The sequence below is a fragment of the Phreatobacter oligotrophus genome (genome assembly GCF_003046185.1).
GTDB lineage: Bacteria > Pseudomonadota > Alphaproteobacteria > Rhizobiales > Phreatobacteraceae > Phreatobacter > Phreatobacter oligotrophus.
Genome location: NZ_PZZL01000006.1, coordinates 166,349 through 221,186 on the forward strand (window position 1 = coordinate 166,349; position 54,838 = coordinate 221,186).

Sequence of the window (54,838 nt, forward strand, 5' to 3'; positions counted from 1 at the left end):
CGTGATGCGCCCGACCGCCAGCCGCGCCATCATCGACCGCATGGCGGACGCCCTGCTGGCCCTGCCCGACCTCTCCTCCGCCAACCTGCCGCCGCGCGCCCCCGTCTCGCGCCTCTCGGAGGTGGTGATCCTGTCGGACTGCCTCGTCCCGGCCGCAACCTTCGGCGAGGAGATCCGAGCCCTGGCCGCAACCGGCTCACGCGGCCATGTCCTGCAGATCAACGATCCCATCGAAGAGACCTTCCCCTACAAGGGCCGGGTCGAGTTCGAGGAGCTCGAGGACAAGCTGACCATCACCGCCGGCCGCGCCGAGACCTGGCGCGACGACTACATCGCCCGCCTTGCCGCCCATCGCGCGGAGCTGAGACGCGGCTGCGACGCCCGCGGCTGGAGCTTCGCCGTCCACCGCACCGACCAGCCGCCGGCCACCGCCATCCTCGCCCTGCACCAGCGCATGGGCCCGGGCTCGCGCGACCTCGGACCCGGCCCGGGAGGCGCCTGATGCTCGGCCTGCCCCTCGCCTTCGCCTCGCCGCTCGTCCTCTTTGCGCTGGCCGCCCTGCCGGCTCTGTGGTGGCTGCTGCGCCTCGTGCCGCCGCGGCCGCGCCGGGTCCGCTTTCCGCCGACGCGCATCCTCATGGACATCGCGCCGAAGGAGGAGACGCCCTCGCACAGCCCGTGGTGGCTGACCGCGCTGCGCCTGCTCCTCGCCGCCCTCATCATCCTCGCCATGGCCGGGCCGATGTGGAACCCGCCCGCCGCCACCGGCGGTGCGCGCGGACCGGTCCTGCTGCTGCTCGACGACGGCTGGCCCTCCGCCGCCACCTTCGACCAGCGCCAGCGCGTCGCATCCGAGATCATCGCCTCCGCCGAGAGCGCCGGACGCGCCGTCGCCTTCGTGCCGACATCGCGCCCGGTGGTGGACATTGCGCTGGAAACGCCGGCGACGGTGCGCGAGCGGCTGCGCTCCATCGATCCGCTGCCGCATACGCCCGATCGCGCCGCGCTGCTGCCGGCGCTGACCAAGTTCCTCGCCGCCCAGCCCGAGGCGGAGGTCGTCTGGCTGGCGGATGGCACCGATACCGGCCGCACCAAGACCTTCATCGACCAGCTCGCGCCGCTGGTTTCGGGGCGCCGCGTCACCGTCTTCGACACCGGCCTCGCCCAGCCGCTGGCGCTCGCCGCCGCCACCAACACGGCCGGCGGCTTCACCGCCAAGGTGCTGCGGCCGCAGGGCGGCCCGGCACAGGTCGGCCGGGTGCGCGCGCTCGACGGCCGCGGCCTGCCGCTGGGCGAGGCCGCCTTCGCCTTCGAGGCCGGCAAGACCGAAGCCGACGTTCGCTTCGACCTGCCGGTGGAGATCCGCAACGAGATCACCCGCCTCGATATTGCCGGCGAACGCTCGGCCGGCGCGGTCCAGCTCATCGATTCCCGCTGGGCCCGCCGCACGGTCGGCGTCGTCTCCGGCGCGACCTCCGACACCGCCCAGCCGCTCCTGTCGCCGACCTATTATCTCGGCCGCGCGCTGGAGCCCTTCGCCGATATCCGCACCGTCGAGGGCGCCTCGCCCTCCGACGCCATCCTGCGCTTCATCGAGAGCCGCGTGCCGATGATCGTGCTGACCGATGTCGGCACCGTCACCCCCTCGGCCCGGCAGGCGCTGAACCGCTTCATCGACGACGGCGGCATCCTCCTGCGCTTTGCCGGAACGCGCCTTGCCGGCGCGCAGGGCGACGACCTCGTGCCGGTGCGCCTGCGTCGCGGCGGCCGCCAGCTCGGCGGCGCGCTGTCCTGGGAAACGCCGCAGGCGCTCGCGCCCTTCGGCCGCGAGAGCCCCTTCGCCGACATTGCGGTGCCCGCCGATGTGCGCGTGCGCCGCCAGGTCCTTGCCGAGCCCGACGGGCTGCTCGCCGACAAGACCTGGGCGCAGCTCGCCGACGGCACGCCGCTGGTCACCGCGGAGAAGCGTGGCCAGGGCCTGCTCGTGCTCTTCCACATCACCGCCGACACCGCCTGGTCGGACCTGCCGCTCTCGGGCGCCTTCGTCGACATGCTGAAGCGCATTGCCGGACTGTCCGCCGCCGGCAAGCCGGGAGCAGAGGGCATCACCGCCGCGCCGGGGACGGCCCGCGCTGCCGAACGGGTTGCCCCGACCCGCGTGCTCGACGGCTATGGCGCCTTCATCGCCCCGCCGGCCACCGCCAAGGCGATCCCCTCGGACTGGCGCGACGCTGCCACCTTCGACGCTCCGCCGGGCTTCTATGGCCCGGCCGACGGCACGCTCGCGGTCAACGTTCTCACCCCCGACGAGCGGCTGAAGCCCCTCGATGCCGGCCCCCTCTCCGCCACGATCGAACGCTATCGTCTGGGCGAACCGGTTGACCTCAGGACTCCGCTGCTCGTGGCCGCCCTTCTCCTCCTCCTCGCCGACGGCCTGATCGTCTTCCTCATCGCTGGCGGCCTTGCCCGCCTCGTCGGGCCGCGCCGCCGGGTGGCGGCCTCCCTGGTGCTGGCCGCCGCGGGTCTCGCCCTCATGGGCGGACATGATGCCGAGGCCCAGACGCGCCGCAACCAGGACCGCCCGGTCATCTCCACAGGCAATGCCGCCGACGATGCGGCCATCAAGGCCACGCAGTCGACGCGCCTCGCCTATGTCGTCACCGGCTCGCGCGAGGTGGACGATGTCTCCCGCGCCGGCCTCGAGGGCCTGACGCGCTTCCTCTCCGCCCGCACGGCGCTGGAGCCGGCGCAGCCGCAGGGCGTCGACATCGCCCGCGACGAACTCGCCTTCTTCCCCGTGCTCTACTGGCCGGTGGTCGCGGGCGCCGAGGAGCCCTCGCCCCAGGCGCTGCTGCGGCTCGACGCCTACATGAAGCAGGGCGGCATGGTGATCTTCGACACCCGCGACGCGCTGACCGCCCGCCCCGGCCAGGCGAGCCCGGCGCAGGTGACCCTGCGGCGCATCCTCGCCGGCCTCGACATCCCGGAGCTGGAGGCGGTGCCGCGCGACCATGTGCTGGCCCGCGCCTTCTTCATCCTGCGGGAATTCCCCGGCCGCTACACCGACGGCGTCACCTGGGTCGAGGCCATCCCGCCGGCGACCGACGAGGAGAGCGCCCGGCCGGCGCGCGCCTCCGATTCTGTCTCGCCGATCATCATCACCGCCAACGACCTCGCCTCGGCCTGGGCGGTCGACCGTCAGGGCAATCCGCTGCTCCCCGTCCAGGGTGAGGCGCGCCAGCGCGAGCTCGCCTTCCGCTTCGGGGTCAACATCGTGATGTATGCGCTGACCGGCAACTACAAGACCGACCAGGTCCACGTGCCGGCCCTGCTCGAGCGGCTGGGGAACTGACGATGAGCCTTGGCGTCGTCTGGTCCCCCGTCATCCCGCTCTGGGCGCTCGGCCTCGCCGCGCTGGCGGTGCTGGCCCTTTCGGCGCTGCTCCTGCTCTCCCGCAGCCGCGGCGCCTGGTGGCGCATCGGTGCCATGGCCCTCGCCCTCCTCGCCCTCGGCAATCCCGTCTTCACGCAGGAGGATCGCGATCCGCTGCAGTCGGTCGTCGCCGTGGTCCTTGACCGTTCGGCAAGCCAGTCGCTGGCCGACCGCCGCCGCATCACCGACGAGGCGCGCGCCGCCATCGAGCGCAGCCTTGCCCGCTCGCCGGGCTTCGAGATCCGCTGGATCGAGGCAGGGGCCTCCGACGGCCAGACCGACGGCACGCACCTCTTCGAGGCGCTGCGCTCCGGCCTTGCCGACGTTCCCGCCGAGCGGGTCGGCGGCGCCATCCTCGTCACCGACGGACAGGTCCACGATGTGCCGGCCCAGGCCGCGGCCATCGGCTTCACCGCGCCGGTCCACGCCCTCATCACCGGCCGCTCCACCGACAAGGACCGCCGCGTCGTCCTCACCCAGACGCCGCGCTTCGGCATCGTCCAGCAGAGCCAGACCATCGGCTTCCGCATCGAGGACAACGGCACGGGCGGCGCCGCCGCGCCCGCCACCGTCACCATCAGCCGCGATGGCGAGGTCATCGAGCGCCGCACGGTGACCACCGGCCAGGCGGTCAACACCTCGGTCCAGATCACCCATGCCGGGGCCAACATCATCGAGATCGAGGTCGACGGCCTGCCGGGCGAGCTCACGCCCATCAACAACCGCGCGGTCGTCGTCATCGACGGCATCCGCGAGAAGCTGCGCGTCCTCCTCGTGTCCGGCGAGCCCCATGCCGGCGAGCGCACCTGGCGCAACCTGCTGAAGTCCGATGCCGGCGTCGACCTCGTCCACTTCACCATCCTGCGTCCGCCGGAGAAGCAGGACGGCACGCCGATCAACGAGCTGTCGCTGATCGCCTTCCCGACCCGCGAGCTCTTCCAGGTGAAGATCCGCGAGTTCGACCTCATCATCTTCGACCGCTACGCCCAGCAGGGCGTGCTGCCGCTGATCTATTTCGAGAACATCGCCCGCTATGTCCGCGCCGGCGGTGCGCTGCTCATCGCCGCAGGTCCCGAGCACGCCACCTCCGCCTCGATCAACGACACGCCGCTGGAGACGATCCTCCCCGCAGCCCCCACCGGCGACGTGATGGAGCGGCCGTTCCACGCCCGGGTGTCCGATACCGGCCGCCGCCACCCCGTCACCCGCGCCCTGCCGGGCATGGCGGCCGAGGGCAATCCGCAATGGAGCCGCTGGTTCCGCCTCATCGAGAGCCGCCAGCCGGCGCAAGGCGCGATGACCGTCATGGACGGCCCCGACCAGCGTCCCGTCCTGCTCCTCACCCGCCAGGGCGAGGGCCGCGTCGCCCTGCTGCTCTCCGACCATATCTGGCTCTGGGCCCGCGGCTTCGAGGGCGGCGGACCGCATCTCGAGCTGCTGCGCCGCCTCTCCCACTGGCTGATGAAGGAACCGGAGCTCGAGGAGGAGAGCCTGCGCCTTGCCGTGCGTGGCCGTCAGCTCGCCGTCGAGCTGCAGACCATGGCCGAGCGCCCCGAGACCGTGACCCTTACCCGCCCCTCCGGCGACAGCGTCACCGTGGCCATGCAGGACGCCGAGCCGGGCCTCTGGCGCGGCCTCGTCGACATCAACGAGCTCGGCCTCTGGCGCGCCCAGGCCGGCCGCCTCACCCGCCTCATCAATGTCGGCCCGCCCAACCCGCGCGAATTCACCGACGTGACCTCGACCACCCGCCTTCTCGAGCCGCTGGTGCGGGCGACCGGCGGCGGCATCTGGCGCATCTCCGAGAACGCCTCGCTCAATGTCCCGCGCATCGTGCCGACACGCTCGGCCAATTCGCTGCGCGGCGAGGACTGGATGGGCATCCGCCAGCGCGATGCCTCGGTGGTGCGCGGCATCGGCATCCTGCCGACCTTCGCAGGGCTCCTCGGCCTCATCCTGCTGCTCGGCGCCATGACCGCCGTCTGGGCCCGTGAGGGCCGCTGACGGCGGTCGAAAAAGCTGAGGAACTGACCTGCCGTCTGGGCCCGCGAGGGCCGCTGACGGCGGTCGTCTGCGGAAGCCTCAGCGCCGACGACGACGCGGCCGGCCGAAGATCTGCCGGCGCACCCGCCGCTCGCCCCGCCTCACCCCGCGATTGATGCTGCGACCCGCGCGGCGCAGGCCGCGTCCGGTGGCGTTGACGCCCTGCGACACCCAGGAGGCTTCCGCGGCGGGGGCGGCGAGCGTTGCGACGGGCAGGCCGACGAGGGCCATCAGGAAGGCGCGGCGGAACAGCATGAGATCTCTCCAGTCGGATCGGACCGCCCGAGGGCGGGAGCGGGAGCCTGCGCGCCCACGCCGCCGCGGGCAATCCCCCAAAGCCTCCGTCATCATCCGGAGGTTCGGCCAGGAACCGCGGCCTCCCCCGGACGTTGATCAATCAGCTGGGGCAGCATGAGGAAACGACAATGACCAACCAGAACAATCCGAACCAGGGCGGCCAGAAGAATCCGGGTGACCAGAAGGGTCACGGCTCCGAGCATGGCGGCCAGCAGCAGCAGCAGGGCGGCCAGAAGGGTCAGCAGGGCGGGCAGCAGAAGAACGAGCAGGGCCAGCGCACCGACAAGGGTCGCGGCATGTAACGCCGCCGCGTGCGGAGGCCAGCCAAGGCCCGCACGCCGCGCGGCAGCGCACGACCTGATCGCAGACATGCGCCGTCGCCACCTGCGGGTGGCGGCGGACAATCCGCGTTCGGGACAAGTTGAACCCGGCGGAATCAAAAACCCGCCCCAAGGAGACGCGTCATGAACCGTCGAACACTCTTCGCCGCACTCGCCGCTGGCTGCGCGGTACTCGCCACGGCGGCAGCGCCTGCGGCCGCGCAAGGCCGCGGCTGGGGTCCCGATGGCATGGGACCGCCCGGTCAGCGCCGGCGCGGCGGGTGGATGCCGCCGGGTCGCCGCCGGGGCTGGGAGCGTCGCGGTTGGGAGGACGGCCGTCGCCGTCGTCGCGGCCCGCCTCCGGGACGCGGCTGGCGTCGCTGGTCGTGATCTGACGCATCAGGTTTGGGACGGCGCGGGCATCCCCCGCGCCGTTCGCCTGTCAGGCGGCCACGAGGCCGCCGCGCACCGGGCCGCTGACGCCCTCGAAGGCGCCGGGCACGAGTTCCGCCACCAGCAGGCGGCCGGGATCGACCGGGCCGGGCAGCGCGAGGCGGCCTGGCGCCACCACCTTGAAGCCGAAGCGCTCGTAATAGGGCGCATCCCCCACCAGCATGATGAGGCGGTGCCCCTCGGCCTTCGCCTGCTCCATGGCCCGGCGCATCAGCGCGCCACCGATCCCCTTGCTCTGGAAGGCCGGGTCGATGGTGATGGGCCCCAGCAGCACGCAGGGCGTGCCCGGGCCGATTTCCACCGGCGACAGGCGGATGGAGCCGACAAGCAGGGTGCCGACCCGCGCCGTGAAGCACAGCGAATGATAGGGCTCGATCCCCTCGCGCAGGCGGAAGGCCGTTCGCGCGAAACGGCCGGGGCCGAAGGCGCGCTCATGCAGGCGCTCGATGGCGGCATGGTCGGCAGGGGTTTCGGGATGCAGGTCGAGCGACAAGTCGGGCATGGCTCACAGGTCCAGCGGCAGGGGCAAACGTCGGCGGTCTTCGGCACTCATGCCGGCCGTCGTCGTCGCTCGATCCGCGGACTGAACCTCATCATCGTCGCCGCATAGCACGCGTTTTCCGGCCCGTCATCCCGGCCGAAACGCAGGCGGCCCCCGCCCGTTCTCCACCCTTCGGCTCGCGGCAAACCATTTCGTCCCCGCCCGGACCATGGTCTGATCCGCAACGGAGACGATGGGCATGAGCAGGATGGCGGCGGGCGGCTTCTTCGGCTGGACGGTGGTCTGGGCCGCCTTCACCCTGGCCATCTGCGGCTGGGGCCTCGGCTTCTACGGCCCGCCGATCTTCCTCCACGTGATCCACGAGACGCGCGGCTGGCCGCTCGGACTCATCGCCGCGGGGATTACGGCGCATTACCTCGCAGGCGCCGCGGCGGTCGCCAACCTGCCGCGCCTCCACGCCCGCTTCGGCCTCAAGCGGGTGACGCGGGCCGGCGCCCTCGCCCTTGGCCTCGGCATCGTCGGCTGGAGCCTTGCCGCCGCGCCCTGGCAGCTCTTCATCGCCGCCATCGTCAGCGGTCTCGGCTGGGCGACGCTCGGCGCCGCCGCCGTCAACGCCCTTGTCGCCCCCTGGTTCGTCCGCGGCCGCCCCTCCGCCCTGGCGATGGCCTACAATGGCGCCAGCGTTGGCGGCATTATCATGTCACCGCTCTGGGTCCTGTCGATCCAGGCGCTCGGCTTCCCCCTGGCGACCACGGTCATCGCCGCCGTGGTCATCACCACCCTTTGGGTCCTGGCAGGACACGTCTTCGCCCATTCGCCGGCCTCGCTCGACCAGCGGCCCGATGGCGACGCCGCCGATGCCCTGCCCGCGCCCCCGTCGGCGCGGGCCGCTGCGCCCCTGCCTGCCGAAGCCCTGTGGCGCGACCGCCGCTTCCGCACCCTCGCGGGGGCCACAGCCCTCGGCCTCTTCGCCCAGACGGGGCTCCTCGCCCATCTCTTCTCCCTGATCGTCCCGGCGCTCGGCGAGGTGAAGGCCGGGATCGCCATGACCTGCGCCACCCTCGCCGCCGTCACCGGGCGCAGCCTGCTCGCCGCGGTCATGCCGCGCGAGGCCGATCGCCGGCTGATCGCCGCAGCGAGCTATGCCGTGCAGGTGGTGGGCTGCGGCGCCTTCCTTCTGTCGCATGGCAGCGAGCCCTGGCTGATCTGGACCGGCGTCGCGCTGTTCGGGCTCGGCATCGGCAATGTCGTCTATCTGCCGCCGCTCATCGCCCAGACGGAGTTCGCCAACCCGGACGTGCCGCGGGTGGTCGCCCTGACCGTGGCGCTGGGACAGGCGCTCTACGCCTTCGCACCGGCAGCCTTCGGATTGCTGCGGGAAGCGCTTCCCGCCGGCACCGGACCGGGCGATGCGCCGGCCGTCCATGCGCTGTCGGCGGCGGTCTTCATCGCCGCCATCGTCACCCTGCTGGTGGGCCGCAGGCCTCACCAATAGGCGCTGCGCGGCGCCCCCTCGAACAGTTCGGCGAGGCGCTCGCGGGTCCCGCGCGTCACGCCCTCGGGCAACGCGTCGCGGGGGAAGAACCGCGCCTCGAGGATCTCCCGCGTGGGCGTGAAGGGTGCGGGCTGCGTCCAGGCCTCCACCCGGTAGAGCACCACATGGTCCCGGCGCGAGGTGCGCTGGTTGAGGAACAGGCCGGCAAAGACGGGATCCCCGGTGACGAAGACATTGGCCTCCTCGCGCAGCTCCATGGCGAGGGCCTCAATGGCGGTCTGCCCGACCTCCACCCCGCCGCCGGGAAAGTGCCAGCCGGGCGTGTAGCTGTGGCGGATGAGCAGGACCTGGCCTTCGGCGTCGGTGACGCAGCCGCGCACCCCCAGCGTCATGCCGCGGGAGAAGCGCCAGTAGAGATGGAGCAGTGGGGTCAGCCAGGAGCGCCGGTCGGGACTGAGCAGGATCAAGGGCGTGACTCCATCAGCTTCCCTGATGACTGATTGAGGATCCATGAACGCGGGCGATCAAAAATGCATGGCTGGCCCGGCAAGGCAAGTTCTTCAAACAGTCACGGAAAAGGCCTATTTCGACAGCATGTTGCGATGCACAAACAGGCATCGCGCCCATTTTCGGAGCTTTTACCATGTTCATCTCCTTCATCGTGTCGCTTCTGAAGCGCCGCCCGGCCTATCAGTGGCAGCCCTCCCTCGACATCCGCGACGGCGCCACCGCCGCTGCCCTCGGCATCTATCAGCCGCGCGCCTGATCCGGCGTTCCGCCGCAGGCCGCCGCTCTGGACAGTCCGGACGGCATCGCGCATAGGCGCGGCATGTTCCGCCTCGCCCACCTGTCCGATCCGCATATCGGTCCCCTGCCCGCGCCGACCTGGCGCGAGTTGATGAACAAGCGCCTGACGGGCTACCTCAACTGGCGCCGCGGGCGCGCGCACCATCACCGCATGGATGTGCTGGACCGGCTGATCGCCGATATCGTCCAGGCCGACGTGGACCACGTCGCGGTGACCGGCGACCTCGTCAATCTCGGCCTTCCCGACGAATACAAGGCGGCGCGCACGCTGCTGTGGCGCATTGGCCCGCCCGAGCGGGTCAGCTTCGTGCCCGGCAATCACGACGCCTATATGCGGCAGACCGTGCCGCAGATCGTGCTGCAATGGCGCCCCTGGTTCCTCTCCGACGGCGTTGCGGAGGACGAGGGCGGCTACGCCTTTCCCTTCACCCGCGTGCGCGGCCAGGTGGCCCTCGTCGGCGTCAACAGCAGCGTGCCGACGGCGCCCTTCCTCGCCACCGGATTCCTCGGCAGCCGGCAGATCGCGGCCCTCGCCGATGAATTGCAGATGCTCGGCGAGCAGGGCCTCGCCCGCCTCGTCCTCATCCACCACCCGCCCTTCGACATCGGCCCGCAGAAGCGGCTCGGCGATCATCGCGAGCTCGCCGCCATGCTGGCCAAGGTCGGCTGCGAGGCGATCCTCCATGGCCATACCCACAAGGGCACGCTGAAGCAGCTCAAGGGCCCGTCCGGGCTGATCCCGGTCATCGGCGTGCCCTCGGCCTCCGCTGCCCATGGCGGCCGCCACGAGGGGGCGGCCTGGAACCTCGTCACGGTGACCGGCGAGCCGGGCGCCTGGCAGGTCGCGGTCGAGCGCCGGCCGGTCACCTGAGCCCCAAACGACAAAGGCGCGGCCTGAGCCGCGCCTTCGTGCAAGTTCAGAGGGGAGCGGCTCAGGCGCCGAGATAGGCACCGCGGCGCGACAAGCCGATCCGGTCCATCTCCGCCTGCTCGCGGGCCGCATCGGCGGCGCGATCGCGGGCGCTCTCGCGCTCGTCGAGGATCTCGACCTTCTTCAGCTCCTCGAAGGCCTCCGCCAGCGCCGCCTTGGCGTCGTCCAGCTGGCCCTTCAGCTCGCCGGCCGAGCCCATCAGGTTGTCGCGCCGCTGGCGCGCCGCCTTGGCATAGGTCGGATAGGCGTAATGGGCGGGATCGTGCACGTTCGCCCGGTTCTGCTCGGCCAGGATCTCGCGATCGAGCTCGGTCGCCATGCGCTCGAACTCGGCGATCATCATCTCGATCTGCGTGACCTGACGTCGTTTCTCGTCGACCTGAAAGCGCTTCAGGCGGATCAACGTCTCTCGCGACTTCATCGACTCGTACTCCCAGAAGTCCCCTGGTTCCGGTCCACACACACACGCGGACCGGTCGTCCGAAGCGCCCGACGAGCGGACGCCTTACCCCTAATGAAGGATGAAGCTAGCCCCACGAGGTTGAGAATCCGTTTCCGAAAACGATGATTCGTGGTAAACGGACGTTCATAAGTTCCCGCATTCATTGGCGAAATCAGCCCGGAACGCCGGCCTCCTCAAGGATGCGGGCGAGTGCTGCATAGCCATCGCGGATCTTGACGTTCTCGTCCTTGCGCTGACCGAGGAAGGCCTCCAGCGCCGGCTGCAGGCGGATCGCCTCGTCCACCTCGGCAGAGGATCCCTGGCGATAGGCGCCGAGCCGGATCAGCTCCTCCATATCGGCATAGGTCGCCAGAATCCGCTTCGCCCGCTGGATCACCGGCCAGTATTCCGGATCGGCCGAGCGCGGCATGGTGCGCGACACGCTCTTCAGCACGTTGATGGCGGGGTAGCGGCCGCGCTCAGCAATGGAGCGCTCCATGACGATATGGCCGTCGAGAATGCCGCGCACCGCGTCGGCGACCGGCTCGTTGTGGTCGTCGCCATCGACCAGCACGGTGAAGATGGCGGTGATGGCGCCCTCGCGCGGGCCGGGACCGGCGCGCTCTAGCAGCCGCGGCAGTTCGGAGAAGACGGTCGGCGTGTAGCCCTTGGCGGTCGGCGGCTCGCCGGCGGAGAGGCCGATCTCGCGCTGGGCCATGGCGAAGCGGGTCACCGAGTCCATCATCAGCATGACCTGCTGGTCGAGGTCGCGGAAATACTCGGCGATGGAGAGGGTGAGATAGGCCGCCTGCTTGCGCATCAGCGCCGGCTCGTCGGAGGTCGCCACCACGACCACCGAGCGGGCGAGGCCCTCCTCGCCGAGATCCTCCTGCAGGAACTCCTGCACCTCGCGGCCGCGCTCGCCGATCAGCCCGATCACCGAAACATCCGCCTCGACGTTCCGGGCAATCATCGACAGCAGCACCGACTTGCCGACGCCGGAGCCGGCGAAGATGCCCATGCGCTGGCCGCGGCAGCAGGTGAGGAAGGTGTTCAGCGTGCGCACGCCGAGATCGAGCGGCGCGCCGACGCGGCGGCGCGTGTGGGCGGCGGGCGGATCGGCGCGGAAGGGCATGGGATCGCCGCCCTGCGGCAGTGGGCCCTTGCCGTCGATCGGCTCGCCGAGCGCATTCACCACCCGCCCGAGCCAGCCGGCGCTGGGGCGCACCGCCGCCGGCGCCAGCGAGACCAGCGCCTTGCAGCCGCGCCGGACACCCTCAAGCCCGGCGAAGGGCATGAGCAGCGCCTGGTCGCCGGCAAAGCCCACGACCTCGCAAGGGATCGGCCGCGCGCCGGTCTCCACCGTGACCCGCGCGCCGACGCTCATGGCGTGGATGGGACCCGCAGCCTCGATCATCAGGCCGCGCACGCCCGAGACCCGGCCGTAGATCGACATGGAATCGATGTCGGAAATCTGGTCGGCGAGTGCGCGCATGGGCAAAGGATCCGTCAATGACGGCCCACATTCTCGCCCGCATGGTCAATGAAGGGTTAACGGAGGGGCGCTTCTTAACGCCGGCCGGCAGATTTTGCCGGGACGATCGCCGCCGATGACCGGAACCCGCGCAATTCGCAACGATCACCTGGCAACGTTTACCGCCCGTTAACCATGAGCCCGGTAGAACCTGCCCATCGGATGCGCCCACCCCTTCCCCGGCGAGCGACCGATAACGGCTCCGTTGCCGCCGCGACGGGCCATTTCAGAGCGAAGTTTAACGCTCCGCACCGCGCTTCGGCCCAAGTAAAGGCAGATGCCGCCCGAATTGCGCCCCGCAGGGTAACCCTTCCTTAACCCGGCGCGTTAATGATCCCTGACAGCCGATTAATGGCGCCGCGACCGCCGGGGGTTCGTCTTTAACGACCCACTGCGGGCCCCTGGTCGCGGTATGGCAGGAACCGGACTCTGCGAGACGGCCAAAATGGTCGATTCCGCAGGAGGTTGGAGTGAGTCGCGAAATTATTTCGCGCTGACTCTTGCCCCCGCGAATCACAGTTTGTTAACCATTAGGGCGTAGCGTCGAATCAGTGAACGGGGACGGGTCCCAGGCAGCTTTCGCGCGGCGGCGGAGGCACGGGACCGCTTTGCCGAGCGTCTGTTTCGTCCTGTCGGGCGGGATAGCCGGTTCTGGGTCAGCGGAAGGGGATGGGCATGCGCGTTCTGTTGATCGAAGACGATAGCGCTACCGCGAAGAGCATCGAGCTGATGCTCAAGTCCGAGAGCTTCAACGTCTACACGACGGATCTGGGCGAGGAAGGCATCGACCTCGGCAAGCTCTACGATTACGACATCATTCTTCTTGACCTCAACCTGCCCGACATGTCGGGCTACGAAGTGCTGAAGTCGCTTCGGGTTGCCAAGGTCAAGACGCCGATCCTGATCCTCTCCGGCCTTGCCGGCATCGAGGACAAGGTGCGCGGCCTCGGCTTCGGCGCCGACGACTACCTGACCAAGCCCTTCCACAAGGACGAGCTGGTCGCCCGCATCCACGCCATCGTGCGCCGCTCGAAGGGTCACGCCCAGTCGGTCATCACCACCGGCGACCTCGTCGTGAACCTGGACCAGAAGACGGTCGAGGTCGGCGGCCAGCGGGTGCACCTGACCGGCAAGGAGTACCAGATGCTGGAGCTCCTCTCGCTGCGCAAGGGCACGACGCTCACCAAGGAAATGTTCCTCAACCACCTCTATGGCGGCATGGACGAGCCGGAGCTGAAGATCATCGACGTCTTCATCTGCAAGCTCCGCAAGAAGCTCGCCAACGCCTCCGAGGGCCGCAACTATATCGAGACCGTCTGGGGCCGCGGCTACGTGCTGCGCGAGCCCAACGAAGCCGAAGAGCGCATCCCCGCCTGACGCGGCCGGCGGCAACAATTCCGCCGCAACCGCGTCACAAGGCCGTCATCCCGGCCTGAGAGAAGAGTTCGCATCAGTCTGGCGCGCACGGATGGAATGCCGCCAGGCGACGAGGGCCCCGCCGGGAAACCGCGCGGGGCTTTTTGTTGTCCGGAGAAGCAGCACGCCCCTGCAGGACGGCGTGGACGCGAAGCCCCTCACCCTTCCCTCTCCCCGCATGCGGGGAGAGGGGGACCAGGATGGCGAGGCCTCCTTCGACATCGCTGTGCCAAGCACAACGGTCCAGACGAAGGCGAGACGCTGTTGCCCCCTCTCCCCGCATGCGGGGAGAGGGAAGGGTGAGGGGCCGAGCCAATCAACGCCCGATAACCTCCAACGTCATTGACCCACGGACGCCCGGGCGCCAGGCTCCCTCCCCTTGAGGAGGCTGCCCATGTCCGACGCCCTCGACCGCCTCGCCGCCCATCCCCTGCCCTTCGCAACCCTCATGGGCGTGACCTTCACCGCGGCGTCGGCAGACGAGGTGGTCGCGACCCTCGTCGTACGCGAGGACCTCTGCACCGCAGGCTCCATCGTCCATGGCGGTGCGCTCATGGCCTTGACCGACACGGTGGGAGCGGCCGCGACCTTCCTGAACCTGCCGCCCGGCGCCAAGGGCACGACGACCATCGAGAGCAAGACCAACTTCCTCGCCGCCGGTCCGGTCGGCGACACGCTCACCGCCACCGCGACGCCGGTCCATCGCGGCGCCCGCACCCAGGTCTGGCAGACACGGATCAACCGGGGCGACGGCAAGCCGGTCGCCCTCGTCACCCAGACGCAGATGATCCTCTGAGGCGGCTCAGTAGGGCGTGCCGTCCTTGTGGGTGAAGGCCCAGGTCCCGCCGGGTTGCAGGACCGCCACGAGATCGTCCTGCGGATAGCTGGCGCTGTCGCCGGGGGTGCGATCGCCGATCTCCAGATAGGTGGCCGGTGCATCCGACCGGTTCACCAGCTGATGGGCGATGCCCGCCTTGGCAAAGCCGGCGCAGTCTCCCGGCTTCAGCGGCGTCTCGCCCTCATCCGTCACCAGCACCAGCTCGCCCTCCAGCACATAGACGAACTCGTCCTGCGTCGTGTGCCGGTGCAGCAGCGCCGACATGGCCCCGGGGGCGAGCGTCGTCAGGTTCACGCCGAAATTGGTGAGCCCGAACAGGTCGCCGAGCGGGCGCTTGGTGCGCCCCGCCATGCGCGAGAAGAACGGCTCGGGATAGTTGGACGGCTTGGTGCGCGGCGGAACATCGGCGGCGCGGACGGCGTTGGCCCGGATCGGCTGCTGGCTCATGGCATTCCTCTCCCCGTAGCGATGCCGACCAAGCTTCGCGCCATGCATCGCAGCGGTCGATCCCCGCCGCCGCAAGCCAGCCCCGCCAGGGGGAGAGGCTGCCTCGCCCTGCCGGTTTGAAAACAAGCCCGTTCCCCACCGGACCCGATCTCAAGAACGATCGTTCTTATTTTTGGCCCATCGTCACCATTCGTAGAATTTCCTTCCACGCATCGTTAGATTGGGCCCATACAGGGAGGCATCCATGACCGCTCACGTCTCGCCCGAGAAGACCCGCAAGCCCGGCCGCGGCCGCATCTACAATTCCATCACCGAGACCATCGGCGACACGCCCCTGGTGCGGCTCGACCGCCTGGCCGAGACCCATGGCGTCAAGGCGACGATCCTCGCCAAGCTTGAGTTCTTCAACCCCATCGCCAGCGTCAAGGACCGCATCGGCGTCGCCATGATCGACGCGCTGGAAGCGGCGGGGAAGATCACAAAGGACACGGTTCTGATCGAGCCGACCTCCGGCAATACCGGTATCGCGCTGGCCTTCGTTGCCGCCGCCCGCGGCATCCGCCTCGTCCTCGTCATGCCCGAGACCATGTCGGTGGAGCGCCGCAAGATGCTCGCCCTGCTCGGCGCCGAGCTGGTGCTCACCGAAGGCCCGAAGGGCATGAAGGGCGCCGTCGCCAAGGCCGAGGAACTGGCCGCGGCGAACCCCAATGCCATCATCCCGCAGCAGTTCAAGAACCCGGCGAACCCGGAGATCCACCGCCACACCACCGCGGAGGAGATCTGGAACGACACCCAGGGCGGCGTCGACATCTTCGTCTCGGGCGTCGGCACCGGCGGCACCATCACCGGCGTCGGCCAGGTGCTCAAGGCGCGCAAACCGACGGTGAAGGTCGTGGCGGTCGAGCCGACGGATTCCCCCGTCCTCTCGGGCGGCAATCCCGGCCCGCACAAGATCCAGGGCATCGGCGCCGGCTTCGTGCCGGACATCCTCGACCGCGGCGTCATCGACGAGGTGGTCCAGGTCTCCAACGACGAGGCCTTCGCCCAGGCCCGCGAGCTCGCCCGCCTCGAGGGCGTGCCCACAGGCATCTCCGCCGGTGCGGCGGTGAAGGCGGCGATCACGCTGGGACAGCGTCCGGAAAATGCCGGCAAGACCATCGTGGTCATCATCCCGAGCTTCGCCGAGCGCTACCTCTCCACGGCGCTGTTCGACGGGCTCTGAGCCAAGGACCCCGGCGCCCGGCGCCGGGGCGTCCGCCCGGTATAGGCCTCCTCCGGTACGACGGCGAGGCGGGAGCCGTGGATCGGCTCGCCGGTCGAGAAGAACTGGCGCAGCGTCATGATGAGCGGGCGCCAGCGAGCCGCGTCGATCCGGTTCTCGAACTCCGCCGACAGGATCGCCTCCGCCGCATGGGCGCGGACGATCCGCACTTCCACCGCAACCGAGGGGACGAGCAGTCGCGGGTCATTGCTCCCGATGGTGCGATGCTCCTCCACGACCGCCTCAAGCTGGATCGCACATTCAGCGATCCGCGGCGGGGCGACGCTTTCCGATGGAACGGCGGTCAACCCCGCCGCAGCGAACTTGTCCGCCTCGGACCGGTAGCCGAGCATCTGTTTATGGCGCGGGAGGGGATCGGAGGCCGACAGGCAGGCGAGCCTGTCGACAGCGCCGACACATTCGGGTCCCGGCAAGTTCAGCACACATTGGCCGGTGCGAATGAGGTTCTGCGGCGTCTGCGAGGTTGCATCGAAACCGAGCAGGCAGGTCCAGCCGAGCCACCAGGCAGAGGACATCGGAGCGACATTGGCGCTACCATCCGGGTTGAGGCTGGTGACCAGCACGACCGGGGTGCCAAGATAGAGAATGGCTGGTTCGATCGGCCGATGTGTGGTCAGGGTCATGACGGGTCTCCGTGCTGGTCAGCAGCAGGAAACCCCGCGCGGGCACGATGCGACACCCGTTTCATCCACCCGATTTCTCAGGCGGCGAGCGGCTCAATCCGTAGGCAGGCCGAAGGGTAGCGACTCCACGTGGCCGCCGGGTGGCAGCACCTGCTGCACCCGCCAGCGGCCCTGCGGGCTGCGCACCATCCGGAAGACGACCGGCGCGCGATAGGCCTGCAGCGGCATGGCGATCTCCACCTGCCCGTCGGCGAGTTGCACGCGCGTGCCGAGCCGCGGCACGACGGCCGGGCTCATGTCCTCCGGCATGCCCGCGAGGTTGAGCGGCATGATGTCGAGCCGGCGGGCCACCTGCATCGCATAGGCGAAGCTGAAGCTCGGATCGGTCTGCTCCAGCCGGTTGACCGGCGGGATCATCTCCGGCGCATGGGTCATGGCGCCGGTCACCGAGACGCGCGCGATCTTCGACAGGTCGAAGCGCATCAGATGGGCCTGGAAGGCTTGCTGGCTCGCCGGGGCGAGGATCCAGAAGGCGGTGACATAGTCGCCGCGCCGATAGGCGCCGAGGAACTGGCGCAGCGCCGCCTCGGGGGTCGTCAGGTCGAGCCGGTCATAGGCGGCGCTGCCGGACGAGGGAATGGCGGACTGGCCGCTCTGGGCGGAGGCCCCAGGTCCTGCCGCGACGACTGATACCAGCAGGACAAGGGCCTGCCACGCCGTCGTTTTCGCCCGTTCCATGCACTTGCCTCCCTGCGGCTGGCGCAGCCTGCCGCAGTGCACGCGGTTTGTCACGTGCCGGGCCAAGGGCTCAGCGGCGGTCCTTCAGCACCTCCTCGATCTCCGCGAGGATGGCGGGATCGTCGATCGTGGCCGGCATGGACCACTCTGCGCCGTCGGCGATCTTCTTCATCGTGCCGCGCAGGATCTTCCCCGACCGCGTCTTGGGAAGGCGCGAGACCGTGATGGCGAGCTTGAAGGCGGCAACCGGCCCGATCTTGTCGCGCACCAGCGCCACCAGCTCCTTCTCCACCTCTTCCGGCCGCTTGTTGACGCCGGCCTTGAGCACGACGAAGCCGCATGGAACCTCGCCCTTCAGGCTGTCGGCCATGCCGATGACGGCGCATTCAGCGACGTCCGGGTGGGAGGAGAGGACCTCCTCCATGCCGCCCGTCGAGAGCCGGTGACCCGCGACGTTGATGATGTCGTCGGTGCGACCCATGATGTAGAGGTAGCCGTCCTCGTCGACGAAACCGGCATCCGAGGTCGAGTAATAGCCCGGGAACTGCGAGAGATAGCTCTCGTGGAAGCGCTCGTCCTGCTGCCACAGCGTCGGCAGCGAGCCCGGCGGCAGCGGCATCTTCACGACGATCGAGCCCATGGCCTTGGCCGGCACCTCGTGGCCGGCCTCGTCGACGATGCGCACGTCGTAGCCGGGCATCGGCACGGTCGGCGAGCCGGGCTTCACCGGCAGCTGGCCGAGCCCGACCGGATTGCCGACGATGCACCAGCCGGTCTCGGTCTGCCACCAGTGGTCGATCACCGGCACGCCGAGGATCTTCTCCGCCCAGAGCACGGTGTCGGGATCGGCCCGCTCGCCGGCGAGGAACAGGGTGCGGAAGCTCGGCAGCTGGTATCGGGCAAGGTGCTTCGCCTCCGGATCCTCCTTCTTGATGGCGCGGAAGGCGGTGGGCGCGGTGAACAGCGCCGCAACGCCGTGCTGGGCGATCACGCGCCAATAGGCGCCGGGATCGGGCGTGCCGACCGGCTTGCCCTCGTAGAGGATGGAGGTGATGCCGGCGAGAAGCGGCGCATAGACGATGTAGGAATGGCCGACCACCCAGCCGACATCGGAGGCCGCCCAGAACACCTCGCCGGGCTTCACGCCGTAGAGGTTGGTCATCGACCAGGCCAGCGCGACCATGTGGCCGCCATTGTCGCGCACCACGCCCTTGGGCTTGCCGGTCGTGCCGGAGGTGTAGAGCACGTAGAGCGGATCGGTCGCGGCAAGCGGCACGCAGTCCGGCTGCCGGCCCGCGGCGCGGGCGCGGGCGACGAGGCCGGCCCAGTCATGGTCGCGGCCCGGCACCAGCGAGGCCTCGACCTGGGTGCGCTGGAGGATCACGCAGGCCTCGGGCTTCGCCATGGCGAGGTCGATGGCCCCGTCGAGCAGCGGCTTGTACGGGATGACCTTCGCCCCCTCGATGCCGCAGGAGGCCGAGACGATGACCTTGGGGTGGCAGTCGTCGATGCGGGTGGCGAGCTCCTTCGCGGCGAAGCCGCCGAAGACCACCGAATGGATCGCGCCGATGCGGGCGCAGGCCAGCATGGCGATGGCCGCCTCCGGCACCATCGGCATGTAGACGATGACGCGGTCGCCCTTGGTGACGCCGAGGTCCTGCAGGACGGCGGCGAAGGTCGCGACCTCGTCCTTCAGTTCGGCGAAGGTGATGCGCTGGACCGTGCCGGTGACCGGCGAGTCGTAGATGATGGCGGCCTGGTCCGGCCGCGTGGCCGCGTGGCGGTCCACGGCGTTGTGACAGGTGTTGCAGACCCCGTCGGTGAACCACCGCCCATAGACGCCCGCCTCAGGATCAAAGGTGATGGTCGGCGGCGTCACCCAGTCGATGGCCTTGGCCTGTTCGGCCCAGAACCCGGCCGGATCCGCCTTCCACGCGGCATAGACGTCGCTGTAGCGCGAGGACTGACCACCCATGACGACCCCCCGGGGCGCGTGAACGCCCTCATCCCGTGCGCTTCGTCGCGCACCGGTTTCGATGGGCGGCATTGTCCCCGGGACGCGCGCCAGCGCAACAGGCACCGCCTCGCCCGATCGGCCTGCCCACGGGGAAACTTTAGTTGCACCGCGAAGCGCCGCCTCAACAGCTCCAAAGCGGTATTCGAGTGCCGTAAGGTCAAGGCATTTCCCCAAGGCTGCCCTGCATCCGCCACGTGCTGCACTGCGACAAATTCAACTCATTTTAACCCGAAACTGCGACAAATTGGCCCAGACATCCGCAGTGGAGCAACGCATGTCAGTGCTTGGGCGCATCAGCATTTCGACAAAGATCATCGGTCTGGTGATGATCATGAACGTCATCGCCCTGGCGATCGGCGTCACTGGCTACCTCGCCCTCCAGCGTCTCACCGCCGAGGTGCAGGTTGCGGCGACCATCAGCACCCGCGCCTTCGACGCGGTCGTCGCCAATCGCGGCCTTGCCGCCCTCTCCCGCGCCGAGTTCCTGATGGCGACGGATTCCACCAAGGCGACCATCGACAGCGCGCTGCAGCAGATGCGCGAGGACATGCAGGCGGTCGAGAGCCGGCTGCAGTCGCTGCGCCAGGCGCAGAACCCGCTCGTCGTTGCCGCCGTCCAGAAGGCCGAGGCCGCCTACCGCGCCTACCTGCCGCTCGCCCAGGAGACGATGCGCATCGCCGCCCAGGTCCAGGACACCGCGACCATCGAGCAGCAGGACCAGCTGGCGAAGAGCAGCCTCGCCTCCCGCAGCTTCTACATGGCGGCGCGCATGGCCTTCCGCGACCTGACCCAATTACAGCAGCAGCGCTCCACGGACGGCTTCAACACCGCCTATGCGGAGGCTGCCTCGCAGCAGACGCTGATGATGGCCTTCGTCGTCGTCGCGCTCATTGTCAGCATCGGCCTCGGCGTGCTCATTGGCCGCTTCGGGATCGCCACGCCGATCCGCCATCTCACCGGCTGCCTCATGGATCTCGCCGCCGGCCGCTTCGACGTGGCGGTGCCGGGCGCCGACCGCCGCGACGAGGTGGGTGAGATCGCCCGCGCCGCCGAGACCTTCAAGGCGAACGGCATCGAGGCCCAGCAGTTGCGCGCCGAGCAGGAGGCCGCCAAGGCCCGCTCCGAGCAGGAGCAGAAGGCCCTGATGCGGCGCATGGCCGATGATTTCGACCGCGCCGTCGGCGGCATCGTCACCCACGTCTCCTCGGCCGCCTCGCAGCTGAAGGGCGCCGCGCAGACGCTCTCCAGCGCCGCCGAGGAAGCCTCGGGCCAGGCCGGCGCGGTGGCCGCCGCCTCCGAGGAGGCCTCGACCAATGTCCAGACGGTCGCCTCGGCCACCGAGGAGCTCTCCGCCTCGGTCCGCGAGATCGGCAGCCGCGTCGAGCAGTCGGCCGTGATGGCGAACCAGGCCGTGGCCAAGGCCGACGCCTCCGCCGCGACGATCCAGGAGCTCGCCGGTAAGGCGCAGAAGATCGGCGAGATCGTCGAGCTCATCAACTCGATCGCCTCGCAGACCAACCTGCTCGCCCTCAACGCCACGATCGAAGCGGCCCGAGCCGGCGAGGCCGGCAAGGGCTTCGCGGTCGTTGCGGCCGAGGTGAAGAGCCTCGCGGACCAGACCGCCAAGGCGACCACCGAGATCGCCGCCCAGATCGGCGGCATCCAGCAGGCGACCGGCCAGTCCGCCGAGAGCATGAACGGCATTGCCGCCGCCATCCGCGACATCAGCGCGGTGGCCGCGAGCATCGCCAGCGCCGTGGAGGAGCAGAACGCCGCCACCCAGGAGATCGCCCGCAACGTCCAGCAGGCTTCGCTTGGCACCGGCGAGGTTTCCACCAACATCGTCGGCGTCTCGCATGCGGTGACGGAGACGGGCGCGGCGGCGACGCAGGTTCTCGCCTCGGCCGACACGCTCGCCGCCCAGGCCGGCGCCCTCAGCAGCGAGATGACGAAGTTCCTGGCGACGATCCGCGCCGCCTGACGCCTCTCCCCATCACCGATCGGCAAAGGCCCTCCCCCCGGGAGGGCCTTTCGCGTTTCAGGGGTTGGTGAAAGCGAGCCTCGCGCCGAGGCCGACGAAGAGCGCGCCCAGCACCTTGTCCAGGCGGCTGCGGATCACGGCGAAGGACGACAGGGCGGCGAGCCTTGCCGCAGCCAAAGCGACGGCGAGGTTCACCAGCGTGCCGTTGACGTTGAAGACGAGGCCGAGGACGACGAAGGCCAGCGCCTTGTCGGAGGCGGCGGGGTCGATGAACTGCGGCAGGAAGGCAAGGAAGAACAGCGCCACCTTGGGGTTCAGCGCATTGGTGAGGAACCCTTGCGCGAACACGGCGCCAAGGGACGCAGGCGGCGCGGCCGCGGCGGCTTCCGCCAGCGACGGCCGCGCGAGGAGGAGGCGCAGGCCGGTGACGACCAGGTAAGCGACGCCGAGCCACTTCACGATGGCAAAGGCGAGCGCCGACTGGGCGATGATCAGCGACAGGCCGATCGCCGCCGCGGCGATATGCACGAAAGCCCCTGCGCCGACGCCCAGCGCCGCCACGGCTCCGGCGCGGGCGCCATCGCGCATCGACCGGGCCATGACCAGCGCCATGTCCGGGCCGGGCGTGATGTTGAGCAGCAGGCCAGCGAGGACGAAGAGCCAAAGATCGTGGATGCCGAACATGGGAGTTCCTGACCCCTACCCCACCGCCTTGGCCATGGCCCGGCCCGCCGTGCGGCCGGAGAACAGGCAGCCGCCGAGGAAGGTGCCCTCCAGCGCCCGGTAGCCGTGCAGGCCGCCGCCGCCGAAGCCGGCCACCTCGCCCGCCGCATAGACATTGCCAAGCGGCGTACCGGCCTCGGTCAGCACGCGGCCATCGAGGTCGGTCTGCAGACCGCCCAGCGTCTTGCGGGTGAGGATGTTGAGCTTCACGGCGATGAGCGGGCCGTTCTTCGGGTCGAGGATCTTGTGCGGCGGGGCCGTGCGCATCAGCCGGTCGCCGCGATAGGCGCGCATGCCCCGGATGGCGAGGATCTGCATGTCCTTGGCGAAGGGGTTGTCGATCTCGCGGTCGCGCGCGGTGATCTCCGCCGCCAGCGCTTGCGGGTCGATGAGGTCGGTGCCGACCAGCGCGTTCATGCGATGCCCGAGCGAGCGGATGTCGGTGTCGACGATGAAGTCCGCGCCCTTGTCCATGAAGGCCTGGACCGGCGGGGGCAGGCCCTTGCCGAGGCGCGACAGGACGCCGGCGATCGACTTGTTGGTGAGGTCGGGGTTCTGCTCGGAGCCGGAGAGCGCGAACTCCTTCTTGATGATGGCGCGGGAGAGCACGAACCACGAATAGCCGTGGCCGGATTTCACGATGTGCTCGAGGCTCGACAGCGTATCGAAGCCGGGGAAGTTCGGCGCCGGCAGGCGCTTGCCGGTCGCGTCCAGCCAGACCGAGGAGGGCCCGGGCAGGATGCGGATGCCGTGATGCGGCCAGATCGGATCGTGGTTCCGGATGCCCTCGACATAGTGCCACATGCGGTCGCGGTTCACGATGCGCCCACCCGCATCCTCGGTGATCAGCTGCATCCGCCCGTCGACATGGGCGGGCACGCCCGAGACGAGGAAATCCGGCAATGTGCCGAGCCTAGCCGGCCAGTTCTTGCGGACGAGGTCGAAATTGCCGCCGATGCCGCCGGAGGTGACGAGGATCGCCTGCGCCTTCAGCGCGAAGGCCCCGACGGGATTGCGGGAGCTCTCGGCGCCCCGCGCAACATGGGTCGCCTCCAGCACCTCGCCCTCGACCCCGTCGACCACGCCGCCGGACCGGGTGAAGCCGCTGACGCGGTGGCGGAAGCGCAGGTCGACAAGCCCACGCCCCGCGGCCTCCCGTACGCGCCGCTCGAAGGGCGCGATGACGCCGGGGCCGGTGCCCCAGGTGACGTGGAAGCGCGGCACCGAATTGCCGTGACCCGTGGCGAGGCCCCCGCCCCGCTCGGCCCAGCCGACCAGCGGGAACCAGCGCACGCCCTGCCCATGCAGCCAAGCGCGCTTCTCGCCATGGGCGAAATGCACATAGGCCTCGGCCCAGCGCCGCCCCCAGTCATCCTCGGGGCGGTCGAAGCCGGCGGAACCCAGCCAGTCCTGCATCGCGAGATCGAGGGAGTCGCGGATGCCCATGCGCCGCTGCTCGGGGCTGTCGACGAAGAACAGGCCGCCGAAAGACCAGAAGGCCTGCCCGCCGATGTTCTGCTCGCCCTCCTGATCGAGGAGGATCACCCGCTTGCCGGCATCGGCAAGTTCGGCGGTCGCGACGAGGCCGGCGAGGCCCGCCCCCACGACGATGACATCGGCATCCATGCGACTTCCCCGTTGCGCGGCGCCCTTGTTCCGGGCGCTCCCGTACCCCTGAGCCTGCGCGGCTCCGGCGGATGATGCAAGCCGGCCCGACGCGGGTCAGGCGGACTTCGCCATCTCCCTGAGCACGAACTTCTGCACCTTGCCGGTGCTGGTCTTCGGCAGTTCCGTGAACACCACCGTCTTCGGGACCTTGAAGGCCGCGAGGTTCTGCCGGCACCAGGCGACGATCTCCTCAGCCGTCGCCGTCATGCCGGGCTTCAGCTCGATGAAGGCGCAAGGCGTCTCGCCCCATTTCTCGTCGGGCTTGGCCACCACCGCCGCCGCCTGCACGGCGGGATGCTTGAACAGCACGTCCTCCACCTCGATGGAGGAGATGTTCTCGCCGCCGGAGATGATGATGTCCTTGGAGCGGTCCTTCAGCTGGATATAGCCGTCGGGATAGAGCACGCCGAGATCACCGGAATGGAACCAGCCGCCGGCAAAGGCCTCGTCGGTGGCCTTGCGGTTCTTCAGGTAGCCCTTCATCACGACATTGCCGCGCATCATCACCTCGCCGAGGGTGACGCCGTCGGCCGGCACCGGCTCCATGGTCTCCGGGTTCATCACCGTCATGCCCTCGAGCACCACATAGGGCACGCCCTGGCGTGCCTTCTTAGCGGCATAGTCGGCACTCGACAGCGCATCCCAGTCGCGGTTCCAGTCGTTGATGACGGAGGGCCCGTAGGTCTCGGTGAGCCCGTAGAGATGGGTGACGTCGAAGCCTGCGGCCTTCATCGCCGCCAGCACGGCCTCGGGAGGCGGGGCTGCCGCCGTGAAGAACGACACGGTGCGCCCGATCTCGCGCTTCTCGGCCGCCGGCGCATTGAGCAGAAGGCTCATGACGATGGGCGCGCCGCACAGATGCGTCACGCCATGATCGGCGATGGCGTCGTACATGGCCTTGGCCCGCACCCAGCGCAGGCAGACATGGGTGCCCGCCACGGCCGAGATCGACCAGGGGAAGCACCAGCCGTTGCAGTGGAACATCGGCAGGGTCCAAAGATAGACGGGGTGCTTGGTCATGCCGCAGGTCACGACATTGCCCAGCGCGAGGAGATAGGCGCCGCGGTGGTGATAGACGACGCCCTTGGGGTTGCCCGTCGTGCCGGACGTATAGTTGAGCGCGATGGCGTCCCACTCGTCGCCCGGCCGCTGCCAGGCATAGGCGGGATCGCCGCCGGCGATGAAGTCCTCGTACTCCACCGTGCCGATGCGCTCGCCGGGACCGTCATATTCCGGGTCGTCATAGTCGATGACGAGCGGCTTCACCTTGGCGAGCGCGAGGGCTTCCTTCGCCAGTTTCGAGAACTCGCGGTCGACGATGAAGGCCTTGGCCTCGCCATGGTCCAGCGAGAAGGCAATGATCGGGGCGTCGAGCCGGGTGTTGAGCGTGTTGAGAACCGCGCCGCACATCGGCACGCCGTAATGGGCCTCCAGCATGGCCGGCGTATTGGCGCAGATCACCGCCACCGTGTCGTTCTTGCCGATGCCGGCCTTGGCCAGCGCCGAGGCGAGGCGGCGGGTCCGCGCGTAGAGCTCGCGGTAGCTGCGGCGGATGCGGCCGTGCACCACGGCGGTGTGGTCGGGGAAGACCCGGGCCGACCGTTCGAGGAAGGTGAGCGGGGTCAGCGGCTGGTAGTTGGCCGGGTTCTTGTCGAGGTCGGTATCGTAGGCGCTCATCGGCGGCGTCTCATCTCGGGCGTTTCCGGGACCGACCCTACGCGCCACCTCCCACCGGTTCAACGGCGCTTCCGCGGTAGCCTGGTGCCGACATCCGAGTCGCCGTTTTTCCGCCGCAATTTCAAGGGGATGCATCATGATACCGCATTCCCTTAGGGGACGTGTGACCGCCCCGACACAGCCCTGCCGAACAGTGCTTCCTTGCCGCGTCAGGAGCCGGGGACTCACGGCTTTGCAGGTTGCAATTAACCCTCGCCCCCGTATCCCTAGCCCCATCGTTCGGGTGTGGTCGCGGCGAAAGAGGGGGTCGCCCCGGCCACGTCCGGAACGGTCGAGAGGCATCCGGTGGGTCCCTCCCCCGGCCATTAGACAAGGAAATACCCATGAAGAAATTTCTCCTCGCGAGCGCCGCTGTCGCCGCCCTCGCCACCGGCGCCCAGGCCGCCGATCTCGGCGCCCCGCGCGCTCCGGTCGCCGCTGCAGTGATCGCTCCGGCCTTCTCCTGGACCGGCTTCTACCTCGGCGCCCATGTCGGCTACGGCTGGGCCCAGGCCCGCTACACCGACTTCGCCACCCCCGCCAACAATGCCAGCATCAACGCCAACGGCGTTTTCGGCGGCATCCAGGGCGGCTACAACTGGCAGTTCAACAACATCGTCCTCGGTCTCGAGGCTGATGTTGCTGCTGGCGGCCTGCGTCGCACGTTCAACTTCGGTAACGGCGACACCTATCGCGCCTCCGTGCCGTTCCTGTCGTCGGTCCGCGCCCGCGCCGGTCTCGCCGCTGACCGTGCCCTGTTCTACGTGACGGGCGGTCTCGGTATTGCCACCCTGCAGGATCGCTGGAACCTCGGCGGCGTGGTCACCACGGCCTCGTCCACCCGTGCCGGCTACACCGTCGGCGGCGGCATCGAGTATGCCTTCACCCCGAACTGGACCGCGAAGGCCGAGTATCTCTACTACGGCTTCGGCGATCGCCGGAACGTCGTGGTCGCTGGCGACCGCGTTCGTACCGACATCCACACGGTGAAGCTGGGCATCAACTACCTGTTCTCGACCGGCCCGTCGGCCGTCGTCGCCCGCTACTGATCCGATCGGTCCTCACCGGACCATCGACGGAAAGGGCCGCCCTTGGGCGGCCCTTTTTCGTTGCGCGGTCGCCTCAGAGGAAGGCGCGGACGCCGCCGACGAGCAGCACGCAGCCGACGACGAAGGTCAGCCCATAGATGATGCGGTAGAAGAGATGGGCCGGCACGCGCCGCACCAGCCAGATGCCGCCCATATTGGCGACGATGGCGAGCGGGAAGAGCACGGCCGCTGTCGCGAGGTTGCCCGGGTTGAGCGCGCCGAGCGCGAGGAAGGGCGTCACCTTCACCAGGTTCACCGCCGCGAAGAACACCGCCGCCGTCCCCACGAAGACATCGCGCGAGAGGCCCCGCGGCATGGCGTACATGTTGAAGGGCGGCCCGCCCACATGGATGACGAAGCTGGTGTAGCCCGACAGCGCGCCGAGGATGCTCCCCGACGTCCAGTCCTGCGGCCGCTGCTCGCCCCCCGCCGGCGGCGGACGCAGCCAGCGGTCGAGACAGAAGCCCACCGCGATGACGCCGACGATCAGGCGCACCGCGGGCTCGGAGACGTAGGAGGCGAAGACATAGCCGGCGAGGATGCCGACGAGCGCGCCCGGCGCCAGATGCTTCAGCGTCGGCCAGTCCCAGGTCTTGCGATAGCTCCAGACGGTGACGACGTCCTGGACCATCAGCACCGGCAGCATAATGGCCGCCGCATGGATCGGCGAGATGGCCAGCGACAGGAGCGGCATGGACAGGATCGCCACGCCGCCGAAGCCGCCCTTCGACAGGCCGTAGAGGATCACCGCCGGAACGGCGACGACGTAGAAGAAGGGATCGGTGATCATCGGATGCAAGGACCGCAGGCGTCGGGACGGCGTTCACCGTCCCTAGCACCGCCATCCCCACACAAGAAGGGCGCCCCGCGGGCGCCCTCTCATGCCAATTCGCAGGTGATCCGGGTCAGCTCGGGCGCGATCCGGCATAGGCGAAGAGCTTCGGCGCAGCGGCCGCGCCCGGCGCCGCCACGGCCGGCTTGCCGCCGGGGACATAGAGGCCGCGCCGCTCGGTGACCGGCTTGAAGGCTTCCGTCAGGCCGACCACCGTCTCGGCGGCGCCGAGCAGCAGGTAGCCGTCGGGCGCCAGCAGTTTGGCGGTGCGGTTCAGCACGTCGATCTTGGTCGGCTGGTCGAAATAGATCAGCACGTTGCGGCAATAGACGATGTCGAACTGCCCGAGCGCCGAGAAGTCGTTCAGCAGGTTCAGGGTGTGGTAGTGCACCATGGAGCGGATCTCCTGGGAGATCGTCCACTGGTCGCCGTTCTGCTGGAAGTACTTCAGCAGCATCTGGATCGGCAGGCCGCGCTGCACCTCGAACTGGGTGTAGACGCCGGCCTTGGCCCGCTCCAGAACCTCGCCGGAGAGGTCGGTGCCGATGATCTCGAACCGCCAGCCCGCCACCGCCGCGCCCATCTCCTTGAGGATCATGGCGAGCGAATAGGGCTCCTGGCCGGTCGAGGCCGCCGCGCACCAGATGCGGATATGGCGCTTGGCCGCCCGCGCCTTCATCAGGGCCGGGAGCATGTGCTCCTTGAAGTGGTCGAACGGCGTCTTGTCGCGGAAGAAGAAGCTCTCGTTCGTCGTCATCGCTTCGGTGACGGCGGAGGCGAGCGGCTCCTGGCCGGGCATCTTCAGCTTCTGGACGAGCTCGCTGATCGAGGCCATGCCATTCTTGCGAACGATCGGCATGAGCCGGCTTTCGATCAGGTACTGCTTGTCATTTGACAGCACCAGGCCGGAACGGGTCTTCAGGAAGCCCCTGAGGAAATCATAGTCGAGAGGCGTCACGACCGGTCTCCGGAGAATACGCGCATGATCTTCGGGGCGATCTGGTCGATCGGCAGGACGGCGCAGGCATGGCCCGCCTGGGCCACCGCGCCTGGCATGCCCCAGACGACGCTCGTGGCCTCGTCCTGGGCAATGACCGAGCCGCCGGCGGCGACGATGTCGCCGGCGCCATGGGCACCGTCATGACCCATGCCCGTCAGCACGCAGCCGAAGGTCTGGGCACCCCAGGCCTGGGCGGCCGAGGTGAACAGAGGGTCGACGGCCGGCTTGCAGAAGTTGATCGGCGGGCCGTCCTCCAGATGGATGACGTTGGTGCCGCCGGTCTTGCGCACCACCATGTGCTTGCCGCCGGGGGCGACATAGATGCGGCCCGCCTGGATCGGCTCGCCGTCGCGGCCCTCGGCCGCCGGGCGGCCCGAGGCCTTGGCGGCATGTTCGGCGAGGATCGTGGTGAAGGTCGGCGGCATGTGCTGGGTGATCAGCACCGGCACCCGGTCGATGAAGGAGCCGAGGGCCTTCAGCACCGTCGTCAGCGCCTGCGGGCCACCGGTGGAGGAGCCGATCAGCAGCACCTTCGGAATGGTCGTGCCCATGGCCCGCAGCTTGAAGCCGCTGTCGTTGAAACCGACGGACTGCGGGGCGATGGAGGGCGAGGACACGCGCGGCGCGGCGGCAGCAGCCGGGCTACCGGCGGGGCTGGCAGCGCGGAAGGCGCGACCGGAGATCTTGCGGCGGCGGCCGAGCGCACGGACCTTGTCGAGGATCTCGCGCTTGAAGGCCGGCGAGGTGGTGACGCCGGCATTGGTCTCCGGCTTCGGCACATAGTCGGCTGCGCCGAGCGACAGGCACTTCAGCGAGATCTCGGCGTTGCGGCGCGTCAGCGTCGAGGCCATCAGCACCATGACGTCGCGCTTGGCCTGGATGATCAGCGGCAGCGCGGTGATGCCGTCCATGTCCGGCATCTCGATGTCGAGGATGACGACGTCGGGATTGACCTTGGCGATATCGGCGACGGCCTCGCGACCGGAGCGGTGGGACGCCACCAGCTTCATGTCGGTTTCTTCGGAGATCCAGCGGCCCACCAGACCGCGCACGACAACGGCGTTGTCGACGACCATGACCTTGATCGGGTCGATGGGACTGGGGGGCGGGCTGGACGAAGCCGCCTTGAAGGACGCGAGACTCATGACGCCGATACTCGGAACAAACGCGTGACGGGGCGGCTCCTGCCGCGGCGGATCAGATCAGGCCGACTTCGGCGAACTTCGCTTCGACGATGTCCTTGTCGAAGGGCTTCATGATGTATTCGTTCGCACCGGCATGCATGGCGCGGGCGATGTGCGCCACGTCATTCTCGGTGGTGCAGAAGACCACCTTGGGAGCCTGGCCACCGGGCAGCTTTCGCAGCTCGCGGAGGAACTCGTAGCCGTCCATGACCGGCATGTTCCAGTCCAGCAGGATGGCCGTCGGCATGGTCTCGTAGCAGAACTCGAGCGCCTTCTGCCCGTCCTCCGCCTCTTCGATCTGGAAGCCGAGGCCTTCCAGGATGCGCCGGGCGACCTTGCGGATCACCGAGCTGTCGTCGACCACCAGACAGGTTTTCATCGCCTTCAGTCCTACGCGTTACTTGAACTTATGCGGCCATCTGCTCGCCACCCATGGCGAGCACGGAATCGACGTCGAGGATGACCATGAGCTGGCCGTCCAGGCGATGCACGCCGGCCGAGACACGGGACCAGCGGGGATCGAGATTGATGGGGTTCTGCTCGAAGCTGTCATTGGCGAGCTTCAGAACCTCGCCGACCGAGTCGATCAGCAGGCCGTAGCTCTCGCCGCGCGACTCGATGCCGACCGCCATGGCGGGCTTGGCGTCCTTCTCGCGGCCGAGGCCGAGGCGCACCCGCATGTCGATGGCGGTGACGATGCGGCCGCGCAGGTTCAGCACGCCGGCAATGTCGGGATGGGCGAGCGGCACGCGCGTCAGCCGGTCCGGCATGAACACGTCCTGCACGCGCGAGATGGGCAGGCCGAAGAGCTGGCCGCCGATGAGGACCGTCACGTACTCGGTCACGTCGTCGCTGGTGGTCTGCTGCATGGAGTGATCCTCGCGCATGTACGCTTACGCCGCCTGGGCGAATTCGTTGGCGGTTTCCTTCAAGGCGGCGATGAGGCCCTGACGGTCGAACTTGGCGACATAGTCGTGGAAGCCGGCAACGCGGGCGCGCTCGATGGCGGCCGGGTTGGTCAGCGACGACAGGGCGATCACCGGGGTGGAGGCGAACCGCTTGTCGGCGCGCAGCGCCTCGGCGAACTCGAAGCCGTTCATCTCCGGCATCTCGATGTCCGAGACGACGACGTCGAACTTGTTGTCGCCGGCCTTGAGGATCTCGAGGGCCTCAGAGCCGGCGGAGGCGGTGACCACCTCGTAGCCCGCGGCCTTGAGCACCGGCGTCAGCATGTTCCGGAAGAACGGCGAGTCGTCGATGAAGAGCAGCTTGCGGGTCAGCGCCTCGATGCGCATTTCCTTGCGCTTGAACCAGTCCTCGAAAGCCAGCGGCAGGTAGTGGCCGATGTCGAGGATCTCGGTGGCCTGGCCCTTGATGACGGCCGAGCCGAGCATGCCGGGAACGTCGGCCGAGACCTCGATGTTCAGCGCGTCCTCGACGATGTCGACGATCTCGTCGACCACCAGGCCCATGGAGCGGCCGGCATCGGAGAAGACCAGCAGCGGCTGGCTGCCCTCGCTCTTCAGCTGCATCACGCCCGAGACGGGCACCAGCGGCATGAGGGCGCCGCGGTACTGGACGAGGTGGCGGCCATGGGCCTGCTCGATCTTGTCCACCGCGACCTCCTCGAGGCGGGTGACGAGGGAGAGCGGCACGGCCTTCTGCTCGCGCGAGCCGGCGCGGAAGACCAGCATCGAGATGAGCTGGCGCTCGTTGCCGCGGCTGGCATTGGCCTCGGTCTCCGCGGCCTGGGCGGAGACGTCCGTGCCGATGGCGGAGGCGATGCCGTTCGGGTCGATGATCATGATCACCGAACCGTCGCCGAGGATCGTGGTCCCCGAGAACATGGTGATGTGACGCAGCTTCGAGGACATCGGCTTCACGACGATTTCCTCGGTGTGGAAGACCTGGTCGACGACGATGCCGAAGGTCTGGCTGCCGACCTGGGTGACCACGATGAAGCCGTTGGTCTCATCCAGCGGCTCGCCGCCGGCAATGCCGAGCAGCTGGCGCAGGTGGACGAGCGGCAGCAGCTTGTTGCGCAGGCGCAGGACCGGGGTGTCCTTGATCCGCTCGATGCGGTGCTCGGAATTCTGCTGGGCCCGGACGAGCTCGATGACCGAGAGCTGCGGGATGGCGAAGCGGTCGCCGGCGCTCTCGACGATCAGCGCCGAGACGATGGCGAGCGTCAGCGGGATCTTGATGGTGACGGTGGCGCCCTCGCCCTGCACCGACTTCAGGTCGATCGTGCCGCCGATCTGGTCGATGTTGGTGCGCACCACGTCCATGCCGACGCCGCGGCCGGAGACCGAGGTGACGGCGGCAGCGGTCGAGAAGCCCGGCGCGAAGATGTGCTTGTGGATCTGCGCTTCCGTCATCTTCTCGATCTCGGCCTCGCTGGCGAGGCCCTGCTCGAGAATCTTCTTCTTGATGCGGTCGGTGTTGAGGCCGCGGCCGTCATCGGAGATGGCGATCACGATATGGCCGCCCTCATGATAGGCGGACAGCTTGATCGTGCCCTTCTCCGGCTTGCCGGCGAGGCGGCGCTGCTCCGGCGACTCCAGGCCGTGGTCGGCGGAATTGCGGACCATGTGGGTCAGCGGATCCTTGATGAGATCGAGGACCTGGCGGTCGAGTTCGGTCTCGGCGCCGTGCATCTCGAGCTCGATCTGCTTGCCGAGTTCGTTGCCGAGGTCGCGAACGATGCGCGGCAGCTTCTGCCAGGCATTGCCGATCGGCTGCATGCGGGTCTTCATCACGCCGTCCTGCAGCTCGGCCGTGACGTTGGAGAGGCGCTGCAGCGGCACCTTGAATTCGGAATCCTCGTGGCGGCGGACGATCTCGAGGAGCTGGTTGCGGGTCAGCACCAGCTCGGAGACCATGGTCATCAGCTGCTCGAGCGTGTCGACATTGACGCGCAGGGTCTGCTGGCCCTTCACGCCGGTCTCGCCATCGTCCTCGCCGGCGGCGGCCGTCTTGGCGGGGCGGGCGGCCGGCTTCTTGGCCTCCACCTTCTCGACCTTCTCGGCCTTCTCGGCCTTGGCCGGGGTCACGGAGGGAGCGGCCACCTCGGGCAGCGCCGGGGTGATCTCGGCCTCGGTCTCGCGGAAGGCGCGCTCAAGCTCGTCGAGCGACACTTCGCCGGGGCGCAGGGCGCGCTCGAGGGTCTGCTCGGCAACGGTGCCGGTCGCCTGCTTCGGCTCGGCCTTGGGCGGCTCGGCAGCCTTCGGCGCAGCCGCCTCGGCGGGGGCCGTATCGGCGGCCATCGACATCGCCTCGAGCTGGCTGATCAGGTCGCCATCGTCGCCCTCCGGCTCGGAGCCGGCGGCCTCGAGGTCGCCGAGGATCTCCTTCAGGCGGTCGATGGTGAAGAGGATGAGCGACACGCCGTCGCCAGTGACCGGCGCGCCGTCGCGATACTTGCCCATCAGGGTCTCGGCGGCATGCGCCAGGGCCTCGAGGCGCGGCAGGCCGAGGAAGCCGCACGTGCCCTTGATGGTGTGGACGAGGCGGAAGATGTTGCCGAGGATCGCGGCGTTGTTGGGGTCCTGTTCGAAGCGGACCAGCTCGACGTCAACGACGTCCAAGCTCTCGTTGGTTTCGGTCAGGAATTCGCGCAGCAGATCATCCATGTCGCCCAGCCCGGCCTTTTCAGCACACCGGCATACCGGTTCCACGGCATGCCACATGAGCCGGAGTGTCCGGTAAAAGGGTTAAGGCTTGTTGAAGCGCAAAATCGTTTCACAGCCGAAAAACGGCATCAAATTTTGGTTGATTTACAGCAAGTTAAGCAGGTCGCAGAAAACGTGACGTAAGGTCACGCAGCGCTGATTTCGACGCGGTCCTCGATCTTTTCGATCCGCACCGTCATACCGGCGGCACGGGCCAGAAGACCGGCGTAGTAGGGCTGGATCGCATGGGCGTCGATCGTGCCCTGCTCGTTGCCGGGAATGCCGGCGAGCAGATCGACCGCATGGGGCGGCACGCGGGCATTGAGGCCGGTGACGAGGATGTCGAACCCGGCGGTGTCGCCCTCGCCCGTCATCGTCACCTTGATGGTGCCGCCGCGCGGAATGGCGCCGGCCGCGAGCAGCATCAGGTTCAGCAGCAGCTTCACCCGGTTCTTCGGCAGGAAGGCCGGCGGAATGTGCCAGTCGACCGTGGTGCGGTCGTCGTTCAGGAAGTTCGCCGCCACCTGGTGGGCGTCGCGGGTGTCGATGGCGGAGCCGGCCGAGCCCGCCGCGCCGAAGGCGATGCGGCAGAACTGCAGGCGGGCCGAGGCGGTCTTGGCGCTCTTGCGGATCAGGTCGAGGGCGAGCTCGGTCGTCGCCTCGTCGGCGCCGTCCTCCATCAGCTCCAGCCCGTTGACGATGGCGCCGACCGGCGAGATCACGTCATGGCAGACGCGGCTGGCGACGAGCGCGGCGAGGTCCAGCCCTTCGAGCGAAACGGGGCTGCGGGGAGCGTCGGCCATGGTCGGTCTCCGGGAGGCGAAACGAATCGGGCTCGCCCACCTTTCGGCGGGCAAACCCGGTTACACCGTCGCATCGTCAGGGAAAAGAGCGCGGCGGCGCGCTCACTCCTCGTCGTCGGTCCGCAGCGACTTGAGGTTGGCGAAGACCTTCTCGGCGTCGTAGCGCTCCTCGCGCTTCGGCGCCTGCTCGCGCTCGAAGGGATCGTACTTGGCCGGCGCCGAGGTGGTCTGGTCGGCCGGCAGCAGGGTCTGCTCCGGCGTAGTGTCGATCGGACCACGCTCCTTGGCGGCGCGATTGACCTCCATGTCGAGGTCGATCTGCGAGCACAGGCCGAGGGTCACCGGGTCCATCGGCGTCAGCGTCTGCGAATTCCAGTGGGTGCGGTCGCGGATAGCGGCGATCGTCGGCTTGGTGGTGCCGACGAGGCGCATGATGGCCGCGTCCTTGAGCTCCGGGTGGTTGCGCACCAGCCAGAGGATGGCGTTCGGACGGTCCTGGCGGCGCGAGACCGGCGTGTAGCGCGGCCCCTTGCGCGACTTCACCTCGGGCAGCTTCACCTTGGGCGGGGCGATCTTCAGCCGGTAGGCCGGGTCCTTCTCGGCCTTGGCGATCTCCTCGCGGGTCAGCTGGCCGGTGATGACGGGATCGGCGCCCTTGATGCCCTGGGCCGCCTCGCCATCGGCGATGGCCTTCACCTCGAGCGGGTGCAGCGTGCAGAACGCGGCGATCTGTTCGAAGGACAGAGCAGTGTTGTCGACCAGCCAGACGGCGGTCGCCTTGGGCATGAGGAGCTGGGTCATGGCGGGCCTCTTCACAAGAGGATCGACGACGCGGCGGCCTGTGAGAAGGGTAGACCCCTCCCCCGCCCCGGCCCGGAGGGCTGGGGCCGAGGCGACCGCCTCGTATCGATCAAAGGATCGGGAAATCACCTTCGATATAGCGGCCTACCCGCCGTGACGCAAACCATGGCGTGAAAAATCGTGGCGAAGGCCACATAGCCATGGACAAAGCCTCTTGATTCTGCTACGCGCCACTCTCTCTTTGGGCATCCTCGCCACTCGGCTAACCGCTGTGCGAACCCTGCCCGATCTCGAAACAGATGACGTGAAGGATCATCGGCGTGCAGGTTCTCGTTCGCGACAACAATGTTGACCAGGCGCTCAAGGCGCTGAAGAAGAAGATGCAGCGCGAGGGCATCTTTCGCGAGATGAAGCTGCGCGGCCACTACGAGAAGCCGTCCGAGAAGAAGGCCCGCGAGAAGGCTGAGGCCGTGCGCCGCGCCCGCAAGCTGGCTCGCAAGCGCGCCCAGCGCGAGGGTCTGATCCCCGCGAAGCCGGTGAAGCCGCGGGCCGCTGCCGGCGCTCGCTGAGCTGCAAGACTTCTCCTTCCGCCGCAATTTCGTCAGGCCCGCGATGCACGATCCTCGCGGGCCGATTCGTTTCCGGACCGTCGCCCGCCGGATGGGATGACGGATCCAAGAGGCCGGGCCACGGGGGCTGACGGCGAATGACAGGGCGCAGGCAGATGGGGCTGAGGGACATGGCCGCACGGACAGACGGACTGACCGCGCCGCGCCTCCTGCTCCTGGCGGCGGTCATCGCCCTCGGCGGCTGCAGCGCCACCAGCGGCGTCACTTCCCCCGGTTCGACCACCGGCGGCGACGACACGGAATCCAGCTATATCGGCTCCACCACCAACCTCGCCTCGCTCGGTGAGGTGGTGCAGCGCAATCCGAACGACCCCCAGGCCTTCAACATGCGCGGCACCGTGCTTGCCCGCACCGGCCGGAACGCCGAGGCGCTGGCGGACTTCTCCCGCGCCATCCAGATCGATCCGAACTACGCCCAGGCGCTCGCCAACCGCGCCCTCGTCCATCGCCGCATGGGACGGCTTGACCAGGCGCTCGCCGACTACAACCGCGCCATCACTGCCGACCAGAACTACGCGGCGGCCTATGTCGGCCGCGGCAACATCTACCGCGCCCAGAACCGGCAGGGCGAGGCGCTGGCCGACTATAACCGCGCCATCCAGATCAACGGCTCGGACGCGCAGGCCTATCACAACCGCGCCCTCGTCTGGGCGGCGCAGGGCAACCACCGCCAGGCCGTCGAGGATTTCACCACCGCCCTCGGACTCGCGCCCAACAATGCCGAGCCCTATTACGGCCGCGGCCTCAGCTATCTCGCCCTCGGCGATGCCAAGAGCGCCCTCGACGACTTCAACGAGGCGGTGCAGTTCGAGCAGCGCAATGCCGACCTCTGGGTCGCCCGCGGCCAGGCCCTGGAGCGCACCGGCGACAACGAGCGGGCGCTCGGCTCCTACACCAAGGCGATCAGCATCGAGGAGAACCATCCCGGTGCGCGCGAGGGCTTCAGCCGCCTCGGTGGCCGCGCCGGCCAGACCTACCGCCTGTTCAACTGAGGCGAAGGGCCGCTCTGCCCTTCAATCCCGCGCCTTCTCCAGTCAATTCGAGCCGCTGGCGTTTGCGAGTGGGCGAGGTTGGGGCTGCACGGCGCAAGTGCGTCCTTCGAGGCTCGCTGTCGCTCGCACCTCAGGATGAGGGGGGCAGCGATTGGCAAGACGCTCAACCGGTCCCGCCAGCCTCGCTAACCCGGCGCCCCTGCACCTCCACCCGATCTGCCACGCAAAACTATCCTCATCCTGAGGTGCGAGCGACAGCGAGCCTCGAAGGACGCACTTGCCGGCTGCAGGGCGGCCCTGTGGGATCAGGAGAGCCCCTTCTCCGCACTTAAAGTCCCTGCCTCACTCCAGGTCCTTCGCCAGTTCCATCACGGCGGGACGGAAACCGAAGCGCTCATAGGCCTTGCGCGCCACGTGGTTGCCGACGATGGCGCCGATCATCAGGCGCTTGACGCCATGGGCGCGGGCGAGCCGCTCGGCCTCCTCCAGCAACGCCGTGCCGATCCCCTGCCCCCGGTGCCGCTCGTCCACCACGAGCTCGGACACCCAGGCGACCCGGGCGATCTCCGAGCGCAGATAGGGCTGCGGCTGCTCCAGCACGAAGCACATCATGGCGACGACCTCATCGCCATCCGCCGCCACCATCACCGCTCCGCCGTCGCGCGCCACACGCGACAGGTCCGCCTCGAGACAGGCGGCAGCGGCCTTCACGTCCCGCGCCCGGTCGGCGGAGATGCCATCCTCGAAAAGGTTGAGCTGGTGGACGAGATCGATCACCGCCGCGCGGTCGCCGGCCTCGAAGGGGCGGATGACGAGGCTCATGGCTCGCGGTCCAGATGCGGCGCGACCACGGCGCGGGTCTGGTCGCTGGGCACAACCGGCACGATCTCGAAGGTCACGCCCGAGCCACGCCAGGACAGCACCCATTCCTGCAGCAGGCGGGCATCGTCGCATTCCATCAGCTGGAAGCAGCGATCGAAATTCGGCTCGATCCAGCTGCCGACATACGTCAGCCCCTCAGGGAGCGAGCGGCCTGCGTCGCGGACGCGGCGATAGACCGGGACGGGATCGCAATTGGCGAAGCGCTCGATGACCATGAACAGCATGTCGTCGCCCTGAAAACGAAAAGGCGGAGCCTATCGGCCCCGCCCCTGGTCCTGCAATGTGACGCTGCCGCCTTCAGAAGCCGCTCAGTGCGCCAGCGCCTTGACGATGCTCTCGACCATCTTCTTGGCGTCGGCGAGCAGCATCATGGTGTTGTTGCGGTAGAACACCTCGTTGTCGATGCCGGCATAGCCGACGCCGCCCATGCCGCGCTTCACGAAGAGGATGTTCGCCGCCTTCTCCACGTCGAGCACCGGCATGCCGTAGATCGGCGAGGTCTTGTCGGTCTTCGCCGCCGGGTTGGTGACGTCGTTGGCGCCGATGACGAAGGCGACGTCGGCCTGTGCGAACTCCGAGTTGATGTCCTCGAGCTCGAAGACCTCGTCATAGGGCACGTTGGCTTCCGCCAGCAGCACGTTCATGTGCCCGGGCATGCGGCCCGCGACGGGGTGAATGGCGTATTTCACCTCGACGCCCTCCTTCTTGAGGAGGTCGGCCATCTCGCGCAGGGCGTGCTGGGCCTGGGCCACCGCCATGCCGTAGCCCGGCACGATGATGACCTTCTGGGCGTTCTTCATGATGTAGGCGGCGTCCTCGGCCGAGCCCGCCTTGAAGGGCCGCGCCTCGGCGGACGCGCCCGCCGCCGCATCCTCGCCGCCGAAGCCGCCGAGGATCACGGAGATGAAGGAACGGTTCATCGCCTTGCACATGATATAGGACAGGATCGCGCCCGAGGAGCCGACCAGCGCGCCGGTGATGATCAGCGCCGTGTTGCCGAGCGTGAAGCCGATGCCCGCCGCCGCCCAGCCCGAATAGGAGTTGAGCATCGACACGACCACCGGCATGTCCGCGCCACCGATCGGGATGATCAGCGTCACGCCGATGACGAAGGAGAGGATGACGATCAGCCAGAAGGCGAGCGTGCTCTCCGTGCGCATGAACACGATCAGCAGCAGCACGATGGCCGCGGCCAGCGCGATGTTGATGAGGTGGCGCTGCGGCAGAAGGATCGGCTTGCCGCTCATCCGCCCGTCGAGCTTCAGAAAGGCGATGACCGAGCCGGTGAAGGTGATGGCGCCGATGGCGACGCCAAGGCCCATTTCAAAGAGCGACAGGCCCTTGATCGTGCCGCGGGTGCCGATGTCGAAGGCCGTCGGCGCATAGAGCGCCGCCGCCGCGACGAAGACCGCCGCAAGGCCGACGCCGGAGTGGAAGGCGGCGACCAGCTGCGGCATGGAGGTCATGGGCACCCGGCGGGCGATGACCGCACCGATGCCGCCGCCGATGCCGAGGCCGGCCAGGACGAGGATCCAGGCGCCGATCCCGGCGGGACGGGCATAGGCCAGCGTCGTCAGGACCGCGATGGTCATGCCGATCATGCCCATCAGGTTGCCCTGGCGGGACGTCGAGGGGCTCGACAGGCCGCGAAGGCTGAGGATGAACAGGACGCCGGCGACGAGATAGAGGAGGGCTGCGAGGTTCGCTGACATCGGTTCAGCCCTTGTTCCCGGCCGGCTTGTCCTTGGCCTTGTACATCGCAAGCATGCGCTGCGTGACCAGGAAGCCGCCGAAGATGTTGATCGCCGCCAGGACGAGGGCGATGAAGCCGAAGATGCGCGCCAGCAGCGTGCCGCTGTCCATCACCTGCACGCCCACCGCCAGCAGGGCGCCGACGACGATGACCGAGGAGATGGCGTTGGTGACCGACATCAGCGGCGTGTGGAGGGCCGGGGTCACCGACCAGACCACGTAGTAGCCGACGAAGACGGCGAGCGCGAAGATGGTGAGGCGGAAGACGGTGGGGTCGATGGCCCCGCCGGTGGCGGAATGAACCGCAGCGCCGGCAACGGTCGCCACCTGGTCCGCCATGGCGGTGGCCTGGTCGGCGGCGAGGCGGGCCTGTTCGGCGGCGATGCGCGCGGCTTCAGCGGCGCTGCGGGCCCGTTCGAGGGCCTGGTCTGGCGTGAGCGTCGTCATGCGTTCCCTCGATCAGGCCTTGGTGGACTTCTTGGGCGCGGCCTTGGGCTTGGCCGGCGCCTCGCTCGCCGCAGACGCGTCCGCGGGCAGTGCGGCGGCGGCTTCGGCGAAGCTCGGATGGACGACGGCGCCGTCGCGGGTGAGCAGCGTCGCCTTCACGAGCTCGTCCTCCCACGGCACGACCACCGACTTCGTCGCCTTGTCGATCATGATCTCGAGGAAGGCGAAGAGGTTCTTGGCGTAGAGCGAGGAGGACGTCGCGGCGAGGCGGCCGGGCACGTTGGCATGACCGACGATCTTCACGCCATTGGCGGTCGTGACGATCTCGCCGGGCTGGGCGCCCTCGACATTGCCGCCGCGCTCCACTGCGAGGTCGAGCAGCACGGAGCCGGGCTTCATCGACGCCACCATGGCGGCGGTGACGAGGCGCGGCGCGGCGCGGCCGGGGATCAGCGCCGTGGTGATGACGATGTCCTGCTTGGCGATGTGCTCGGCGACGAGCGCCGCCTGCTTGGCCTGGTACTCGGCCGACATCGGCTTGGCGTAGCCGGCGGCCGTCTCGGCCTGCTTGAACTCGTCGTCCATCACCGCGATGAACTTGGCGCCAAGGCTCTCCACCTGCTCCTTGGCGGCGGGGCGCACGTCCGTGGCGGTGACCACCGCGCCGAGGCGGCGGGCGGTGGCGATGGCCTGCAGGCCGGCGACGCCGGCGCCCATCACGAAGACCTTGGCGGCCGGAACGGTGCCGGCGGCGGTCATCATCATCGGCAGCGCGCGGCCGAACTCCGAGGAGGCGTCGATCACGGCGCGATAGCCGGCAAGGTTCGCCTGGCTCGACAGCACGTCCATGACCTGGGCGCGGGTGATGCGCGGCATCAGCTCCATGGCGAAGGCGGAAACGCCGGCCTTGGCCATCGCCACCAGGGCGGCCTCGTTGCCGTAGGGATCCATGGTGGCGAGCACCACGGCGCCCGTCTTGTAGGCCTTCAGCTCGGCGGTCGAGGGACGGCGCACCTTCAGCACCACGTCGGCGCCGGACACGGCATCCGCGGCGAGCGAGGCGCCAGCCGCCTCGAAATCGGCATCGGTGATGCCGGCCGCCAGGCCCGCACCGGGCTCGACCACGACGTCGGCACCCAGGCCCTTCAGCCGCTTCACCGTGTCGGGAGTACCGGCAACGCGCGGTTCACCCGCCTCCGTCTCCCTGGGGATCGCGATCCGCATCGAATGCTCCTCCGCTCCACCCTGGACGGGCGTGTTCGAAGGGCTGTTGTGGCAGTCCGCAAGACACCCGCCGCCCCTCGAAGGCGGGTGTTCCGGGTCTCCTCGGCGCTATCCCATGCAGGGATAAAGCTGGAGACGTTCCGTCACATACGACGGGTCAGAGCAGGAAGATCGCCATCAGGGTCATCAGGATGACCAGGGAGATCGTGCCCCACTTGGTCAGGCCCGTGAAGAAGGCATAGGTGCGCTCGTGCTCGGCGTAGTCCATCGGAGCGGTGCCGTCGACACGCGGTTCGGAGGCCATGGTTCAACTCCCTGCAAGCCAGCCCGGTATGGATTGACGCGTAGCGCAAGGCGGCGGGTCTTGCAACGCACTCGGCAGTCGCATCACCGCGGCGCCGTGAAGGCCGGCACGCCCCCCTGGACCGTGCCCGAGCCGGAGGGGCCCGCGGGCGCATTGGGCAGCGGCGTCGGCCGGGCCGGCGTCGCGGCCGGCACCGCATCCGGACGGCGCTGCGGCGTCGGCGGCTGGCCCGGCGAGGCCATGGGCGGCTGCGTCTGCGGCCGCTGGCCTTCATCGGTCAGCTGCACCGTCCACTGCCGCTGGTCCTGGGTGTCGACCTCGAAGAAGCCGAGGCGGTCATAGCCGCGGGCGAGGCACTGCTCGATGCCGCGGATGGTGAATTCCTTGTCGCGCGAGCACATGAAGGCCCGCCCCGACCATTCGCCGCCCTGGTCGTAGTCGACGGCGTAGAGATAGTAGAAGCGCGCGACGAGGGGACCGCGCAGGATGATCTCGCAGGAGCGCGGCGGAATGTTCCACCAGCCCTCGGTGGTCCAGCCCTCGCCGTCCTTGTAGCCGATGGCGGCGCCGACACGGCTGCCGGTGGAATTGCACAGGCGAAGGTCGGCGCTGGCCGCTGTCGTGCCGGCGAGCCAGAAGCCGCCCGCGAGAAGGCCGAGAAGAAGCGCAAGTCCACGGAAAGGGGTGCGAGTCATCGGCGCCTTGTGGTCCACCTCTTTGGCTTTTCCTTGATACCGCAGGACCTGTCAACGAAGGCGGGAAAGCTTCAGTTGCGCAGCACGATGCAGGCCCCGCCGGCGGCACGGATGCGGTCGCACAGCGTGTTCGCCGCGGCGCGAGTCGGGGCCGGCACGCGCACCCGGTAGAAGACCGCCCGCCCCCGGTGCCTGAGGCGCGAGCCGAGCACCATTGGCTGGACATCGCCGAGGATGCCGGCGAGGCGGCCGCGCGCCCGCTGGTAGCTGGCCAGCGCCACAGCGCGGGAGAAATTGCCGGCAAGCTGCACGCCCCAGGGCGCGAAGGGCCCCTCGACGCCGGCCAGCATGTCGCCCGGCCGGCGCAGCAGCGCGGTGACCATCAGGCAGGGATGCGGCGGCTGGTCCTGCACCTCGCCGGCGGGCGATGCGCGGCGTCGGCGGTCCTCCGCCCAGTCCTCCGCCGTCCGGGCGGTGATCTGGAACACATAGGACTGGGTCTCCATCGGCAGGCCACCGCGGCCATCGAGGAAGGTCTGCACCCGTGTCGGCCCGGCATTGTAGGCGGCGGCGGCGAGGCCGAGATTGCCGAACTGGCCCCTCAGATCGGCGAGCAGCGCGGCCGAGGCAGCGATCGCCTGTTCGGGATCGAAGGGATCGGCAAGGCCCCGCTCGCGCGCCGTGCCCGGCATGAACTGGGCGACGCCCTGCGCGCCCGCCGGGCTCACCGCGCGGATGCGGAACCGGCTTTCTGCCCAGATCAGCCGCGTGAAGAAATGGATGGGCAGGTGGTGCCGGCGCGCGCCGGTCTCGATCAGCCGGCAGATGGCCTGTTCCAGCGTCTCGACCGTCGCGCCCTCCGCCCTCGCCGCGCCCGGCCGGGTCGTCAGCACGACCGCGACCAGCAGCAGGAGGGCCGCCAGACGCCTCATCGCGGCCGCGCCACCCAGATCCCCAGCATGATCGAGGCTCCGCCGGCGACCTGCGTCAGGGTCAGGGCCTCGCCCAGCACCGCCCAGGCGAAGACGGCGGCGATCACCGCCTCGAGAAAGATGACCAGCGAGGAGAAGATGGTGGGCAGCGTGCCGAGCGCCACCGACAGGAGCCCCTGCCCCGCCGCATGGGTCAGCATGCCCAGCGCCAGCACGGCAAGCCAGCCCTGCGTCGTCTGCGGCAGGATCCGCGGCTCCAGCGCCACGGCGATGACGAAGAGCACCGCCGCCGTCACCGCGCTGGACTGGAAGGTGAGCCGCGCCGCCCCGTGCGTCGCCCGCCCTGCCCGCACGGCATGGAAATAGAGGCCGAAGAAGACGCCGGTCGCCAGGCCATAGGCGTCCCCAAGGAGCCGGCTGCGATCGACCTGCAGGCTGTCGCCGAGCAGCGCCGCGCCGCCCGCAAGGCACAGGGCGAGGCCCGCCACCGTCGACCCGGAGATGCGGTCGCGGAACCACAGCCAGGCCACCAGGATCACCCAGACCGGCGCGGTCGTGGCTAGGAAGGTCGAGTTGGCGATGGTCGTGTTGAGGATGGAGAGGTGCCAGAAGAACAGGTCGCCGGCGAAGAACAGGCCGGCGAGGCCGACAGCGAGCGTCGGGCCGGGGCGGTCCGGCCGGCCGCGGTCCTCGATCCGCATCCACAGGAACAGGACGGGCAGCGCCAGCAGCGCCCGCCAGAAGGCCGAGGCGAAGGGGCCGACATCGGCGAGGCGCACGAAGACAGGCGAGATTCCGAGCGCGATGGCCCCCGCCGCCAGCGCCAGATAGGCCCCGGCGCGGGAGACCGGCACCACGGGAGCTGCGGGAGCGACGGGATCGGAGGGGGACGGCGAAGCGGTCATGGAGCCTTGGCCAAGCGGGTCGCCGATCCATAGGCAGCCCGCGGCCTGTGGACAAGCGCTCCGCGGCTTGACCCGGCGGGCTGAATTCGCGAACCAGTGCGGCTCCCGTTCACCCACCCGATCCGGAGCAGGGCATGGTCGATACCCAGAGCGTCGCCGCCGATCAGCTGAAGTCCATCATCGAGCGCATCGAGCGGCTCGAGGAGGAGAAGAAGGCGCTGTCGGACGACATCAAGGACGTCTACGGCGAGGCCAAGGCCAACGGCTTCGACACCAAGGTGCTGCGCAAGATCATTTCGCTGCGCAAGCAGGACCGCGACGAGCGCATGGAGCAGGAGGCGATCCTCGAGCTCTACCTGCAGGCTCTCGGCATGGCCTGAGGCCTTCCGGCCTCGTCCCCCCTCGGTCAGCCCGGCTTCGGCCGGGCGGCCCACATGGCGATCCCCGCTGCGGTGATGACCGCGGCGAAGCCGACATAGTCGGCAAGGCTCGGCCGTTCGCCGACCAGCACCATCGCGCCGATCACCCCGACCACCGGAATGGCGAAGGTGGTGAGCGAGGCCGCCCCCACCGACACGCGGTTCAGCAGCGTGAACCACAGCCAGTAGGCCATCGCCGTCGCGCCGATCACGTGATAGGCGATCGCGCCCACGACCCGCGGCGACAAATGCGTCGGCATGGTCTCGCCGCTCAAGACATAGCCCACCGCCGCGATGGCCGAGGCCAGCAGCAGCTGATAGCCAGTCATGGTCACCCGATCCGCGTCGATCGGGTGTGACTTCTGGTAGACCGACCCCGCCGCCCAGCTCACCGCCGCGATCATCGGGAAGAGAATGCCGAGCGCGCTGATGCCGCCAGTGAAGACCGGCGCGGCCAGAACCGCGATGCCCGTCAGTCCCACCAGCAGCGCCAGCAGCCGCAGCCGGTCGAGCCTCTCGCCGAGGAAGGCCCAGGCCAGGACGATGGCCCAGAGCGGCGTCGTGAAGGTGAGGATGGCCGCCCGCGACGTCGTGGTGTTGAGCTGGGCGAAGACCACCGCGAGATTGAACAGGGCGATGTTGAAGGCGCCGGAAATGATCAGCGGCACCCAGGAGGCGCGGGCGACCTTCAGCGACCGCCCGAGCAGCGCGGCGAGCGCGATGAGGATCAGCGCCCCCGCGCCCATGCCCACCGTGCGCAAGGCGAAGGGCGGGACCTCCGACAGGCCGATCTTCACCGCCGGCCAGTTGAGCCCCCACAGCACGGCGAGGGCGACGGGAATGAGGCGGGTGAGATCCATGGCATCCATCGGCGCCGGACGGGGCGTGGCCCCTGAGGGGCCACGCGGCGTGAAGAACGGCGGACAGCGACGATGCGACGGGCGCGGGATGGTTCGCCACGGGCTGCGGTGCAGGGCAGGCGCGCTTGCCGCGCCTGACGGGGCTCAGCGCGAGAGCCAGGCGCCGCGCTGACGGGCCGGAGCGGCCGGCTCGGCGAATTCCAGCGTGCGGAGCGAGGCGACGGCCTCGCCGCTGAAGCGCTGGGTCGGCACAGTGGCCGGGGCGGCCGACGAGAAGGTCATGGCGACGACCTGGGCCGGCTGCTGGAGCAGTTGGCGCTCGCGCGGGTCCGGCGCCTGCAGGGCCGCTGCGGGAACGGCGCGATCGGTGGTCTGGCGGGCGAAGACGAGGGTGCCACGCGGCCCGTTGATGTTCGGCGGCACCATGGCGGGCGCGGCGACGCGGGTCGGGCGGGCGGCGGGACGCGGCGCGGTGGCGGGGGCCGCGGCAGCCTGGACAGGAGCATGGGGCGCAGCCCGCACGGCCTGGGCTGGGCGCGGCTGCGGACCCTGGAGCGAGCCCTGGCCGGGCAGCGTGACCGGCTGCGACGGCGAGGCGAAGGCCAGAGCCATGGCCGGGGCGGGCTCGCCCTCGGCCTGGCGGCCGCGCTGCTCACCCGTGGTGATGAGCGGCGGCAAGGTGGGCTGCGCCGAGGCGGCGGCGAGGACCTGCGGACGCGACGGCGGCAGCGGGGCCTGGGCGACCGTGGTCGGCTCGGCAAGGACGGTCGGGCGGGTCGGCGGCTCTGGCGCCTGGGCCACGGCATTGCCGGGCAGAGTCGGGCGCGCGGCGGGCAGCGGCGCGGCGACGAGGCGCGGCTCGGCCTCCTCCTCCGCATTGCCGCGCAGGCGCTCGGCGGCGGGCGGCGCGCGCAGCGGCAGCGGAGCGGCAGCGATCTGCATCCGCGGCGGGGCATTGGTGACGATCTGCACCGGTCGGCCCGGAGCCGGCTGGTTGATCGTGGTCGGCACCGGCTGGGCCGGTGCGGCGGCGGCGGGCGCCGGAGCAGGTTCGGCGGCGGGCGCCGGGGCCGGAGCGGGGGCCGCCGGCTGGGGCGCGGGCGCAGCCTGCTGCTGGCGGTTGCCGAACAGGCCGGCGAAGAGGCCCATGGACGAGCTGCGCTGGCGAACGACGCCGCCGCGGGCGCTGTCGTCATCGTCGTCGTAGCTCACGGCCTCATCGGCGCGGGAATCATAGAAGCGCGAGGCGCTGCCGCCGCGGGCGCGCACCATGGCCAGCGCCGTGTCGAAGCCGGCCATCGGGCGGCCATCGGACGGGATGTGGACGGTGCGACCGTCAGGGAAGAGGCGGGCGAGATAGTCGCGCGACACTTTCGGCCAATGGCGGACCGAGCCGGTGTCCATGTGGACGAACTGGTTGGCCGAGCCCGGGTAGAAGCCGACGCCGCCGCGCTGCAGCAGCATGCCGGCCTCGCGAACACGGGTCATCGACGCGCCGGGGATGTAGAAGTCCATCGCCTGGCCGGTGATGTGCCGGGACTGCTGGGCGACGGCGCGGGAGCGGCGGCGCAGCATCGCGTTGGTGCCGGCGGAGCGATAGGCCGAGACGACGTGGATCTGCGACTGCGCGCCGACCGAGCGGTAAACCTCCCAGACGATGTCGAAGAGGTGCGGATCCATCCGCGTCGGCTCGTCGCGACGCCAGTCGCGCAGGAACCAATTGAGCTTGTTCAGCGCATCCTGGTCGTAGCGGCCGTTGCGCTTGAAGGTGATGAGGATCTCCTCGCCCGTATGCTTGTGCAGCATGGAGAGGGTGCGCGTATCGCCGTTGGCGACGACGGTCTGCGTCGAATTGCTGATGGCGATCAGGAAGCCGACACCGAGAGTGACGGTGGCGCAGGCGCGCAAGGCATTGCGCGAAACCAGGCCAGGCACGGTTCGGTGGAATGAGGGCACTATGACCTGGCTCTGTCGCTGCACGAGGCATGGGACCAGGGCCGTCGGACGGCCATGGTGAACGCATCATCGCCGGGAACGGTTAAAGATCCCTGACATCCGTCAACGGCGCGCAAACCATGCGACCGTTCACGGCAGCGTGAGCGGTAGGCAGCAAAAGTGGCGAAATCATGCTGCGGCACGCACGCCCCCTGCCCGCGTGGTGAACGAAACCTTCAGCCGCGCACCCCCGTCAGGGCGGCACGGACCCGGGCATTGTGGCCATAGACATCCGGGAGCTCAACAAGCTTTCCTGTCGCATCCACTGTCATGGTGAAATAGACGAGGTGGATCGGAATGGCCTGGCGGAAGCGCACCGTGCGCTCGCCCGAGCCATAGATGCTGCGCATCCGGGCCGTGGACCAGCTGTCGCCGGGCAGGGCAATGCCGAGCAGGAGCTCGGCCAGCTCCTCCGGGTTCTGCACGCGGACGCAGCCATTCGACAGCGCGCGATTGCTGTGGGCGAAATAGGAGCGCGACGGCGTGTCGTGCAGGTAGACCGCGTGGCGGTTGGGGAACATGAATTTCATCCGCCCCAGCGCATTGGCAGTGCCCGGCGGCTGGCGGAAGGAGTAGCGGCCGATATTGGCGGAGGCCCAGTTGATGGTCGAGGCATCGACCACCCGGCCGCCCTGCATGACCTGGATGCCGCGGCGGGCGAAATAGCCGCCGTTGCGCGCCGCCGAGCCCAGCATCGAGCGCCGCACGATGGAATGCGGCACGTGCCAGGACGGGTTGAAGACGATGAAGCTCATGGCGTCGGAGAAGACCGGCGTCTGCGTCTCCGGGCGGCCCATGACGGCGCGGGTGCGATGGATGACCTGGCCCTCGCGCACCACATTGACGTGGTAGTCGGGCGAATTCACCCAGATATGGGTCTCGCCGAGGGTCCGCGGCAGCCAGCGCCAGCGCTCCAGATTGGCGATGAGGTCGCGCTCGCGCAGCGCATGGAGGCGCGACGCCTCGGTCGTCGTCATCTCGCGGCGCTCGCCGCGCATCTCGATGAGCTTGGCGCGCAGCGCCCGGAAGCCCTCGTGCGGCGGGTTGAACCCGTCGATGGCGGCGGCAACGTCCGTCGCGCCGGCAAGGGTCGTCAGCGCCGCGCTGGTCTCGATGCGCGGCGGCGCCACGTCGAAATAGCCTGAGAGGCGCTTGGGGTCGGTACGGCCGCCGGAGGCGTGGGAGGCATAGCGCGCCACGGCCTGGGCCAGCGCCAGTTCGAGGCGGGCGACGCTTTCGGCGTTCCGTTGGCCCGTCGGCAGGTCGATGCGATAGGCGGAGGGGTCGAGCCCGTCCTCGCCGGCCCGGGACAGGCGGTTCAGCACCTGCTGGCCGCGCTCGGAGATGATGCCGTCCTTGACGAAGAGCGGCTGGTAGGCGCGTCCGGCATAGAAGGGATTGAAGCCCTGCTGCAGGGCCCGGTCGCCGCCCGGCCGGGCGAGCAGCACGCGCAGCTGCTGGGCAACGCGCTCGGCGGTGATGGCGGGATCAGGCTGGCCGGCCTCCACGAGGCTCGGCGGATCGTCCGGCATGGCGGCGAAATCCGCCTCGGTCGGCTGCGGCACCGGCGGGGCCTGCACCGTCTCCGGAGCCTCGTCGTCGGGATTGTTGGCCTCGGCGACGAGCGGCGAGACGGGGAAGGCGGCAAGACCGAAATCGGCCGGCTTCAGCGGACCGACCTCTCCGAGCTCGGGGCGCGGAATGGCCTGCTCGACCTCCCAGGCCGCGAGACGGAACCGGTCGGCCTCCTCGGCACGGGTCGCGAGCCCCGTCGCACCCACCAGGGCACAAGCGAGCAAAGCCGAGCGCAGCTGCATTCCCGTCCCCTCACGTCCCGGCGAATCCGGCCGGATCGCCCATTCTTTGAAACCGCCCGTTTTTCCGTCATGTGTCGCGGAGCGATCAAGCCACGAAGTCTTGGTCCTCCGCGAATTCCGCGCCGCGCGGCTTCGAGGTCACACCTCCTCGGCGGCCTCCGAGCCTTCTTCGAGGCCGAGATCCTTCAGCTTGCGATAGAGCGTCGAGCGGCCAATGCCGAGCCGGCGGGCGACCTGCGACATCTGCCCGCGATAATGGTCGATGGCGAAACGCAGCGCGTCGGTCTCGATCTGCTCCATCGGCCGGACATGGCCGGCCTCGTCGACCAGCGCGATGGAGGCGCCCGGCACGATCATGGCCGGCTGGGCCATCATGGCCGGCTGGATGCTGGGGGCGGCGATGACCGGCGGCGGGGCGAGCGGCACCACCACCTCGTAGCCATCGACCTGGGCGGCGATCTGCGGGAAATCGGCGACCGACAGCTCATCGCCATCGCAGAGCACGACGGCGCGGAAGACCGCATTCTCCAGCTGGCGGACGTTGCCCGGCCAGGGATAGGCGGAGAGCAGGCCGAAAACGGCGGGCTGGACGCCGCGGATGCGCTTGCCTTCCTCCGCCGCGATCCGCGCCAGGAAATGTCGGACGAGGTCGGGAATGTCCTCGGCCCGCTCGCGCAGCGGCGGTAGGGTCATCGGGAAGACGCAGAGGCGGTAATAGAGGTCCTCGCGGAAATGGCCGTCCTTCACCGCCTTGATGAGGTCGCGGTTGGTGGCCGAGATGATGCGGATATCGACCTTCACCGGGCGCTTGGCGCCGACCGGGTCGACCTCGCCCTCCTGGATGGCACGCAGCAGCTTCACCTGCGTCTCGAGCGGCAGCTCACCCACCTCGTCGAGGAAGAGCGTGCCGCCATGGGCCTCGACGAACTTGCCGGTGTGCTTCTCGGTGGCGCCGGTGAAGGCGCCCTTCTCGTGGCCGAACAGGATGCTCTCGACGAGGTTCTGCGGGATGGCGCCGCAATTGACCGCGACGAAGGGCTTGCCGCGGCGCTCGCCGGAGCCGGCAATGGCGCGGGCGAGCAGCTCCTTGCCGACGCCGCTCTCGCCCTCGATCATCACCGGGATCATCGAGGCGGCGGCCTTCTCGGCCATCTTGAGCAGCGGCTGCATCCGCGGCGAACGGGTGACGATGTCCTTGAACGACAGCGTGCCCTCGGCCTTGCGCTTCAGGCGCTGCACCTCGGCGACGAGGGCCTCGGTCTTCAGGGCGTTCTTGATCGAGACGGAGAGGCGCTCGGCGCCCACCGGCTTCACCACGAAATCGGTCGCGCCCGCCCGCATGGCGTTGACGACGGTGTCGATGCCGCCCTGGCTCGTCTGGACGATGACCGGCTTGACGATGCCTTCCTCGCGCATGGCGGCCAGGACGCCCATGCCGTCACGCTCGGGCATGACGAGGTCGAGCAGCACGAGGTCGATCGAGTCACCCTCGGCGGCGAGGACCTGCATCGCCTGCTCGCCGTTCTCGCACATCCGCGGCTCGTAGCCGAACTTGCGCACCATCGCTTCCACCAGCCGGCGCTGCACCGGATCGTCGTCGCAGATGAGGATGGTGGTCATGGGCATGCACTCCCGATGCGGATGTCTCGATTCGGGAGAAGGTGGTTGTCGCCGCTTAAGGTCGGGTTAACGGCCCTCTAACGCCCTGGCCGGGAACGGATCAGGCCGCCCGCGCGACGCTCGCGAAAGGCGCAAGCGCGCTGGCGAACTGGCGCGCCGCGGCCTCCCAGCTGCGGGTCAGCGCGAAGGCGCGGCAGGCCGCCCGGTCCAGCGTCAGCGCCCGGCGAATCGCCACCGCGAGATCGGCATCGAGCACACCGACCGCCGGATCGGTGATGACGTCGAGCGGGCCCGCCACGGGGAAGGCCGCCACAGGCACGCCGGAGGCGAGCGCCTCCTGCATGACATTGCCATAGGTATCGGTCAGGCTCGGGAAGACGAAGACGTCGGCGCTCGCATAGATCTCGGCAAGCGCCTCGCCGGTGCGCGAGCCGAGGAACACGGCCTCGGGATGGCGCTGCTCCAGCGCCACGCGCTGCGGGCCGTCGCCGACCACCACCTTGGTGCCCGGCAGGTCGAGCGAGAGGAAGGCCTCGAGGTTCTTCTCTACCGCGACGCGGCCGACGCTCAGCATCAGCGGGCGCGGCCAGGCGACGGGCTCAAGGTCCCGTGGCCGGAACAGCCTTGAATCGACGCCGCGCGACCAGACCGACAGGTTCCGGAAGCCCCAGGAGGCGAGCTCGCGCCGCATGGTCTCGGTCGGCACCAGGGTGCGCGAGGCCGGCCCGTGGAAGTGGCGCAGCCAGGCATAGGTCAACGCTTCGGGGACGGGCGCGCGGGCCCGCACATATTCGGGATAGCGGGTGTGATAGCTCGTGGTGAAAGGCAGGCGCCGGGCCATGGCCCAGCGCCGCGCCGCATGACCGATCGGCCCTTCCGTGGCGATGTGCAGCGCGTCGGGGGCGAGGCGGTCGAGCCGCTCGGCGACCGCCGCCCCCGCGCCGATGGCAAGGCGAATGTCCGGATAGGTCGGCAAGGGCCAGCTCGGCAGGCCCTCGGGGGTGATAAACTCAACGCTGTGCCCCAGGGGGCCGAGCGCCGCCGCCGTTTCGGTCAGCGATCGGACCACACCGTTGATCTGCGGGGCCCAGGCATCGGTGGCGAGGGCGACGCGCATGGGCCTCAGGCCTCCACCTTGGGCCGCCCGGGCATGGCGAGCGGCGTCGGCACGAGGGCCGGCTCCTCCTCCGGCAGGCTTGCCGGAGAGGCGACCGGAACGGTCCAGCGGATGATCTCGAAGCGGCCGTCGTGACTCTCGGCGAGCGCGGTGCAGCTCTCCACCCAGTCGCCGCAATTCATGTAGCGGATGCCGAGCTGGTCCTTGATGGCGGCGTGGTGGATATGGCCGCAAATGACGCCGTCGACCTTCTGGCGGCGGGCCTCCAGCGCCAGCGCCTCCTCGAAGGCGCCGATGAAGTTCACCGCCTTCTTCACCTTCAGCTTGGCCCAGGCCGAGAGCGACCAGTAGGTCAGGCCGAGCCTGCGGCGGACGAAATTGACCCAGCGGTTGCAGTAGAGCGCGGCGTCATAGGCCCAGTCGCCGAGATGGGCGAGCCAGCGGGCGTGCATGACGACCACGTCGAAGGCATCGCCGTGGATGACCAGGTAGCGCTTGCCGTCGGCCGCCTCGTGGACGATGCGGTCCATCACCTCGATGCCGCCGAAATGCGTGCCGAAATAGTCCCTCAGGAACTCGTCGTGATTGCCCGGCAGGTAGATGAGGTGGCTGCCCTTGCGGACCATGCGCAGGAGCTTCTGCACCACGTCATTGTGGGCCTGCGGCCAGTACCAGCCGCGCTTCAGCTGCCAGCCGTCGACGATGTCGCCGACGAGATAGACGACATCCGCCTCGTTGTGGCGCAGGAAGTCGATCAGGAGTTGCGCCTGCGAGCCTCGGGCGCCCAGATGGACGTCGGAGATGAACAGGGCCCTGTGCCGCTTCACCGTCATGCGTGGCTCCGCCAGATCGTTTGCGGGGAGCCAGACCAGATTCCCGCTGCGCTTTTGTGACAGGTTGCCGGAGCGGCGCGAGACGCCTGCGACATCCTGTCGTCGAACTGTCGTCCGCCGCTGCTAGCGCTCCGCCCTCAGCCGCCCGGGATTCGGCCGGGCCTCATTGCCGGGAGGGCCGCATGGCCGGAGATCTCGATCGCCACACGATGGAACGCGCCTATGCGCGCTGGGCGCCGATCTACGACGCCGTCTGCGGCCCCATCTTCGAGAGCGGCCGCCGCGCCGCGACCGATGCTGCCAAGCGCGCCGGCCGCCGCATCCTGGAGCTCGGCGTCGGCACCGGCCTGTCCTTCCAGGACTACGGCCCGGACCACGAGGTCTATGGCATCGATCTCTCGGAACCGATGGTCGCCCGCGCCCGCGACCGCATGGCGAGCGGCGCCTTCCCGCATGTGAAGGACGTGCAGGTCATGGACGCCCATGACCTCGCCTTTCCCGATGGCATGTTCGACGCCATCACCGCGCAGTTCGTCATCACCCTCGTCGAGCGTCCCGAGCGCGTCCTCGACGAATGCGCCAGGGTGCTGAAGCCCGGCGGCGAGATCATCCTGGTCAACCATCTCTATTCCGAGAAGGGCCTCGCCGCCGCTGTCGAGCGCTGGTTCTCCAAGCACGCCCACGCTTTCGGCCTGCGCCCGGAATTCCCCTTCCACCGGCTCGAGGCCTGGGCGGCAAACCATGGCGGCATGGAGGTGGTGGAGCGCCGCCGCGTCGCCCTGTTCGGCGTCTACACGCTGGTCCGCTTCCGCAAGCGCACCGTCGCCGACGCCGCTCCGCAGGTCTTCGCCGCCACGGGCTGAGCGCCGACGTTGCCGATCGGCAACGGGTCGCGCCAGAGGACTTCGGCCAGCCCCGCGGACATTGATCCGCTGGGACGGAACGCCCATACAGCCTCCTGTCCGCCGCAGCTTCAGGAGGCCCCCATGCGCCGCTCCGTCAACGACGCCGCCTCGAAAAGCGCCGCCTCGCGCGGCCGCGCCGACGAGGCCGTCGGCGCCCTGCCGGAATGGGACCTGACCGCCCTGTACCGCGACATGGACGATCCGGCGATCGGCGAGGACCTGCAGGCCGCCGAGACCGAGGCCATGGCCTTCGAGGCCGCGTTCAAGGGCCGGCTCGAGGCCGTCACCCGCGGCCCCGGCGCGACCGCCGACCTCATGGATGCGGTGACGCGCTTCGAGCGGCTGGAGGACCGGCTCGGCCGCCTCGCCTCCTATGCCGGGCTCGTCTATGCCGGCGATACGACCGACCCGAAGCGGGTGAAGTTCTACGGCGACATCCAGGAGAAGATCACCGCGATCTCCTCCCACCTGCTGTTCTTCACCCTCGAGCTGAACCGCATCGACGACACGCTGCTCGACCAGGCCATCAGCCGCGAGCCGCTGGCGCGCTATCGGCCCTGGCTGGAGGACATCCGCAAGGACAAGCCGTTCCAGCTCGACGACCGGATCGAGAAGCTCTTCCACGAGAAGGCGATGACCGGCCGCGCTGCCTGGAACCGCCTCTTCGACGAGACCATGGCGAGCCTGCGCTTCGACGTGGACGGAGAGAAGCTGCCGCTGGAGCCGACACTGAACCTGCTGCAGGACAGCGCCGAGGAGACCCGCCGCAAGGCCTCGGAGGCCCTCGCCGTCACCTTCAAGGAGAACCTGCGCACCTTCGCCCTCATCACCAACACCCTGGCGAAGGACAAGGAAATCTCCGATCGCTGGCGCGGCTTCGAGGACGTTGCCGATTCCCGCCACCTCGCCAACCGCGTCGAGCGCGAGGTGGTCGATGCGCTGGTCGCTGCCGTGCGCGAGGCCTATCCGAGCCTGTCGCACCGCTACTACCGGCTGAAGGCCAAGTGGTTCGGCATGGACACCCTGCCGCACTGGGATCGCAATGCGCCGCTGCCGAAGGTCGAGCAGCGCACCATCGCCTGGACCGAGGCGCGTGACACCGTTCTCTCCGCCTATGGCGGTTTCTCGCCCCAGCTTGCCGACATTGCCAGCCGCTTCTTCAACGAGGGCTGGATCGACGCGCCGGTGCGCCCCGGCAAGGCGCCGGGCGCCTTCGCCCATCCGACGGTGCCCTCGGCCCATCCCTTCGTGCTGCTGAACTACCAGGGCAAGCCGCGCGACGTGATGATCCTCGCCCACGAGCTCGGCCACGGCGTCCACCAGGTGCTCGCCGCGCCGAACGGCGCGCTGATGGCGCCGACCCCGCTGACCCTTGCCGAGACGGCCTCCGTCTTCGGCGAGATGCTGACCTTCAAGGCGATCCTGAA

General features: G+C 69.2%; 51 protein-coding genes and 1 pseudogene (2 of these 52 cut by a window edge). 17 read left to right on the forward strand and 35 right to left on the reverse strand.

Annotated features, from left to right (window positions below):
• The 3 genes in view from C8P69_RS15260 to C8P69_RS15270 are tightly spaced (at most 2 nt apart) and all read left to right on the forward strand, a layout consistent with a single transcriptional unit that may run on beyond the window.
• A protein-coding gene (locus tag C8P69_RS15260) for a DUF58 domain-containing protein (RefSeq protein ID WP_108178287.1) crosses the window boundary here: on the forward strand, window positions 1–502 show its 3' portion. 431 nt of this gene lie to the left of the window's left edge; the window shows 502 of its 933 coding nt (coding positions 432–933); its start codon lies beyond the left edge, outside the window; the stop codon is at window positions 500–502.
• A complete protein-coding gene (locus C8P69_RS15265; protein ID WP_108178288.1) occupies window positions 502–3,351 on the forward strand; it encodes a DUF4159 domain-containing protein in 2,850 nt (949 codons plus the stop codon). The genes C8P69_RS15260 and C8P69_RS15265 overlap by 1 nt, the downstream gene beginning before the upstream one ends.
• A 2-nt stretch (window positions 3,352–3,353) precedes the next feature.
• Window positions 3,354–5,435 (forward strand): hypothetical protein, encoded by a 2,082-nt coding sequence (locus C8P69_RS15270; protein WP_108178289.1) that lies wholly within the window; start codon window positions 3,354–3,356, stop codon window positions 5,433–5,435.
• Window positions 5,436–5,513: 78 nt separating this feature from the next.
• On the opposite strand, the gene C8P69_RS15275 is transcribed toward C8P69_RS15270, so the two are convergent.
• Complete coding sequence (locus tag C8P69_RS15275) at window positions 5,514–5,729, reverse strand: hypothetical protein (protein WP_108178290.1); 216 nt, start codon at window positions 5,727–5,729, stop codon at window positions 5,514–5,516.
• A 170-nt stretch (window positions 5,730–5,899) separates the two neighbouring features.
• Between C8P69_RS15275 and C8P69_RS23915 the strand changes: the two genes are divergently transcribed.
• Window positions 5,900–6,073 carry a hypothetical protein gene (locus tag C8P69_RS23915; protein ID WP_170118261.1) on the forward strand — a complete coding sequence of 58 codons (174 nt, stop codon included), beginning with the start codon at window positions 5,900–5,902 and terminating at the stop codon, window positions 6,071–6,073.
• Window positions 6,074–6,533: 460 nt separating this feature from the next.
• Here the strand turns inward: C8P69_RS23915 and C8P69_RS15280 are convergent, their stop codons facing one another.
• Window positions 6,534–7,046 carry a GNAT family N-acetyltransferase gene (locus C8P69_RS15280; RefSeq protein ID WP_108178291.1) on the reverse strand — a complete coding sequence of 171 codons (513 nt, stop codon included), beginning with the start codon at window positions 7,044–7,046 and terminating at the stop codon, window positions 6,534–6,536.
• Window positions 7,047–7,284: 238 nt separating this feature from the next.
• Between C8P69_RS15280 and C8P69_RS15285 the strand changes: the two genes are divergently transcribed.
• Window positions 7,285–8,541, forward strand: a complete 1,257-nt coding sequence (locus tag C8P69_RS15285; RefSeq protein ID WP_108178382.1) for an MFS transporter — start codon at window positions 7,285–7,287, stop codon at window positions 8,539–8,541.
• On the opposite strand, the gene C8P69_RS15290 is transcribed toward C8P69_RS15285, so the two are convergent.
• On the reverse strand, window positions 8,532–9,008 hold the full coding sequence (locus C8P69_RS15290) for an NUDIX domain-containing protein (RefSeq protein ID WP_342750203.1): 477 nt from the start codon (window positions 9,006–9,008) through the stop codon (window positions 8,532–8,534). The two genes, C8P69_RS15285 and C8P69_RS15290, sit on opposite strands and share 10 nt — an antisense overlap.
• Before the next feature lie 176 nt (window positions 9,009–9,184).
• Between C8P69_RS15290 and C8P69_RS24465 the strand changes: the two genes are divergently transcribed.
• Together C8P69_RS24465 and C8P69_RS15295 are read left to right on the forward strand one after the other, a co-directional pair.
• The gene (locus tag C8P69_RS24465; RefSeq protein WP_273511567.1) at window positions 9,185–9,307 is read left to right on the forward strand and encodes a hypothetical protein; all 123 of its coding nucleotides are present in this window, start codon (window positions 9,185–9,187) and stop codon (window positions 9,305–9,307) included.
• Window positions 9,308–9,370: 63 nt separating this feature from the next.
• Window positions 9,371–10,219, forward strand: coding sequence for a metallophosphoesterase family protein (locus C8P69_RS15295; protein WP_108178293.1), 849 nt, complete (start codon window positions 9,371–9,373; stop codon window positions 10,217–10,219).
• A 61-nt stretch (window positions 10,220–10,280) separates the two neighbouring features.
• Here the strand turns inward: C8P69_RS15295 and fliJ are convergent, their stop codons facing one another.
• Both fliJ and fliI read right to left on the reverse strand, forming a co-directional pair.
• Window positions 10,281–10,700: a flagellar export protein FliJ gene (gene fliJ, locus C8P69_RS15300; protein WP_108178294.1), complete on the reverse strand. Its 420-nt coding sequence runs from the start codon at window positions 10,698–10,700 to the stop codon at window positions 10,281–10,283.
• 193 nt (window positions 10,701–10,893) lie between these two features.
• Window positions 10,894–12,216: a flagellar protein export ATPase FliI gene (fliI, locus tag C8P69_RS15305; RefSeq protein ID WP_108178295.1), complete on the reverse strand. Its 1,323-nt coding sequence runs from the start codon at window positions 12,214–12,216 to the stop codon at window positions 10,894–10,896.
• A gap of 714 nt (window positions 12,217–12,930) precedes the next feature.
• Here fliI and ctrA point away from each other — a divergent pair.
• Together ctrA and C8P69_RS15315 are read left to right on the forward strand one after the other, a co-directional pair.
• On the forward strand, window positions 12,931–13,632 hold the full coding sequence (gene ctrA / locus C8P69_RS15310; RefSeq protein WP_108178383.1) for a response regulator transcription factor CtrA: 702 nt from the start codon (window positions 12,931–12,933) through the stop codon (window positions 13,630–13,632).
• Window positions 13,633–14,065: 433 nt separating this feature from the next.
• Window positions 14,066–14,467: a PaaI family thioesterase gene (locus C8P69_RS15315; RefSeq protein WP_108178296.1), complete on the forward strand. Its 402-nt coding sequence runs from the start codon at window positions 14,066–14,068 to the stop codon at window positions 14,465–14,467.
• 6 nt (window positions 14,468–14,473) lie between these two features.
• On the opposite strand, the gene C8P69_RS15320 is transcribed toward C8P69_RS15315, so the two are convergent.
• Window positions 14,474–14,956, reverse strand: a complete 483-nt coding sequence (locus tag C8P69_RS15320) for a cupin domain-containing protein (RefSeq protein WP_108178297.1) — start codon at window positions 14,954–14,956, stop codon at window positions 14,474–14,476.
• 244 nt (window positions 14,957–15,200) lie between these two features.
• On the opposite strand from C8P69_RS15320, the gene cysK reads away from it, so the two are divergent.
• On the forward strand, window positions 15,201–16,178 hold the full coding sequence (gene cysK / locus C8P69_RS15325) for a cysteine synthase A (RefSeq protein WP_108178298.1): 978 nt from the start codon (window positions 15,201–15,203) through the stop codon (window positions 16,176–16,178).
• On the opposite strand, the gene C8P69_RS15330 is transcribed toward cysK, so the two are convergent.
• The 3 genes from C8P69_RS15330 to C8P69_RS15340 form a co-directional block, all read right to left on the reverse strand.
• Window positions 16,145–16,861, reverse strand: coding sequence for a flavin reductase family protein (locus C8P69_RS15330; protein WP_108178299.1), 717 nt, complete (start codon window positions 16,859–16,861; stop codon window positions 16,145–16,147). The genes cysK and C8P69_RS15330 overlap by 34 nt on opposite strands.
• A 93-nt stretch (window positions 16,862–16,954) precedes the next feature.
• Window positions 16,955–17,599: a hypothetical protein gene (locus tag C8P69_RS15335; protein WP_108178300.1), complete on the reverse strand. Its 645-nt coding sequence runs from the start codon at window positions 17,597–17,599 to the stop codon at window positions 16,955–16,957.
• Window positions 17,600–17,669: 70 nt separating this feature from the next.
• Window positions 17,670–19,574: a propionyl-CoA synthetase gene (locus C8P69_RS15340; protein WP_108178301.1), complete on the reverse strand. Its 1,905-nt coding sequence runs from the start codon at window positions 19,572–19,574 to the stop codon at window positions 17,670–17,672.
• 316 nt (window positions 19,575–19,890) lie between these two features.
• Between C8P69_RS15340 and C8P69_RS15345 the strand changes: the two genes are divergently transcribed.
• Window positions 19,891–21,597, forward strand: coding sequence for a methyl-accepting chemotaxis protein (locus C8P69_RS15345; protein WP_170118262.1), 1,707 nt, complete (start codon window positions 19,891–19,893; stop codon window positions 21,595–21,597).
• A 57-nt stretch (window positions 21,598–21,654) separates the two neighbouring features.
• Here the strand turns inward: C8P69_RS15345 and C8P69_RS15350 are convergent, their stop codons facing one another.
• The 3 genes from C8P69_RS15350 to C8P69_RS15360 form a co-directional block, all read right to left on the reverse strand.
• Window positions 21,655–22,281: a LysE family translocator gene (locus C8P69_RS15350; RefSeq protein WP_108178303.1), complete on the reverse strand. Its 627-nt coding sequence runs from the start codon at window positions 22,279–22,281 to the stop codon at window positions 21,655–21,657.
• A gap of 15 nt (window positions 22,282–22,296) precedes the next feature.
• Window positions 22,297–23,946: an FAD-binding dehydrogenase gene (locus tag C8P69_RS15355; protein WP_108178304.1), complete on the reverse strand. Its 1,650-nt coding sequence runs from the start codon at window positions 23,944–23,946 to the stop codon at window positions 22,297–22,299.
• 96 nt (window positions 23,947–24,042) lie between these two features.
• Window positions 24,043–25,665: an acyl-CoA synthetase gene (locus C8P69_RS15360; RefSeq protein WP_108178305.1), complete on the reverse strand. Its 1,623-nt coding sequence runs from the start codon at window positions 25,663–25,665 to the stop codon at window positions 24,043–24,045.
• Between the two features lie 383 nt (window positions 25,666–26,048).
• On the opposite strand from C8P69_RS15360, the gene C8P69_RS15365 reads away from it, so the two are divergent.
• Window positions 26,049–26,753 (forward strand): outer membrane protein, encoded by a 705-nt coding sequence (locus C8P69_RS15365; RefSeq protein WP_245902065.1) that lies wholly within the window; start codon window positions 26,049–26,051, stop codon window positions 26,751–26,753.
• Between the two features lie 73 nt (window positions 26,754–26,826).
• On the opposite strand, the gene C8P69_RS15370 is transcribed toward C8P69_RS15365, so the two are convergent.
• From C8P69_RS15370 to C8P69_RS15405, 8 genes are all read right to left on the reverse strand, one after another.
• Window positions 26,827–27,582, reverse strand: a complete 756-nt coding sequence (locus C8P69_RS15370) for a sulfite exporter TauE/SafE family protein (protein ID WP_108178306.1) — start codon at window positions 27,580–27,582, stop codon at window positions 26,827–26,829.
• Between the two features lie 115 nt (window positions 27,583–27,697).
• Entirely contained in the window at window positions 27,698–28,582 is an 885-nt protein-coding gene (locus C8P69_RS15375) for a CheR family methyltransferase (protein ID WP_108178307.1), read from the reverse strand.
• Entirely contained in the window at window positions 28,579–29,769 is a 1,191-nt protein-coding gene (locus C8P69_RS15380; protein WP_108178308.1) for a protein-glutamate methylesterase/protein-glutamine glutaminase, read from the reverse strand. The genes C8P69_RS15375 and C8P69_RS15380 overlap by 4 nt, the downstream gene beginning before the upstream one ends.
• 52 nt (window positions 29,770–29,821) lie before the next feature.
• Entirely contained in the window at window positions 29,822–30,187 is a 366-nt protein-coding gene (locus tag C8P69_RS15385) for a response regulator (protein ID WP_108178309.1), read from the reverse strand.
• A gap of 28 nt (window positions 30,188–30,215) precedes the next feature.
• Window positions 30,216–30,677, reverse strand: coding sequence for a chemotaxis protein CheW (locus C8P69_RS15390; protein WP_108178310.1), 462 nt, complete (start codon window positions 30,675–30,677; stop codon window positions 30,216–30,218).
• Between the two features lie 24 nt (window positions 30,678–30,701).
• Window positions 30,702–33,440, reverse strand: coding sequence for a hybrid sensor histidine kinase/response regulator (locus tag C8P69_RS15395; protein WP_108178311.1), 2,739 nt, complete (start codon window positions 33,438–33,440; stop codon window positions 30,702–30,704).
• A gap of 185 nt (window positions 33,441–33,625) precedes the next feature.
• A complete protein-coding gene (gene chpT, locus C8P69_RS15400; RefSeq protein ID WP_108178312.1) occupies window positions 33,626–34,282 on the reverse strand; it encodes a histidine phosphotransferase ChpT in 657 nt (218 codons plus the stop codon).
• A 102-nt stretch (window positions 34,283–34,384) separates the two neighbouring features.
• Complete coding sequence (locus C8P69_RS15405; protein ID WP_108178313.1) at window positions 34,385–35,083, reverse strand: DUF1013 domain-containing protein; 699 nt, start codon at window positions 35,081–35,083, stop codon at window positions 34,385–34,387.
• Between the two features lie 320 nt (window positions 35,084–35,403).
• Between C8P69_RS15405 and rpsU the strand changes: the two genes are divergently transcribed.
• Together rpsU and C8P69_RS15415 are read left to right on the forward strand one after the other, a co-directional pair.
• A complete protein-coding gene (rpsU, locus tag C8P69_RS15410; RefSeq protein WP_108178314.1) occupies window positions 35,404–35,652 on the forward strand; it encodes a 30S ribosomal protein S21 in 249 nt (82 codons plus the stop codon).
• A 170-nt stretch (window positions 35,653–35,822) separates the two neighbouring features.
• Window positions 35,823–36,704, forward strand: a complete 882-nt coding sequence (locus tag C8P69_RS15415; RefSeq protein WP_108178315.1) for a tetratricopeptide repeat protein — start codon at window positions 35,823–35,825, stop codon at window positions 36,702–36,704.
• A gap of 342 nt (window positions 36,705–37,046) precedes the next feature.
• Here the strand turns inward: C8P69_RS15415 and C8P69_RS15420 are convergent, their stop codons facing one another.
• The 9 genes and pseudogenes from C8P69_RS15420 to C8P69_RS15460 form a co-directional block, all read right to left on the reverse strand.
• Window positions 37,047–37,526: a GNAT family N-acetyltransferase gene (locus tag C8P69_RS15420; RefSeq protein WP_170118263.1), complete on the reverse strand. Its 480-nt coding sequence runs from the start codon at window positions 37,524–37,526 to the stop codon at window positions 37,047–37,049.
• Window positions 37,523–37,810, reverse strand: coding sequence for a DUF3303 domain-containing protein (locus tag C8P69_RS15425; protein ID WP_108178317.1), 288 nt, complete (start codon window positions 37,808–37,810; stop codon window positions 37,523–37,525). The genes C8P69_RS15420 and C8P69_RS15425 overlap by 4 nt, the downstream gene beginning before the upstream one ends.
• 84 nt (window positions 37,811–37,894) lie before the next feature.
• Complete coding sequence (locus tag C8P69_RS15430; RefSeq protein ID WP_108178318.1) at window positions 37,895–39,298, reverse strand: NAD(P)(+) transhydrogenase (Re/Si-specific) subunit beta; 1,404 nt, start codon at window positions 39,296–39,298, stop codon at window positions 37,895–37,897.
• Window positions 39,299–39,302: 4 nt separating this feature from the next.
• A complete protein-coding gene (locus C8P69_RS15435) occupies window positions 39,303–39,785 on the reverse strand; it encodes a proton-translocating transhydrogenase family protein (RefSeq protein ID WP_108178319.1) in 483 nt (160 codons plus the stop codon).
• A gap of 12 nt (window positions 39,786–39,797) precedes the next feature.
• Window positions 39,798–41,009 carry a Re/Si-specific NAD(P)(+) transhydrogenase subunit alpha gene (locus C8P69_RS15440; RefSeq protein WP_108178320.1) on the reverse strand — a complete coding sequence of 404 codons (1,212 nt, stop codon included), beginning with the start codon at window positions 41,007–41,009 and terminating at the stop codon, window positions 39,798–39,800.
• Window positions 41,010–41,181: 172 nt separating this feature from the next.
• Window positions 41,182–41,313: pseudogene (locus C8P69_RS15445) on the reverse strand (aa3-type cytochrome c oxidase subunit IV); the annotation flags it as partial.
• An 83-nt stretch (window positions 41,314–41,396) separates the two neighbouring features.
• Window positions 41,397–42,008 (reverse strand): DUF1036 domain-containing protein, encoded by a 612-nt coding sequence (locus C8P69_RS15450; RefSeq protein WP_108178385.1) that lies wholly within the window; start codon window positions 42,006–42,008, stop codon window positions 41,397–41,399.
• Between the two features lie 71 nt (window positions 42,009–42,079).
• On the reverse strand, window positions 42,080–42,940 hold the full coding sequence (locus tag C8P69_RS15455) for a lytic transglycosylase domain-containing protein (RefSeq protein ID WP_108178322.1): 861 nt from the start codon (window positions 42,938–42,940) through the stop codon (window positions 42,080–42,082).
• The gene (locus C8P69_RS15460; protein ID WP_108178323.1) at window positions 42,937–43,845 is read right to left on the reverse strand and encodes a DMT family transporter; all 909 of its coding nucleotides are present in this window, start codon (window positions 43,843–43,845) and stop codon (window positions 42,937–42,939) included. The genes C8P69_RS15455 and C8P69_RS15460 overlap by 4 nt, the downstream gene beginning before the upstream one ends.
• A 134-nt stretch (window positions 43,846–43,979) precedes the next feature.
• Between C8P69_RS15460 and C8P69_RS15465 the strand changes: the two genes are divergently transcribed.
• The gene (locus tag C8P69_RS15465; RefSeq protein ID WP_108178324.1) at window positions 43,980–44,225 is read left to right on the forward strand and encodes a DUF2312 domain-containing protein; all 246 of its coding nucleotides are present in this window, start codon (window positions 43,980–43,982) and stop codon (window positions 44,223–44,225) included.
• A 26-nt stretch (window positions 44,226–44,251) separates the two neighbouring features.
• Here C8P69_RS15465 and C8P69_RS15470 read toward each other — a convergent pair whose 3' ends face one another.
• The 6 genes from C8P69_RS15470 to C8P69_RS15495 form a co-directional block, all read right to left on the reverse strand.
• Complete coding sequence (locus C8P69_RS15470) at window positions 44,252–45,124, reverse strand: DMT family transporter (RefSeq protein ID WP_108178325.1); 873 nt, start codon at window positions 45,122–45,124, stop codon at window positions 44,252–44,254.
• 144 nt (window positions 45,125–45,268) lie between these two features.
• Window positions 45,269–47,059, reverse strand: coding sequence for a peptidoglycan L,D-endopeptidase MepK (locus tag C8P69_RS24270; protein WP_245902066.1), 1,791 nt, complete (start codon window positions 47,057–47,059; stop codon window positions 45,269–45,271).
• A gap of 236 nt (window positions 47,060–47,295) precedes the next feature.
• Window positions 47,296–48,936 carry a L,D-transpeptidase family protein gene (locus C8P69_RS15480; RefSeq protein WP_108178326.1) on the reverse strand — a complete coding sequence of 547 codons (1,641 nt, stop codon included), beginning with the start codon at window positions 48,934–48,936 and terminating at the stop codon, window positions 47,296–47,298.
• 138 nt (window positions 48,937–49,074) lie between these two features.
• Window positions 49,075–50,556 (reverse strand): sigma-54-dependent transcriptional regulator, encoded by a 1,482-nt coding sequence (locus tag C8P69_RS15485; RefSeq protein WP_108178327.1) that lies wholly within the window; start codon window positions 50,554–50,556, stop codon window positions 49,075–49,077.
• 100 nt (window positions 50,557–50,656) lie between these two features.
• Complete coding sequence (locus C8P69_RS15490) at window positions 50,657–51,673, reverse strand: glycosyltransferase family 4 protein (protein ID WP_108178328.1); 1,017 nt, start codon at window positions 51,671–51,673, stop codon at window positions 50,657–50,659.
• Between the two features lie 5 nt (window positions 51,674–51,678).
• Window positions 51,679–52,506 (reverse strand): UDP-2,3-diacylglucosamine diphosphatase, encoded by an 828-nt coding sequence (locus C8P69_RS15495; RefSeq protein ID WP_211353834.1) that lies wholly within the window; start codon window positions 52,504–52,506, stop codon window positions 51,679–51,681.
• A gap of 182 nt (window positions 52,507–52,688) precedes the next feature.
• On the opposite strand from C8P69_RS15495, the gene C8P69_RS15500 reads away from it, so the two are divergent.
• Together C8P69_RS15500 and C8P69_RS15505 are read left to right on the forward strand one after the other, a co-directional pair.
• Window positions 52,689–53,369 (forward strand): class I SAM-dependent methyltransferase, encoded by a 681-nt coding sequence (locus C8P69_RS15500; protein WP_108178329.1) that lies wholly within the window; start codon window positions 52,689–52,691, stop codon window positions 53,367–53,369.
• A gap of 123 nt (window positions 53,370–53,492) precedes the next feature.
• Window positions 53,493–54,838: the 5' portion of a M3 family oligoendopeptidase gene (locus C8P69_RS15505; protein WP_108178330.1), read on the forward strand. Its footprint extends 499 nt past the window's final position; only the first 1,346 of its 1,845 coding nucleotides appear in the window; it begins with the start codon at window positions 53,493–53,495; its stop codon lies off the right edge, out of view.

What these genes read in the sequence shown, in the direction of transcription:
- C8P69_RS15265 (WP_108178288.1), top strand. Translation starts at nt 502, where the DNA reads ATGCTCGGCCTGCCCCTCGCCTTCGCCTCGCCGCTCGTCCTCTTTGCG.
- C8P69_RS15270 (WP_108178289.1), top strand. Translation starts at nt 3,354, where the DNA reads ATGAGCCTTGGCGTCGTCTGGTCCCCCGTCATCCCGCTCTGGGCGCTC.
- C8P69_RS15275 (WP_108178290.1), bottom strand. Translation starts at nt 5,729, where the DNA reads ATGCTGTTCCGCCGCGCCTTCCTGATGGCCCTCGTCGGCCTGCCCGTC.
- C8P69_RS23915 (WP_170118261.1), top strand. Translation starts at nt 5,900, where the DNA reads ATGACCAACCAGAACAATCCGAACCAGGGCGGCCAGAAGAATCCGGGT.
- C8P69_RS15280 (WP_108178291.1), bottom strand. Translation starts at nt 7,046, where the DNA reads ATGCCCGACTTGTCGCTCGACCTGCATCCCGAAACCCCTGCCGACCAT.
- C8P69_RS15285 (WP_108178382.1), top strand. Translation starts at nt 7,285, where the DNA reads ATGAGCAGGATGGCGGCGGGCGGCTTCTTCGGCTGGACGGTGGTCTGG.
- C8P69_RS24465 (WP_273511567.1), top strand. Translation starts at nt 9,185, where the DNA reads ATGTTCATCTCCTTCATCGTGTCGCTTCTGAAGCGCCGCCCGGCCTAT.
- C8P69_RS15295 (WP_108178293.1), top strand. Translation starts at nt 9,371, where the DNA reads ATGTTCCGCCTCGCCCACCTGTCCGATCCGCATATCGGTCCCCTGCCC.
- fliJ (WP_108178294.1), bottom strand. Translation starts at nt 10,700, where the DNA reads ATGAAGTCGCGAGAGACGTTGATCCGCCTGAAGCGCTTTCAGGTCGAC.
- fliI (WP_108178295.1), bottom strand. Translation starts at nt 12,216, where the DNA reads ATGCGCGCACTCGCCGACCAGATTTCCGACATCGATTCCATGTCGATC.
- ctrA (WP_108178383.1), top strand. Translation starts at nt 12,931, where the DNA reads ATGCGCGTTCTGTTGATCGAAGACGATAGCGCTACCGCGAAGAGCATC.
- C8P69_RS15315 (WP_108178296.1), top strand. Translation starts at nt 14,066, where the DNA reads ATGTCCGACGCCCTCGACCGCCTCGCCGCCCATCCCCTGCCCTTCGCA.
- C8P69_RS15320 (WP_108178297.1), bottom strand. Translation starts at nt 14,956, where the DNA reads ATGAGCCAGCAGCCGATCCGGGCCAACGCCGTCCGCGCCGCCGATGTT.
- cysK (WP_108178298.1), top strand. Translation starts at nt 15,201, where the DNA reads ATGACCGCTCACGTCTCGCCCGAGAAGACCCGCAAGCCCGGCCGCGGC.
- C8P69_RS15330 (WP_108178299.1), bottom strand. Translation starts at nt 16,861, where the DNA reads ATGACCCTGACCACACATCGGCCGATCGAACCAGCCATTCTCTATCTT.
- C8P69_RS15335 (WP_108178300.1), bottom strand. Translation starts at nt 17,599, where the DNA reads ATGGAACGGGCGAAAACGACGGCGTGGCAGGCCCTTGTCCTGCTGGTA.
- C8P69_RS15340 (WP_108178301.1), bottom strand. Translation starts at nt 19,574, where the DNA reads ATGGGTGGTCAGTCCTCGCGCTACAGCGACGTCTATGCCGCGTGGAAG.
- C8P69_RS15345 (WP_170118262.1), top strand. Translation starts at nt 19,891, where the DNA reads ATGTCAGTGCTTGGGCGCATCAGCATTTCGACAAAGATCATCGGTCTG.
- C8P69_RS15350 (WP_108178303.1), bottom strand. Translation starts at nt 22,281, where the DNA reads ATGTTCGGCATCCACGATCTTTGGCTCTTCGTCCTCGCTGGCCTGCTG.
- C8P69_RS15355 (WP_108178304.1), bottom strand. Translation starts at nt 23,946, where the DNA reads ATGGATGCCGATGTCATCGTCGTGGGGGCGGGCCTCGCCGGCCTCGTC.
- C8P69_RS15360 (WP_108178305.1), bottom strand. Translation starts at nt 25,665, where the DNA reads ATGAGCGCCTACGATACCGACCTCGACAAGAACCCGGCCAACTACCAG.
- C8P69_RS15365 (WP_245902065.1), top strand. Translation starts at nt 26,049, where the DNA reads ATGAAGAAATTTCTCCTCGCGAGCGCCGCTGTCGCCGCCCTCGCCACC.
- C8P69_RS15370 (WP_108178306.1), bottom strand. Translation starts at nt 27,582, where the DNA reads ATGATCACCGATCCCTTCTTCTACGTCGTCGCCGTTCCGGCGGTGATC.
- C8P69_RS15380 (WP_108178308.1), bottom strand. Translation starts at nt 29,769, where the DNA reads ATGAGTCTCGCGTCCTTCAAGGCGGCTTCGTCCAGCCCGCCCCCCAGT.
- C8P69_RS15385 (WP_108178309.1), bottom strand. Translation starts at nt 30,187, where the DNA reads ATGAAAACCTGTCTGGTGGTCGACGACAGCTCGGTGATCCGCAAGGTC.
- C8P69_RS15390 (WP_108178310.1), bottom strand. Translation starts at nt 30,677, where the DNA reads ATGCAGCAGACCACCAGCGACGACGTGACCGAGTACGTGACGGTCCTC.
- C8P69_RS15395 (WP_108178311.1), bottom strand. Translation starts at nt 33,440, where the DNA reads ATGGATGATCTGCTGCGCGAATTCCTGACCGAAACCAACGAGAGCTTG.
- chpT (WP_108178312.1), bottom strand. Translation starts at nt 34,282, where the DNA reads ATGGCCGACGCTCCCCGCAGCCCCGTTTCGCTCGAAGGGCTGGACCTC.
- C8P69_RS15405 (WP_108178313.1), bottom strand. Translation starts at nt 35,083, where the DNA reads ATGACCCAGCTCCTCATGCCCAAGGCGACCGCCGTCTGGCTGGTCGAC.
- C8P69_RS15415 (WP_108178315.1), top strand. Translation starts at nt 35,823, where the DNA reads ATGGCCGCACGGACAGACGGACTGACCGCGCCGCGCCTCCTGCTCCTG.
- C8P69_RS15420 (WP_170118263.1), bottom strand. Translation starts at nt 37,526, where the DNA reads ATGAGCCTCGTCATCCGCCCCTTCGAGGCCGGCGACCGCGCGGCGGTG.
- C8P69_RS15425 (WP_108178317.1), bottom strand. Translation starts at nt 37,810, where the DNA reads ATGCTGTTCATGGTCATCGAGCGCTTCGCCAATTGCGATCCCGTCCCG.
- C8P69_RS15430 (WP_108178318.1), bottom strand. Translation starts at nt 39,298, where the DNA reads ATGTCAGCGAACCTCGCAGCCCTCCTCTATCTCGTCGCCGGCGTCCTG.
- C8P69_RS15435 (WP_108178319.1), bottom strand. Translation starts at nt 39,785, where the DNA reads ATGACGACGCTCACGCCAGACCAGGCCCTCGAACGGGCCCGCAGCGCC.
- C8P69_RS15440 (WP_108178320.1), bottom strand. Translation starts at nt 41,009, where the DNA reads ATGCGGATCGCGATCCCCAGGGAGACGGAGGCGGGTGAACCGCGCGTT.
- C8P69_RS15450 (WP_108178385.1), bottom strand. Translation starts at nt 42,008, where the DNA reads ATGACTCGCACCCCTTTCCGTGGACTTGCGCTTCTTCTCGGCCTTCTC.
- C8P69_RS15455 (WP_108178322.1), bottom strand. Translation starts at nt 42,940, where the DNA reads ATGAGGCGTCTGGCGGCCCTCCTGCTGCTGGTCGCGGTCGTGCTGACG.
- C8P69_RS15460 (WP_108178323.1), bottom strand. Translation starts at nt 43,845, where the DNA reads ATGACCGCTTCGCCGTCCCCCTCCGATCCCGTCGCTCCCGCAGCTCCC.
- C8P69_RS15465 (WP_108178324.1), top strand. Translation starts at nt 43,980, where the DNA reads ATGGTCGATACCCAGAGCGTCGCCGCCGATCAGCTGAAGTCCATCATC.
- C8P69_RS15470 (WP_108178325.1), bottom strand. Translation starts at nt 45,124, where the DNA reads ATGGATCTCACCCGCCTCATTCCCGTCGCCCTCGCCGTGCTGTGGGGG.
- C8P69_RS15480 (WP_108178326.1), bottom strand. Translation starts at nt 48,936, where the DNA reads ATGCAGCTGCGCTCGGCTTTGCTCGCTTGTGCCCTGGTGGGTGCGACG.
- C8P69_RS15485 (WP_108178327.1), bottom strand. Translation starts at nt 50,556, where the DNA reads ATGACCACCATCCTCATCTGCGACGACGATCCGGTGCAGCGCCGGCTG.
- C8P69_RS15490 (WP_108178328.1), bottom strand. Translation starts at nt 51,673, where the DNA reads ATGCGCGTCGCCCTCGCCACCGATGCCTGGGCCCCGCAGATCAACGGT.
- C8P69_RS15495 (WP_211353834.1), bottom strand. Translation starts at nt 52,506, where the DNA reads ATGACGGTGAAGCGGCACAGGGCCCTGTTCATCTCCGACGTCCATCTG.
- C8P69_RS15500 (WP_108178329.1), top strand. Translation starts at nt 52,689, where the DNA reads ATGGCCGGAGATCTCGATCGCCACACGATGGAACGCGCCTATGCGCGC.